We start from the raw sequence: 54,060 nt of genomic DNA, 5'->3' as shown, positions 1-54,060 counted from the left end.
AATGGAGACAGATTCGGCGTTCATAAAGTTACTCCTGCCTCAAGCGCGCCTAACGCACCTTGGGTAGCCCGAGAAAGGTCTCGGCTTCGCCGATCCAGCGGCGGATGGCGGCATAGCGACCGAGATCGAAGCCGCCTTCATGCGCGACGCGCGTATAGGCAAGCAGCGAGACGTCGGCAAGCGAAACGTCATCACCGGCGAAGAAGCGGTTTGCCGCCAGATGCTGCTCCATGCGATCGAGCGCCGCGTAGCCGCGCTTGACCTTTTCAGGATCGAGCTCGGAGGCGTCCTTGCCGAGATAGACGAGCTGGAAGCGGCACACCGCGATATAGGGCTCGTGGCTGTATTGTTCCCAGAACAGCCATTCGTCCATCTTGGCGGCAGTGAAGGCGTCGCCCGGAATGAGCGCACTGTCGCGCGCGAGATAGCGGATGATGGCATTGGACTGCGCCAGCGTGCGACCGTCGTCGAAAGCGACGGTGGGCACCTGGCCGGCACCGTTCATCTGGAGGAATTGCGGCGTACGGGTCTCGCCCTTGCGGGTGTCGATCTCGATCCACTCGTAGAGCACCGCGAGCTTGTCGCAGACCCACTTCACCTTCAGACAATTGCCGGAATTGCTATCGCCGTAGATCCGCATCGGTGCCCCCGCGCATTCGGCGACAGAGCATCAGGACGGAAGGAATCTGTCAACAGGAAGCGGGCGACTCAGAACTGGTAGCCAATGCCGACGCGGAAGTTATTCAGGCCGACAGTGATGTCCTTCACGTCCGAGAAGCCGACATGCTCCCATTCGCCGCGAACCAGGATGTTGTTGCAGATCGCGTACTCGACACCGATACCGGCCGTCCATCCGTACATGAAGCTGTTGGTGCGCAGCTCAGTCTTGTTAAACGTACCCGTGTCAATCGTGTCCTGTCGATGGATCGTCGCCGTAACACCGCCCAGGACAATCGACTCGTCATAGTCGTCATGCTTGATGTAGGACACCGTCGCGAATCGCGAAACTTCAGCGCGCCCAATCGCCAGACCGGCGAAGGCATAGGGCATGAAGTCGCCGCCGTCCCAACCGACCCGACCGCGGAAGGTGGCGTAATCCTTCAGCTTTAGCGCAGCACCACCACCGAGTGAAGTGACGTAGGTATAGGTATGGCCCGTTGGCGCCGTCTCACCGTCGAGAATGCGTGTCATGGAATCACTTGCCGAGCTCGATATATTCTTCATGTAGCTGTAATTGGCCTCGACGCCGAACACTGCATCGTAGAGCTGCCAATTGCGGCCGACATAGGCGCCAAACCCGGTCGACTGCACGTGGTTACTCGGCAGCAGCGACCAGCCGCCGACTGGCGCCTCAAGGATGCTGTTGCGAAGCATGAAGTCGGTCATCGTCTTCGGAGCATGACTGAAATCAACATCGGTCGTGGCAAACCCGAACTGGCCGCCAACATAAAAACCGTCCCAGTTGTGGGACGTCTTTGACAGCCCGTCGGTGAAGCTGCCTCGGAGGATGGGAAGATCGGAGAGATCGGCCGCGTGCGCCGCAGAGACCGTCCCCAACATCGCCACCGCCAACAAAAGCCTACGCATCGAACGCTCCATCGAACTCGAACTTTCGCTCGTGATCATGGCCCGTTAACCTTAACCAATGGTTGCGCCGGAGGCTTTCGTCGCCGCCCGCCATGAAAAATACGCAAAGCAAAACGGCGCGGGATGATCCCGCGCCGTTAAGAGAGATTAAGCGATGAGGCTGACGATCAGCCCTTGGTGACGAGCGGCGGCATGTAGGCCGGCGGGCTGTCGAGATTCCAGCGCACACCGAGCTTCAGGTCGTGCGAGGTAATGTCCTTGAACTTGAAAACGTTGCCGGTGGTTGCCCCGGTGTAGGTCGACAAGACACCGGTTTGCCCCTCACCCATATCGACATAGCTGTAGGCCAGTTCGAGAACGAGGTTGGGATTGACCTTGTACGCGAGACCCGCATGGGCAGCCCACGCCAGGTTCCACTTCGAACCGGCTGGTGCGCTCGAGAAGCTCGCCGTCGAGAACGCAAGATCGTTGATGCCGGTATCGGTAAAGTTCGAGATGGAGACGCGTGCGCCGCCAACGCCGGCACCGATGAACGGCGTGATGCACCACCAGGTGCCCAGGTCGACATACGCGTTCGCCAAGACCAGCCATTCGGACTTGGATGCGCTGTAATTATCGATCCCGCTGTAGGGCACGCCGCCCGCGGTTCCGGTGAAACGATCCGTTCCCTTGAAATTCGAATTGCCGCGATACTGCCCGGTCACGTCCGCGCGGAACCAATTGTTGAACCGGTAACCCGCGCCGAGGCCAAAGATGCCGGCGGTGTCGAACGACGACTGCTGATTGAACGAGGTGAGCTGCGAATAGGCGGACTCGCGACCGTAGTGGAGATCGCTCGTCTTCTGATTGCTGAAGCCGACGTCGCCGCGCAGGTACCAGCCACCGAAGTCGGCGGGCGGAGCCGGGGGCGCGTACATCGGAGGGGGCGCCGCGATCGGCATGTCGGCGGCGAACGCCATCGAGGAGATCAGGGTTGCCGCACCCGCGGCAAGGAGAGACTTAACGCTACGCATTGGCTTCGTCCTTTTGGCCGGTGAGGCAATACGGCGCCTCACGTTCTGGAAACTCACGGCCCGGACGATGCCAGCAAATGTTTAAGCGCCACTTAACCCTAATTTTTAAGGTTGATTTTTTCTCAACTCGGACGCGCGGGCGGCGCGAGCGTTGCAAAAATGCAGCGCCAAATGCGACGCCGTCGCCGCATTTCCTAACGATGTATGAAGCCGCGTTGCAGCAAGTCAGGATATGTTAACGCGCGTGCCGCGGCAGCTTGGGCAGGAACACCGCAAGCAGGCCGATCGCCGGCAGATAGGCGCAAACCTGGTAGACGAACGCGATCGAGGTGTGGTCCGCGAGCTTGCCGAGCACGGCGGCGCCCAGGCCGCCGATGCCGAAGGCGACACCGAAGAACACGCCGGAGATCATGCCGAAGCGGTGCGGGACCAGCTCCTGCGCGAACACGATGATCGACGACGTCGTCGAGGAGATGATCAGGCCGATGATCACGGACAGCACCGCGCTCGCATAGAGCCCGGCATAGGGCAGCGCCAGCGTGAACGGCAGCGCCCCCAGGATCGAGATCCAGATCACGATCTTGCGGCCGAAGCGATCGCCCAGGGGACCACCGAGAAAAGCGCCGACCGCGTTCGCTGCGAGGAAAATGAAGAGATACATCTGCGCGGCTTGCGTCGACACGCCGAAGCGGTCGATCAGATAGAAGATGTAGTAGCTCGACAGGCTCGAGACGTAGAGCTGCTTCGAGAACAGCAGCGCGACCAGCACGAGGAGCGCAACGACGACGCGACGCGAATTCGGCGCGTCGGGATGGGCTTGATCCACCGCCGTCTTCTTCGCCTTGATCTGCGGTTCGTACCAGCGGCCGATGCGCCAGAGGATGAGGATCGCAAGGAAGGCGATCGAGGAGAACCAGGCGATGCTGCCCTGCCCGAACGGCACGACGATGAGCGCGGCGAGCACCGGTCCCATCGAGGTGCCAAAACTGCCGCCGAGCTGGAACACCGATTGCGCAAAACCGTAGCGGCCGCCGGAGGCGAGCCGCGCGATGCGCGCCGACTCCGGGTGAAACACCGCCGAGCCGAGGCCGACCAGAGCGGCTGCGACGAGGATGACGAGATATTGGTGGGCGGCGCTGAGCAGCAACAGACCGAAGAAGGTCGAGGCCATGCCGATCGACAGCGAATAGGGCTGCGCCTTCTTGTCGGTGTAGTGGCCGACCACCGGCTGGAGCAGCGAGGCCGTGAACTGGAAGGCCAGCGTGATCATGCCGATCTGCGCGAAGTCGAGCGCATAGGTGTCCTTCAGGATCGGATACACCGAGGCGATCAGCGACTGCATGGTGTCGTTGAGGAAGTGCGAGAAGCTGATGCCGGCCAGCACGACATAGGCCGGCCCCGCGGCACCTTTGGCGCCGGGCTCGACGTCGCTGACGAGGACGGGCTCCGTCAGTGTTTCCTCTGAGACGACGACAGGCTTGTTCACTGGAGCATCCCGGCGGGCGCGGCAGATTGCCGCGACAAGCTAGTTACGATGCGCGCGGCGACCGATCCACCGCCAAACACCCATGGCTGGAATGCGCTTCGCCAGATTTCGCGGCCAAACTGCGGCCTGCATGGTTCGAGACGCCCGCCTGTGGCGGGCTCCTCACCATGAGGGTCTACGTCTTCGCCTGGAAGCAAAACCTCATCCTGAGGAGCCCGCGAAAGCGGGCATCTCGAAGGATGGCTGCGAGTTCAGGCCGCGGCGTTCCCGAGCGCCGAGACGATGGTATCGACGACGTCCTCGACCAGGATGCGATCCTCGCCCTCGCCCATGACGCGGATCACCGGCTCGGTGCCGGAGGAGCGGATCAGCAGGCGGCCGTGGCCGTTGAGCCGCTGCTCGCCGTCGGAGATCGCCGACTTGACGTCGGAATTGTCGAGCGGCTTGCCGCCTTTATAACGGACGTTCTTCAGGATCTGCGGCAGCGGATCGAAGCGGTGGCAGACTTCCGACACCGGCCGGCGCAGCTTCTGCACCACGGCAAGCACCTGCAATGCGGCCACGAAGCCGTCCCCGGTGGTGGCGTAGTCGGACAGGATGATGTGGCCGGACTGCTCGCCACCGAGATTGTAGCCGCCGTTCAGCATCTGCTCGAGCACGTAGCGATCGCCGACCGGCGTGCGCACGAGATCGAGCCCCTGCGCATTGAGGAATCGCTCGAGCCCGAGGTTCGACATCACGGTGGCGACGATGCCCGATCGCGACAGCCGACCGTCTTCCTTCCAGCTCTGCGCGATCACCGCGAGCAGCTGGTCGCCGTCGACGATGTGGCCGCGCTCGTCGACCAGGATGACGCGATCGGCGTCACCGTCGAGCGCGATACCGATGTCGGCGCGCATCTCGCGCACCTTCTTCGACAGCGCTTCGGGCGAGGTGGAGCCGCATTCCTTGTTGATGTTGAAGCCGTCGGGCTCGACCCCGATCGGAATCACGTCGGCACCCAGCTCCCACAGCGCTTCCGGCACCACCTTGTAGGCGGCGCCATTGGCGCAATCGACCACGACGCGCAAGCCGTCGAGCGACAGATCGCGCGGCAGCGTGCGCTTGGCGAATTCGATGTAGCGGTCATGCACGCCGTCGATGCGGCGGGCGCGGCCGAGACTGGCGCTCTGGGCGAGACGCTTGTCGATGGGCTCATCGAGCAGCTGCTCGATCTGCTTCTCGACGTCGTCGGAGAGCTTGAAGCCCTGCGGCCCGAACAGCTTGATGCCGTTGTCCTCGAACAGATTATGCGAGGCGGAGATCATCACGCCGAGATCGGCGCGCATCGACTTGGTCAGCATCGCGACCGCCGGCGTCGGCATCGGGCCGACCAGCAGCACGTCCATGCCGACCGAAGTGAAGCCCGCGACCATCGCGTATTCGATCATGTAGCCGGACAGGCGGGTGTCCTTGCCGATCACGACCCTGTGGCGGTGGTCACCGCGCTGAAACGCCAGGCCTGCGGCCTGGCCGACCTTGAGCGCGAGCTCCGGCGTGATCAGTCCGTTGGCGCGGCCCCGGATCCCGTCCGTCCCGAAATATTTGCGGCTCATATCGTCCCCCACGCAACAACCAGGGATCCCCAGCGCAACCTCCGGGTGCCCAAGCGGGACCCGCATCCCTGATTTGCTGAGGTCTTATAGAGCCATCACGGCTAACTTGGCTTCAAAAAATATGATGAATCATTACGGAACCGGGCGGCTCCCGGCCCCAATAACGTCTTGTTAACATTATATTTCCGTTGAAGATACTGGAACAGGGCGGAACCGGCACCTAGTCCGAGCGCTTCACATGGCCGTCCGCGCGGCCCGGCGCCGGCTGGGTGACACTGACGGGATCGGAGCCCGGAAAGGTCTCTTCCAGACCCTCCTCCAGCGCTTCCTCGAGATCATGCTTCTCCTTGATCTCCTCCGGCGTCGGTCCGGTGTGCGGCCTGGTCATGGCGCCCTCCTCTCCACAAAGGATTTGCAAACGATTTGGCTGTGCATCCAACCATGCTAGATGACCCCTCGATCTTCCGATGCAAGAGTCTTCCCATACAAGACTCTTCCGACAAGACGGGCCGGGAAACGTTCATGAAGCACATCACCTGTATCGACGATCTTCGCACACTGCATCAGCGCCGCGTGCCGAAGGCGTTCTTCGATTATTGCGACCGCGGCTCCTACGCCGAGGAAACGCTGCGCGCCAACCGCGAAGACATGCAGGCGATCAAGTTCCGCCAGCGCATTCTGGTCGACGTCTCCAAACGCGACACCGCGACCACGATCCTCGGCGAGCCCTCGACCATGCCGCTGATCCTCGCGCCGGTGGGCCTGCTCGGCATGCAGCATGGCGATGGCGAGATCCATGCCTGCCGTGCCGCGCAAGCGGCCGGTATCCCGTTCACGCAGTCGACGATGTCGATCTGCTCGATCGAGGACATCGCGGCCAATGTCGAGAAGCCGTTCTGGTTCCAGCTCTACGTGATGAAGGACCGCGGCTTCATCAAGGAGTTGATCCAGCGCGCGATCGCGGCGAAATGCTCCGCGCTGGTGCTGACCGTCGATCTCCAGGTCATCGGCCAGCGCCACCAGGACATCAAGAACGGCATGACGATCCCCCCCGAGTGGACGATGTCTAAATTTCTGGATTTCGCCACAAAGCCCGCGTGGGTCTCCGGCGTGCTGCGGGGCAAGCGCCGTACCTTCGGCAACATCGCCGGCCACGTGAAGAACACCGAGGACCTCAATCGCCTCGCCGAATGGACCGCCTCGCAGTTCGACACGTCGTTGAACTGGAAGGACGTCGAGTGGGTCCGCAGCATCTGGCCGGGCAAGCTGATCATCAAGGGCATTCTGGACGTCGAGGACGCCGAGGAAGCCGCCAAGACCGGCGCGCAGGCTCTCGTCGTCTCGAACCATGGCGGCCGTCAGCTCGACGGCGCGCCGTCATCGATCGAGGTGCTGCCCGAGATCGCCGAGGCGGTCGGTGACAGGATGGAGATCATGTTCGACGGCGGCATCCGCTCCGGCCAGGACGTGATGCGCGCGCTCGCGCTCGGCGCGAAGTCCTGCATGATCGGCCGCGCCTACGCCTATGGCCTTGGCGCCGGCGGCCAGGCCGGCGTCGCCAAGGCGATCGACATCATCCAGAAGGAGCTGCTCACCACCATGGGCCTGTGCGGCGTCAACCGGATTGACGAAATCGACGAACATATCATCGCGATGTGAACCGCAGCGGCAGTGCCGTAGGGCGGGCAAAGCGAAGCGTGCCCACCAATTCGCAAATCGTAGGGTGGGCACGGCGCTTCGCGCCTTTGCCCACCCTAAGATTTCAGCGTTCGCCCTCACATCGGCGGCGTCACCCCGTCGCGGCCGACATTCACCCGGTTGGCCTCAAGCGAACCATCGTCCTTCTTCACCGCGCCGAAAATGATCAGCTTGGCGCCGGGCTTGAGCTCGGATTTGTCGCTGGCGACGAAGGTGACGATCGGCGTGTCCGGCGGCACCACGACTTTCTTCTCGCCGTCCTTGTACTTGACCGTGATGTTCTGGCCGTCGGTGCCCTTCACCGTCTGCGCCACGGTGGCGTTGGTCATGGTCGAGTTGGCGCGCGCGTCCCAGGGACGAAAACCTTCGGCCGCGCCGCGCTGGTTTTCGGGGAAGATGTGCACCGCGATCGCCTTCTGGGTGCCGTCGGGCTCGGGCAGGCCGGTGACGCCGATATAGGAGCCGTCCTTGATCTCCGACAACGACGTCTTCACCACCGCGAAGACGGCGACGTTGTCGGTCATGCGCACCTTCACGTCGGTTCCTTCGCGGGTCTTGATGCCGAGCGTGTTGCCGTCGACGCTCTCGATGGTGCCGCGGATGCGGACCGTCGGCGTCTGCTGCGCCAGGGCGGATGACGTGACGATGCAGGCGGCGAACGCGGCCACGCCGAGGCGTGATATCCAGGTTCTCTTCGACATGTTGTTATTCTCCATTTACATCGGCGGCGTCAGGCCGTCGCGGCCGACGCTGACGCGGTTGGTTTCGAATGAGCCGTCCGGCAGCTGCTTCATGAAGGCGATCACCTTGGCGCCGGCCTTCAGATCGGATCTGTCGCCGGGGACAAAGGTCACCACCGGCGTATTGTCGGCGACGAACACCTTCTTCTCGCCGTCCTTGTACTTGACCAGCAGCGTATGGCCGTCATTGCCGACCACGCTCTCCGACACGGTCGCATTGGTCATGCTGGAATTGGGCTTGAGGTCATAGGGTCGCGAGCCCTCGCCGGTGCCGCGCATGCTCTCCGGAAACACGTGCACCTCGACCGCGTTCGCGCCTCCGTCCGGTCCCGGCACGGTGGTGGCGCCGACGAAGGAGCCGGGCTTGATGTCGGCAAGTGAAATCCTGGTAATGCCCGACACGTTCACGTCGGAGGCGATGTGCAGCTTGACATCCTCGCCGCTGCGCGCCTTGACCTGAATCGTGTCGCCATTGACGCTTTCGATCGTGCCTCGCACGCGCGTCGGCACCGGCGCCCTTTGCGCAAGGGCCGAGAGGGTCGAGACGGCCACCATCGCGACGGCGATGAGCGGACGTGTGAAAGTTGCACGTTGAACAGACATGATGGTCTCCGATTGCGCCCTATTGTCCCTACGGACATAGAACTCCGGAGATTACGCGCTATTCTCTCAAGTCTTTGTGAGATCGGCCTCGACCAGCGCACGCAGCTCGGCCGTGACCTGCGGCCGCTGGCCGAACCACAGCTCGAAGCCGCGGACCGCCTGATGCAGCAGCATGCCGAGCCCGTCGGCGGTCTTCAACCCGCGCGCCTGTGCGGCCGCCAGCAGCGGCGTCACCAGCGGGACATAGACGAGATCGGCGATCACGGCGCCATCCGGCAGGCGCGCCACTTTAAGGTCGAGTGAAGGCTGACCGTGCATGCCGAGCGAGGTCGTGTTCACGAGAAGTTTTGCACGCGGCAGAATGTGGTCGATGCCATCCCACGCAACAGGATGCACCTTCGGCCCGAACTGCCTTGCAAGCATCTCGGCCCGGCCGACGGTGCGATTGGCGAGATGGACGCGCTTGATGCCGCGTTCAAGCAACCCGAACACGATGGCGCGCGAGGAGCCGCCGGCGCCGAGCACCAGCGCCTCGCTGGCTGCGTCCCAGCCGGGCGCGCTGGCATCGAGATTGCCGATAAAGCCCTCGACGTCGGTGTTGGTCGAGCGCAGCTCGCCGTCCGCAAACCACAGCGTGTTGGCCGCACCGACCGCTCGCGCGCGGGCATCGGGCGTCGACAGCTCGAGCACGCCTTCCTTGTGCGGGATGGTGACGTTGGCGCCGACGAAGCCGCGCAGCGACAGCCGCAGGACGAAGTCACGCAAATTATCGGGTGGAACCGCCTCGATGACATAGCCGCCCTCGATCCCGAGCGTGCGCAGCCAGTATCGATGGATCAGCGGCGAGCGCGAATGCGCGGCCGGCCATCCGATCAGACAGGCTGCGGGAGCCTTGGTCACGGTCGTCCTCCCCTGGGGTGGTTTCGGAGGCGATCCATTTCGCGTCCCGCAGGCGCTGTCAAGCGCGCGGGGCCGTCTCGGGAGAGGCTCGACGTCAGGTCGTGCCCGCCTCACCACCCGCGGGCAGCGCCGCGCCGCCCTTGATGTCGGCGACCGCACGCGCGATGGTCTCGCGATAGCGCGCGCGTGGCGGCGTGACGCCATGGGTGAGCAGCGCACGGCGGACCGCAGGCGACGCCCCTGTGATGAACAGCCGGATGCCCTGGCGGTGGGCCTTGGCGGCGACGCGGCCGAGCACGTTGGCCGCGGTCGAATCCAGGAACGGCACGTCGGCGAAATCGACCACAAAACCCTTGCGCTTGTCGGCGATGCCGTCGAGCACGCTGCCGATCGCCGAGGCCGCGCCGAAGAAGAACGCGCCGGTGATGCGATAGACCAGCACGTCGCGATCGACCGCGAGTGCGGGGTCGTAAGGCACGCGCCCGCCATTATCATCATCGGGACGATCGGCGGCCACCAGTGGCGATCGTTCCTCGATGCCCGTCATTTCCGCCATGCGATGGATGAACAGGACCGCGCCAAGCGCGAAGCCAACCAGAATGCCCTCGGTCAGATCGCGGAAGATGGTGAGCAGGAAGGTTGCGAGCAGCACGACGGCATCGCCCCATGACGAGCGAAGGAGCGTCGCGAATTCGTGCTTCTCCGCCATGGTCCAGGCCACCACGACGAGCACGGCGGCGAGCGCGGCCAGCGGGATGTAGCTCGCGAGCGGCGCTGCGATCAGCATGAACAGCAGCAGGAAAACCGAATGCAGCATGCCCGCGAGCGGCCCCCGCGCGCCGGCGCGGATGTTGGTCGCCGTGCGCGCGATCAGCCCCGTGACACAGATGCCGCCGAACACCGCCGCGCCGACATTGGCGGCACCTTGCGCCACCAGCTCGCAATTGGAGCGGTGACGGCGTCCGGTCATGCCGTCGGCCACCACCGCCGACAGCAGCGATTCGATGGCGGCGAGCAGTGCGAAGGAGATCGCATCGGGCAGCACGGCGGTCGCCTTCGCGAGCGAGAATGCAGGCAAGGCTGGCGAGGGCAGTTCCCGCGGAATGCCGCCGAAGCGCGATCCGACGGTCTCGACCGGCAGCGACAGCACGGCACATGCGACCGCCGCGAGCACGACCGCGATCAGGATACCGGGCCAGGACGGCAGCCAGCGTCGCAGGCCGGCGATGATGGCAATGCTGACGATCGCAGCCGCGACGGCCGACGGATTGACGGTGTGCAGGCCCCCGGCAAGCGCGACGAGTTTCGGGACGAATTCGCTGGGCTCCTTCGCGAGGAGCGTGATCCCGCCGAGATCGCGCAGCTGGCTGGCGAAGATGATGACGGCGATGCCGGCCGTGAAGCCAACCGTCACAGGATATGGAATGAACTTGATATAGGTGCCGATCCGCAGGAAGCCCGCAGCGATCAGGAACAGGCCCGCCATCAGCGTGGCCAGGACCACGCCGTCAACCCCGTGACGGTCGGCGGTCGCCGCAACCAGCACAATGAAGGCGCCGGCCGGACCGCCGATCTGGAATCGGCTGCCGCCGAGCAGTGACGCAATGAAGCCGCCGACAACAGCGGTGTAGAGTCCGCGGTCCGGCGTCACGCCCGAGGCGATCGCGATCGCCATCGACAACGGCAGCGCGACGATCGCGACCGTGAGGCCCGCGAACACATCGGCACGGAAATCCGATAAGCCATAGCCCTCGCGCCATACGGTGACGAGCTTTGGCAGATAGAGTTCGGTAAAGGTCGGCCGACGAGGCTGGTGCAGCTTGCCTGCGTGTTCGCCTGTGATGCTCATTTCAGCAAAATGCTCCGCTGCCCACAACGCTCCGATGCATCGTGCGGCCGCGTATCGGGGCGCGACGGTGCGTTAGTTAAGACTGCTCCCGAGCATGATCATTGCGGGATCATGCTCCCACCCGACGCGGCGGCCCCGGCTCCTTGAGCCGAACGCCACGTCCGCCGCCTTCGCTGCGCGCCTGTTCGCCGATCAGCTCGACGCCGGCGCGATCAAAGGCTTCGACCACTTTCATCAAGGTCTCGACCACGCCGCGGACATTGCCGGTGCTCGCCTCCATCCGCTGAATGGTCGGCAGCGAAACGCCTGCGAGCTCCGCCAAGGCCCTCTGGTCAATGCCGAGCAGCGCACGCGCTGCCCGCATCTGGAACGACGTGATCACCTTGGCCTCACCTATGAAAGATTATAAATGATGTCTGGAGCATGCACAATGATGTAAAATACATCATAAACGACCGAACGCAAGGGGAAGCTCGCCATGCGAGCCATCCGTCTCCACCGTCGTTGCGAGGAGCGAAGCGACGAAGCAATCCAGAATTCCTCCGCGGAAAGACTGGATTGCTTCCGCCTTCGCTAAAGCTTCGGCGGACAAGTCGCTGCGCTCACAATGACGGTTGGGAGGAGCAGCGTGAGTCCAACCTTCGCCACGCCCATTGTGAAGCCCGTCACCCCACCCCTCTCCCCGTAAGAACGGCGAGAGGGAGTGAGACAGTGATGCGTCCCTTACTTCGGCAGACCGATCACGCCGCGTGCTGATGCGCTGCGATGATCTGGTCGGCGGCGCGCCCCGTGACTTCGGCCATGTGGTCGAACTGGCGGGTGAAGCTGCCGGCGCCTGCCGTGGCCGAGCGCAACTCAACGATCAATTCGCCGATCTCGGCTTCCGGCATCATGGCGCGGACGCAGTCCCATCCGCTCCAGCCGTCGCGGGTGTCAAAGCCGAGGATCTGGCCGCGCCGTGCCGACAGAATCGCATTGATCTTGGCGGTGGCGTCGGTCGGGCAGACGATCTCGACCACATGGATCGGCTCCAGCAGCACCGACTGGCATTGCGGCAGGCCCTCGGTGAGCCCGACCCGCGCCGCCGTGCGGAAGGCGAGGTCGGAGGAATCGACGCTATGATAGGAGCCGTCGGTCAGCGTCACCTGCAAATCGGTGACCGGGAAACCGAGCGGGCCGCGGGCGAGCCCGTCGATGACCCCCTCTTCCACCGCGCCGATGTAGTTGCGCGGCACCGCGCCGCCGACCACCTTCTCGGCGAACTTGAAGCCCTCGCCGCGCGGCAGCGGCCTAATGTCGAGCACGACATCGCCGAACTGGCCATGCCCGCCGGACTGTTTCTTGTGGCGGCCGCGCTGGACGATCGGCTTGCGGATGGTTTCCTGATAGCCGATCGCGGGGGGATGCGAAGCGACCTTGACGCCGAAACGATCGCGCAGCCGCTCGCTCGCGACGCGCAAGTGCATCTCGCCCTGACCCCACAGCACAGTGTCGTGGGTCTGCGCGTTCATCACGAAGACGAGCGAGGGGTCCTCCTCGTGCAGCCGCATCAGTGCCTGGCCGAGCTTGACGTCGTCCTTGCGGTCGGTGGCCGCAACCGAGATCGCGAGCACCGGCGGAGTGGGTTCTACGGCGGTGAGCGCTGCCGGCTGGATCTTGCCGCTCGAGACCGTGTCGCCGGTCTTGATCGGGTCGAGCTTGGCGAGCGCCACCGTATCGCCGGCTTCCGCCGCGGTACGCTTGGTGTCGTAGGCCCCCGTGACGGCGAGGATGCCGGAGATGCGGCTGGCCCCTCCGGAGGAGGATTGCAGCGTGGCACCGTCGTCGAGATGGCCGGCGAGCATGCGCGTCAGCGACAGCTTGCCGCCGTGCTGCGAATGCAACGTCTTGAAGACGAAGCCGAGGGCGTCCCTCGTTTCGGGAACGCCGAGACGTTTTGCCGTTTCCGCGATACCGGGCGCCTCGTGGCGCAACGCTTTCATCAAACGCAGCACGCCGTTTTCGCGTGCGGCGGCGCCCAGCAGCACGGGGCAGATCAGCCCGTCGCGCAATTCGCGGGCGAGATCGTCAAACACGGCATCGCGCGGCGGCTGGATGTCCTCGAGCAGCTGCTCCATCAGCGCATCGTCGTGATCGGCGAGCTTCTCCAGCATCGAAAAGCGGGCCTCCTTCTCGCGATCGAGATCGCCGCCTTGGAGCGCGACCACTTCGGAGGCCTTGTGCTCGCGGTAAATGAACGCACGCTCCAGCGCGAGATCGACGAAGCCCTCGATCAACTCGTCCTTCCAGATCGGGATCTGGCGCAGCACCAGCGGTACGCGCGAGGCGGGCTGGAGCATCTCGAGCGTCTCGCGGATGCGCTTGTTGGCGCGGTCGATCTTGTTGAGGAACAGAAAACGCGGGATCTTCAGCTCCTCCAGCTCGCGCAGGATGATCTGAAGCTGCGGCAGCTTCTTCTCGTCGGCTTCGCAGACCACGATTGCGGCATCGACCGCGGGCAGCGCGGCGCGCATGTCGTGGGCAAATTCGACGGAACCGGGACAATCGAGGAAGGTGTAGCTGTCGCCCATGAAACTCGTGGTGACGGCAGTCAGCCCGACGGTCATCTTGTGATGACGGGCCTCTGGCGTGGCGTCGCCGACGGAGGTTCCGGCATCGACGCTGCCGGCGCGCGGGATTGCGCCCGTTCGCGCCAGGATGGCTTCGAGAAGTGTGGTTTTACCGCTTTGGAAAGGGCCCACCAGCGCGATGCACCGTGGACCTCGGGGACTTCTGACGTCTTGTCCCATTCGCCGCCTCCTTGGTGTGGAGCTCGGCCCATGATTGGGTCGGCAAACGCTGATGCTCTGCCCGTCCCCGAGATTTGGCAAGCATCAAAAATCGCTGCGGTGCGTCGTCGGTATTTCCTCCTCTCCCGGAGAGAGGTTGAGGAGGAGCGCTTCGGCTGGCGCCGAGTCTCAACGTCCCGGGCGGAGTTCCAGGCTCTCGAGACCGGCGGCGACGTTGAGGCCGACCTGGCCCTGCACGCTGAGCGGCTGGAGCGCGATCGAATTGTTGGAGCCGCCGACCAGCACGTTGCCGCCGAGGCCGACACCGACCGAGGCGCTGCCCTGCGCACCGGCGTAGTTGCCGGCGAGGTCGCCCGGGCCGAGCCGGTTCACCGGCGCGAACACGCCCCACGCCAAAGCCGTCTCCTGTGTGATGCCGATATCCAGACCGACCTTGCGGATCGTCGCAACGTAACGGTCGTCCGGCAAACCATCGACGCGCAGCACGCAACCGAGATGGGTCACCGATCCCACGATGAAGCCCACGCTGGCGCCGCCGCGGCATTCGAGCACGCCCACCTGCACCATCCGCGATTGCGCGCTGGCGCCCGCAACGGAGGCGACGAGGCTCGCAACGGCAAGCCCGGCGAGGAGGAGTGAACGGCTCATGAATATCTCCGGCGATGAATGTGATGCGAGCATGGAGGCGCGGCACACGCCGCGCGATGGTCTATGCCACAACAGTTCCGGTGGCGCCAGATCGTGCAGACTTGAAAGAAAAAGGGCCCGCATTGCGCGGGCCCTTTGATGTCACTTCATGTCTGTGAGTTCAGCGCAGATTGCCGCAGAAGCGCTGGATGCGCTTGCAGGCGTCTTCGAGGTCCGAGGTCTTGGTCGCGTAGGAGATGCGGAACGCGGGGCCGAGGCCGAAGGCCGAACCCTGCACCACGGCGACGCCTTCGGTCTCCAGCAGTTCAGTGACGAACGTCTCGTCATTGTCGATCACCTTGCCCGACGGCGCGGTCTTGCCGATGGTGCCGGCGCAGGACGGATAGACGTAGAAGGCGCCCTCGGGCCGCGGGCACTCGATGCCCTTGGCCTGGTTCAGCATGGAGACGACGAGATCGCGGCGCTCCTTGAAGACCTTGTTGTTGGCGGGGATGAAGTCCTGCGGACCGTTCAGCGCCTCAACCGCGGCCCATTGCGCGATCGACGACGGGTTCGAGGTCGACTGCGACTGGATCGTCGACATCGCCTTGATGAGCTGCGCCGGACCGCCGGCATAGCCGATGCGCCAGCCGGTCATGCAATAGGCCTTCGACACGCCGTTCACGGTGAGCGTGCGGTCGTAGAGTTTCGGCTCGACCTGCGCGACCGTGGTGAACTGGAAGTCGTCATAGACGAGGTGCTCGTACATGTCGTCGGTCATCACCCACACATGCGGATGCTTGACCAGCACGTCGGTGAGCGCCTTCAGCTCGGTCCTGGTGTAGGCAGCTCCCGTCGGGTTCGACGGCGAGCACAGGATCACCCATTTGGTCTTCGGCGTGATCGCGCGCTCGAGTGCCTCGGCCTGGAGCTTGAAGCCGGTCGCGGCGGTGCAGACCACCGGCACCGGCTCGCCGCCGGCGAGCGCCACCATCTCGGGATAGCTGACCCAGTACGGCGCGGGGATGATCACCTCGTCGCCCGGATTGATGGTTGCCATCAGCGCGTTGTAGAGCACCTGCTTGCCGCCGGTGCCGACGATGATCTGGTTCGCCTTGTAGACGACGCCGTTCTCGCGCTGAAACTTGGCGATAATGGCTTCCTTCAACTCGGGAATGCCGTCGACCGCGGTGTACTTGGTCTTACCGGCTTCGATGGCGTGGATCGCGGCCAGCTTGATGTTCGCGGGCGTGTCGAAGTCGGGCTCGCCGGCGCCGAGACCGATGACGTTGCGGCCCGCCGCTTTCAGCGCACGTGCTTTATCCGTGACCGCGATGGTCGCGGACGGCTTCACACGGTCGAGCGCAGCGGCAAGGAAGGACATCGTCATCTCCTGACAAGCGTCGTGAACCCTTTGGCTTCACGACTCCGATTGTGGGAATGAACCACCCTAAAACGAGTGCCGTTGCACCGCAAGAAACTTCGGTCCGATCCCGCAAAAGTTTACGTGTCTGGCGTTTCGAGCCGCGATTTCCCGCAATATTCCGTAACTTTGCCGCGCAAACCCCTCATATCCGACAACGCGTGTCCTCGGAGCAATTTTGCGGCCTTCGCGGGCTATGAAACGAGAACGTCGTCATGCCCGGGCCTGTCTCGCCTGCGCGGCCGAAGCCGCTTCGGCGAGGCGAAGGCCCGGGGCATCCACGTTCTTCGTGCCGTGTGCAGCGCGTAGATGGCCGGGACAAGCCGGGCCATGACGATGCGGAAGCTTCAGTGCCCAAGACGCGACCGCGGTGCTCGCACACGATCGCGTCGAGCAACGCACTTGCGCGTTGACGCAAGCGTGAACTGAGTTGGATGGTCGCACGGAAATGATCTTCCGCCGCATTGCAATGCGGTAGGGTTTTCGAGTTTTTCTATTGGCCGGGTCTTGCGGCGGATTCGCATCGGCATCATTGTTTAGCCGCGTTGCGGGGCAACAAGCGCCGCGCTCCCCGTCGTCCGGAATCATCCCCAGAATGTACAAGCTCTATTCGATGCAGCGCTCGGGCAACAGCTACAAGGTCCGCCTTGCGCTGGCGCTGCTGAACTTGCCTTACGAAGCGGTCGAGGTGGACATTCTGCGCGGCGAGAGCCGCACCCCGGACTTCCTGGCCAAGAACCCATCCGGCCAGGTGCCGCTGCTCGAGGTCGGCGACGATCGCTATCTCGCCGAGTCCAACGCCATTCTCTGGTACGTCGCCGTCGGCACGCCGCTCGCGCCGGAGAACCGCATCGATCGCGCCGACGCGCTGCAATGGATGTTCTTCGAGCAGCACGCGCTGGAGCCGAACATCGGCGCGGCCTATTTCTGGCTGTCGCTGGTGAGGGGCGGCCGCGACCTCCAGACTCATTCGCTGGAGGACTGGATGGAGCGCGGCTATGGCGCGCTCCAGGTGATGGAGAATCATCTCAGGACCAACGCCTATTTCGCCGCCCGCCAGCTCACGGTCGCCGACATCGCGCTGTACGGCTATACCCACCTCGCCGACCGCTGCGACTTCGACCTCTCGACCTTCCCGGCGATCCGGGACTGGCTGAAGCGCGTGGAAGCGGCCCCCGGCTACGTCGCAATGGACTGGCGGCCGGCCGACATCGAGGACCCCGCCAGCATCGCTGCTGGTGCCTGAGGGGCGATCACGCTCTGGCAAATAGCGGGCATAAAGGTCACCATTGCCGCAATCTCGCCATTTTCGCTCGATTGGCCGCCGCAATATTGCCGATTGCAACAGTGAAATTGTTCGATGTCGCGGGTGATTCGCTCGCGCGTTGAAGGATTTAGACCATGATTCGGGCGTCCGGCACGGCAGGCTTTCAGGGCCCACCCGCTACCGTTTCGTCTTCCCGGCTGACCAACGCGGTCGCGGCCTCGCTCGCCGTCGCCGCGCTCTCGCTGTGCCTGATCGTCACCCTGACGGTGCTGTCGACCAAGGCGACCATGGCGATGGGTCTGCCGGTCTGATTCCCGCTTCATCCTGGACCCGCCTTCAAGGCGCCGCATGGCCCGCGCCGACCGGCATCGCGACAGGACGTCGATGAAATCACCTGTGGTCATCGTTGCAATCACCCTGACCGCGGCCATCCTGGTCGCGGCATCGCTGTTGATCTTCGTCGGCACGCGCAAGGGCCAGGGGACGTCGAAGCTGAATGCGCCCGCGCTGCAACAACGTCTCAAGCACGCGCACTTGGTCTAAAATCATCCGAAAGCTTTGCGCGAGACCCAAAGCGCACCTTAAGCACACCGCGCGAAACCGCATCGCAATGGCGCAATCTTCGGTCAGTGTTGCCGCCTTACCTCGTTCACGAAGGAGCGAGACAGGCCCATGCGGTTGGGATGGCGTGCGATCTCCGGTCCGGCGCTGACGGCAGCGACTTTGCTGCTGACAATGTTTTTCGATCGCTTCGTCCCCGCTTCCTCCCCCGCGCCGCTGCTCGTCTGCATCGTGGCGCTCGCCGGCGCGCTCTCGGGTCCCGCTTCCGCCGTCGCCAGCGCAGCCATCGCCGTCATCGGCGCGGCACTGCTGCTCCTGAGCCGGCACGGCGTTGCAGGCCTTACCACGGCGGATATGATCCAGCTCGGCCTCCTGGCCGCGACGGCCGCGGGCACCGCAGGCATCACCGGCCTGATGCGCCAGCGGCTGCTCGGCACGTTTGCCGCCGAGCGTCGGAGTCACGCCATCGCCGCGCGGCTGTCGGCCGCGCTCGACCAGGTCGACATCGGCATCGTGCTGCTCGACGCCGAGACGCGCGCCGAATTCATCAACCGCGCGTTCCGCGATTATTTTGCGGTGCCGGACGACATCGCCGACGGCAAGCCGCCGTTCGTCGCGCTGATGTATCACGGCCGCGACACCGGCGCGTTCGAATTGCCCGAGGACGAACTCGGCACCTTCATCGCTCAGCGCATGGAGATGGTCCGGATCGGCGATGCCACGCCGATCAACATCGCCTTGCGCAATGGCGAGGTGTTGCGCTTCGTCTGTGCCGCGCTGCCCGACGGCGGCCGCATGCTGAGCTACACGCCGGTGACCGACCTCGTGCGCCACACCGATGCGCCGTCCCGCGCCGACTACTACCGCTCGCTGCGCGATCCCGCAGGGCGCAAGCTGATCCGGTATCTGCGCGTCGCGGAGTGATGCGCGATTGATCAGCACGTCCATCATCACGTATGAATGACGCCTCATCGATCGCGGGAATTTCATATGTCGCTCACCATTCGCCCCGTCACCAGGCAGGACTACGATCAATGGCTGCCGCTGTGGGACGGCTACAACGCCTTCTACGGCCGCTCCGGTCCGACCGCGCTCTCGCCCGAAATCACGCGCGTGACATGGCAGCGCTTTTTCGATGCCTATGAGCCGGTGCACGGATTGGTCGCCGAGAGTGACGGCCGCCTGCTCGGGATGACGAATTACCTGTTTCACCGCAGCACCACCGCGATCGAGCCGTCCTGCTATCTGCAGGACCTGTTCACGACCGAGGCCGCGCGCGGCAAGGGCGTCGGCTCGGCGCTGATCCACGGCGTCTACGAGCGCGCAAAGCTCGTGGGATCGCCGCGCGTGTACTGGCAGACGCACGAGACCAACGTGACGGCGCAGCGCCTGTACGACAAGGTCGCCGAGCGTTCCGGGTTCATCGTCTATCGCAAGATCTTCTGATCCTCGCGATCGCGCCGCCTGTGGATAACTCTGTCTGTCACCTGCGCGTAACATAGCGGGACTAGGCTGCAGCTGCGTCTGGTCAGCCCCCCGTCACCGATCAAGCGCCCCAAAGCGGTCCCCGTCAGTCGCCGCGTCTGACAGGGGCCGCATTTTTTTGTCGGCAGTCCTTGTCGGCAGCCTTGTCAGCATGGCAGCAACGCGGCGCACGGCTTGCTGCGGCGGGGCACCGCGGTCACAATGCGCCCCTGCCCATCTCCGACGGGGATCTCCCATGGAAATTCGCAATCTCGGCGCCTCCGGCCTGCGCGTGTCTGCGGTCGGGCTTGGCTGCAACAATTTCGGCCAGCGCACGGACCTGGAGACCTCGCGCAAGGTGATCCACGGCGCGCTCGATCTCGGCATCACGCTGTTCGACACCGCCGACATCTATGCCGGCATGGGCGGTTCGGAAACGGTGCTCGGCACCGTGCTCGGCGACCGCCGCAAGGAGATCGTGCTCGCCACCAAATTCTCCAAGCCGATGGCGGCCGACGGAACCAAGCAGGGCGCTTCGCGCCGCTACATCATGAACGCAGTCGAGGCGAGCCTGACGCGGCTCAAGACCGACTACATCGATCTCTATCAGCAGCACGATTACGACCCGCTGACTCCGATGGAGGAGACGCTGCGCGCGCTCGACGATCTCGTCCGTCAAGGCAAGGTGCGCTACATCGGCAATTCCAATTTTCCGGCCTGGCGCCTGGCGGAGGCCGAGTTCACCGCGCGCGCGATGAATGTCAGCCGCTTCGTCTCCTGCCAGGACGAATACAGCCTGCTGGTGCGCGACATCGAAAAAGACCTGCTGCCGGCCGCACAAGAGTACAAGCTCGGCCTGCTGCCGTTCTTCCCGCTCGCAAGCGGGCTGCTCACCGGCAAGTACCAGCGCGGTGCGGCCGCCCCGACCGATACGCGCTTCGGCAAGGTACCGGCACTACGCGACCGCTATGTCACGCCGCGCAACGAGGACATCGTCGAGAAGCTCACGGCATTTGCGAAAGCGCGCGGGCACAGCATGCTCGAGCTCGCCTTCTCCTGGCTCGCCGCGCGCCCGCAAGTGTCGAGCGTGATTGCCGGCGCCACCCGCGTCGCGCAGGTCGAGGAGAACGTGAAGGCGATTGCGTGGAAACTCGGTGCGGAGGAGATGGCGGAGATCGACAAGATCACGCTGGGCTGATCTTTGCGGCGGCGCGCGCTACTTGGCGCCGCGCCCCACCGTCTGCATCACCTCGAAGCCCTCGAACTGGGGATGGCCGAGATAGGTCGGCTTGGTGTCGCCGGCCCGCGCGTGCGCGGCACGAAAGGCATCCGATTTGGTCCAGGCCTCGAACGCCGCATGGTTCGCCCACACCGTGTGCGAGGCGTACAGCGTGTGATCCTCGAGCTCGGGGCCACGCAGCAGATGAAACTCGACGAAGCCCGGCACCTTGTCCAAATGAGTATCGCGCGAAAGCCAGACCTGTTCGAAAGCAGCCTCGGAGCCCTTGGCGACGCGGAAGCGGTTCATGGCGATGTACATGGGTGATGGTCTCCTGACGTTCGGCCGATCATGTCGTCATTCCGGGACGCGCCGCAAGGTGCGGGCCCCGGAATCGTAGGTTAAGCAACCAACCCCTTCATCGGACGTGCGCTTGCGCTATCTGGAAACACCGTCTCGGCCAGCACGCGATCCGACAGGCCGAACTGGCCCTGCAGCACGCCCTTGATCACGGGCGCAGATCGGTGGTGGGCTTGAGGTCGCGGGCCTCGAAAAGGTTGGCGGGCTTGAGGCCGGGCCAGTCGGCGATGACGCGGCCGCCCTTCACCGCGCCGCCGGCGAGCAGCGCGATCGTTCCCGTGCCGTGATCGGTGCCGTCTGTGCCGTTGATGCGCGCGGTGCGGCCGAATTCGGTGGCGACCACGACGACGGTGTCGCGCCAGCGTTCCCCTAAGCCGCTTTCGAACTCGGCGAGCGCACCGTCGAGCCCGCCGAGCAGGAATGCGAGGCGACCGACAGGGCCGCCTTCATTGGCGTGCGTGTCCAGCCATCGAACGCGAGCGCCGCGATGCGCGGGCCGTCGTCGGACGCCATCAGTTTTGCGGCGCCGCGCGCGACCTGCCGCATCTGCGCGACCGCGTTGCCCGGCTTCGGCTTCATGTCGTCGCCGCTCGCGGCCTTTTCCAGCGCAAGGCCCTGCGACAGCACAGCCGCCAGCGCGGGATCGCGGTGACGATAGAGCTCGACCAGACGCATTGCGGTGTCGTCATCGGCTTGCGGCAGCGCCACCGGCGCCCAGCCGACGGTCGGCGCATTGCCGCGCAGCACCAGCGGCGTGGTCGGGCCGACGGCAAGAGCACTCGACACCCGCTCGCCGCGCGGCAGCGCTTCCAGCGCGCGGTTGAGCCAACCGGATTGCACGCGCCCCGGGCCGGCATAGCCGCTTTCGAGCACGTCCTGGCCGTCGAAATGCGAGCGGTCGCGATAGGGCGTCGCGACCGCGTGGATCACCGCGGCGTGCCTGTCGCGATACATGCGTGCGAACTCAGGCATCGCCGGATGCAGCGCAAAGAAAGTATCGAGCATGATCGCGGGATGCGCACCGTCCGCCGTGAGCGCGATCGCCCCGTGCAGGCCGGCATAATCGGGATCGCCGACGGGCGCGACGGTCGAAAGCCCATCAAGCGCGCCGCGCAGGATCACCACGATCAGGCGAGGATCGCGGCCATCCGCGGCGCGCGCGAATTTCGGCAAGTAAGCCCAGGCCGCGAACGAGGCGCCGCCAAGCAGGAGGCCGCGCCGCGAGGTGAGGAGCCGGTTCTCGACGCAGTCGATCATCATCATCTCCTCTGCATTTCGGGCGACATCAACAGCAGCGCCAGCGCCTGCTGCCGCGACTCCGCGCGCTCGATGGTCCGCCGCGTTTCGATCGAGGCCGCATCCGCGGCGGCAAATTCCAACAAATCGAGCGGGTCGATGTTGGGCCCAAGCCGCGCGCCCATTTGCGCGGCAATGTCGAGCCGGAGCTTGATGCCTTCCGGCGCAGCCCAGGCGGCATTGGTGTCGGCGAAACCATTCGGGCCGGCCGGCGACCACAGCGGCTGGCCCAGCAGATTGAGGTTGTTGAGATAGGCGCCGGGATCCTCCGGCACGCGCGCGAGCAGCCGGCCGCTCGCGACCAGGAAATCATAAGGGCTGCGCATCTTCGTCAGTGGCGCCTTCCACGCCTCGTCGGAATCGACCAGTGCGGTTGCCAGCGCTTTGAGATCCCCGTCGGTCTTGATGAAGACATCGCGCAGTCGCGCCACCAGCGCCGGCGGCGGATCGTCGGCGACGAAGTGGCGGACGAATTTGGTGGCGATGAAGCTCGCGGTCGAGGGATGGCGTGCGATGTCCGCGAGGGCGGCTTCGCCTTGCGCAAGGCCGGTCGGCTCGTAGTTCTTGCCGAGCAGCATTTGCGGCCCGGGCTGGTGCGCATTGACGTTGAACACGAACGAACCGGGCGCTCCCAGCTGTCCCTGCCGGCCAGCAAAGGTCCAGCCGGTGATGATGCGCGCGAGCGAGGTGACGTCGTCCTGCGTATAGCCGCCGCCGACGCCGAGCGTATGCAGCTCCATGATCTCGCGCGCGAGATTTTCGTTCAGCCCGCGCTTGCGGTTCTGGCCCGCGCGCGAGTCCGGTCCGAGCGATTGCTGGTTGTCGAGGAAGAACAGCATCGCCGGATGCTGCTCCACCGCTTTCAGCATGTCGGCGAAACGTCCGAGCACATGCGGCCTGATCGCCTCGCGCTCGAACGCACCGGCCCAGATCCGCGCCAGCTCGCCCTTGCTGGCGGAGATGCAGAAATGGTTGGACCAGAACACGACCAGCCGTTCGGTGAAGCCGCACTCGACCAGCGTCGCGCGCTGCAACCGCGCCAGTGCCTCGGCGCGAAAGGTTTTTTGGATGACGTTGAGCGGCTGCGGGGCGGGTTTTGCGGCAGGCGGCGCGGCCGCGTTGGGCTGCATAGTGTCCGGCTTGGCCATATTGTCCGCCGGCTTGTTGTCAGCCGGCTTATTGTTACCGGGCTTGGCCTCGGCCATCTGGCCGGCGATCTCGGTTGCCACGGCGTTCAGCGAGAGATTGCGGCGCGGTCCGGGCCTCTGATCGGCCGGCGCTTGCAACGGCGCTTCAGTCGGCGCGCCGGCCTTCGCGGCGGCCTCGCGCGCCTGCTTGACCTGATCCTGATAGGCGAACACGGCCTGCCCGAGCTGCTGCGCGGATTGCAGGCCCGGCGCCTCCAGCAGCACACCGTTGGGACGAGTGAGTTCCGCCTTCACAAAGCCGCGAGGATCGGAGGCCGCGTTGATGAGATCGCCGGATGCGCCGCCGCGGGCGCCGAAGCCGAAACGGTTGAGCGCGACGAGCGCGGCTTGCGAATCGCGGGCCATCGATATGTCCTTCGCGCGCTGCCAACCGCTTTCCCGATACGTGCGCGAGGCCTAATATACCGCAGCGGGAGATGAACCCGGCATGAAAACGACAGCCCGGCTTTTGCGCAAATCATGACAAATCGGCAAGACATTCCGGCGCAGCAACCCCGCCGCCTCGCCTGCTCTCGTTGCGGCGCCGAGTTCGGCTGCGACCTCTCCGGCACCTGCTGGTGCGCGGAAGAAACGGCGCGGCTGCCGATGCCGGTCAAGGGCGAGGATTGCTTGTGCCGGGCGTGCTTGCGTGCGGCGGCGGAGGCAACATAACCCTCCGCGTCCGCGGTATGGGTCCTAGCTTTCGCCAGGACGACGTTGAGGAGAGACGGCTCGCGACAACTACACTGGATGCCCCGGGGACTTCCGTGCCATGCCGTCGAACGCATCCAGCAGCTTTTCGCGCCAGGCGTAAACCGGGTCGTCCGCTTCCAGCAGCTTGAACGGGCTCGTCGCGCGCGCCCACTGAAAACCGCCGAACACGATGTAGTCGGCATAGTTCGGTGCGGCGCCGCCGATGAAGGGCTGCTTCTTGAGGGTCTGCCGCATCACCTCGAGCGATTTGCGGAAGGCGACCACGCCGGCATCGCGGCTGGCCATGATCTCTTCCAGCCTCTTGCCGCCGAAACGGGCCTCGCGCGACTGGCGGAAATAGGCGGCGTCGACCTCATCCAGATTGTTGGGAATGTCGGCGATGATCAATGGAAAGATGCCGCCGACGATGGCGATGTCGCCCCAGACATTGAGCATGCGTGCCATGGCGCGCCCGCCCTCGCCGCCAAACAGCGACGGACGATCCGGAAACTTGTCTTCGAGATAGATCGCGATCGTCCAGGAATCGACCACCGGCTGGTCGTGATGCACCAGCACCGGAACCTTCTCCGAGCCATGTGGCGCGATCGCGCTCTTCTCGGTGAAGCGCCAGGGCAACGTTTCCGCCGAAAGGCCCTTGTGCGCCAGCGCCATTCGCGTGCGCCAGCAGAACGGGCTGAACGGTCGCGAGGCGTCTGTGCCGACGAGTTCGAAGAGTTTGAGCGACATGAAAGGGTCTCCCGGTATTCCGTCATTGCACGCGAAGCGAAGCAATCCAGGACTGCCGCCGCGGAAGCATTCTGGATTGCTTCGCTTGCGCTCGCAACGACGGATGTGGAGAGCTAGCGCCCGTTCGTGCGCAGCAGCCTCTCGCCGTCCTCCGTCACCGCGATCACCAGCCCCATTCCGGGCAGCGTCTCGCGCGCGACATAGCCGCGGTCGGCGGCGTCTTCCCAGATGGTGAGGCGCGGGCACGACGTCTTCCAGGTCGCGATCACCTCGGCATAGGCGCGGGGCTCGCGCGCAACCCACTCGACGAAGTCCAGCACCAGCGGGTCGGCAGTCTCGCTCATTGCAAACCTCCCTTGTCGAAGGCTGCCAGCACCGGCGTGCGGACCAGCAGCCAGCTGCCATAGGCGATATAGTAGCAGGCGATGGTGGTGATCAGCTTCATCGACCAGGCCACGAATTGCTGGTCGGTCATGGCTTCGAGGATGCGCCGCGCCAGCGTGGTGCCGAGCATGGATGCTGCGATCGCGACGGCCGCGAGCACGGGATCGAGCGTCGCCGCCTGGTCGATCACGCCGCCGAAATAGATCAGCTTGCTGAAATGGCTGACGAGCTGGCACATCGCCTTGGTCGCCACCTTCTCGCGCCGGCCGAAATCGCCGCCGAGGAAGAAGGTGTCGAGCAGCGGCCCCGACACGCCGGTCATCAGCATGAGGTCCATGCAGATCGTGCCATAGACGGTGCCCTGCCAGAGACGGTCGGGATCCGGCTTGATGTTGGCGGGCAGCAGCCGCGCCATGAACGGCGTGATCCCGAGCAGCAGCAGCGCGACCGGCTTGTCCGGTACGTAGCGCGTGAGCGACCACGCCGCGAGCGCGACGGCCGCGCCGACCATATAGTTCGCGACCGGGCGCCAGCGGATATGCGTCCGCCAGAGAAAGGCGCGCCAGCCGTTGGAGGCCATCTGCGTGATCGCATGCAGCACCATCGCGGTCGGCAGCGGCATTAACGCCAGCAGCACGCCGATCAGGATCAGCCCGCCCGCCATGCCGAACAGCCCCGACAGGAACGCGGTGCCGACCATCAGCAATCCAAGGGCAGCGATCATGATGGGCGTCACGTAAAAATCTCCCGACCTTCTCCCCGCTCGCGGCGCGAAGCGAAGGAAACGTGCCCCGCTTGCCCCGTCTACGCAAACTGAGTTATCTTGGCCTGGCATCAGCTTTCCTGAGGGTCGGTCATTTGCGGCGCTTGCTGTTTCTCAACGGCATCAAGGCATTCGAGGCCGCGGCGCGGGCCGGCAGCTTTGCCGCGGCCGGCCTCGAGCTGAGCGTATCGGCAGCCGCCGTGAGCCGCATGGTGCACATCCTGGAAGAACGGCTCGGCGTCGCGCTGTTCGAGCGCAAGGCCAACAAGCTGCTGCTGACGCAGGCGGGCCGCGCCTATCAGAGCGGGCTGACGCCGATCTTCGATGCGCTCGCAAGCCTCACCGCGCAGGTGACGGCGCCCTCGAGCGTCCGCGTGCTCACCATCGGCATCGGCCACACCTTTGCGATGCGCTGGCTGATCCCGCGCCTGTCGGAGTTTCGCAGCGAAGAGCCCGACATCGAGGTGCGCTTCACCACCGGCGGCGCGTCGGTGCCGTTCGGCGAGGACTGGAGCTGCGGCATCCAGCTCGGCACCGGCGACTGGCCGAGGCTGGTGGCCGAACCGCTGTTCGCCGGCGACCTCACGCCGGTCTGCGTGCCCCGCCTCGCCTCCTCGCTGAAGCGCCCGGCCGATCTCAAGGCACCGAGCCTGATCCGCGTCGCGCATTCGCCCGAGGACTGGCCGATCTGGCTCAAGGCCGCAAACCTCGCGCGCGTCAACGCGCGGGGACCGGAGTTCCAGTTCTACGGCCAGGCGCTTCAGGCTGCCGCCGACGGGCTCGGAATCGCCATGGGCATCCGACCCTATATCGACGACGACCTCGCCGCCGGCCGGCTGGTGGCGCCATTCGAGCTCTCGGTGCCCAAGGGCATGCGCTGGTACCTGCTCTATCGCAGCTTCCAGACCGAGCAGCGCGACTTTGCCGCGTTCCGCCGGTGGATCATGCGCGCGGCGTCGGAACCCGCCGCCCGTCCCGTCCGGCGGCCCGGCCGCACCAGCGCGCGGAACTGACGCTGCTATCGGACTTTGGCAAAAAAGCCCGCCGCTTGTGAACGGCTTCACATCCTGAAATCCGCAAACGTGGTCCCCTGACCCTCCAACAAGGCGCTCGAATAAAACATTTTGGGGACTGCAATGACGACCCTTTACGACGGCTTTGACATCGAATCCTTCGAAGCTGGCCAGGGGCTGTGGCACGCCCGGATCCGGCGTGCCGATTTCAGCCCGGTTGCCATCGACGGCGTGCTGTTTCCGGCCATGGAAGTCGGCTTCGCCTGGCCTGATCCCGATGCCGCGATTGCCCATGCCAAGCACCACATCGATCGCTTCCGCCGGCGGGCCGACGACAGCGACGACGAATAAGCGAGCGGGACTGCAGGCGAACCAAGGAACGGCGCAGGGTCAAAGGGGGAAATCGGTCATGTCAGTCATCGAATTCGAAGACACGCCGCGGCCGAGGATTTACACCCGCAATGTGTTGTCCAGCTGCCCGGAATGCGAGGGCGATCTCACGGTGCTCCGCGTGATCGGCGGCCGTGCCGGATGCGAGTATTGGACCATGCGCTGCACCGATTGCGGCGGCATCCATCTCGACATCCTCGAGCCGCGTCAGGCAGCCGGGGACGATGAGGGACCGCTGCCGGCGGCCTGATCGCAAGATCCCAAGGCCTGCTGCCAACCTGCTGTCAGCAGTCTGAGCATTGCCGGGCATTCGCTCTTTATTGCGAGGCGGACTCGCCCCATATTCGGAGCATGGCGAAGAAACCTGCATCCTCCGAAAAATCCGGCAAATCCCCCAAGGCCAAGGCTCCGAACGCGAAGGCGCCGAATTCCAAGGCGTCTCGCCCCGACGTGCAGCCGATCGGGCCGGCGTTGGCCGAGTTGCTCAATCCCGCGATCAATCGCGGCGATGCCGGGCTCGGATCGGGCACCGGACTGCAGCCGCCGCCGGACAATTCGCGCGACCGCCGCTCCGGAGGCGAGGCCGCCGCGCATCGCGCGCGGGCCTCGACGCCGAAAGAGTTTCCGCAGGACAATACGAGGCCAATGCCGCTGCGGCCCAATCCGCAGCCGCCCGGCGCCCGCGACGCGGGCTTCGACGAGGCGCCGCAGGCCCATTACGGAACCGCGGCCACGATACCGACGCTCGATCCGGAACTGGCGCGTCAGCTCGGCCTCCCGACGGAAGAGGACGATGCCGAAGCCCTGGCTCGTCCGCCGCGCAGCAAGATGGAGGCGCTCGGCGTCAAGGCCACCGCCGACGCGCTGGAATCGCTGATCCGCGAGGGCCGGCCGGAGTTCCGCAAGGACGACGGCTCCACCAGGGTGTGGACCCCGCATCGGCCGCCGCGCCCGGAAAAGTCCGAAGGCGGCGTGCGCTTCGAGATCAAGTCGCATTATGAGCCGCGCGGCGACCAGCCAACCGCGATCGCCGAGCTGGTCGAGGGCATCAACCGCAACGACCGCTCGCAGGTGCTGCTCGGCGTGACCGGCTCCGGCAAGACCTACACCATGGCCAAGGTGATCGAGGCGACGCAGCGGCCCGCCATCATCCTGGCACCGAACAAGACGCTCGCCGCCCAGCTCTATGGCGAGTTCAAGAGCTTCTTCCCCGACAACGCGGTCGAGTATTTCGTCAGCTATTACGACTATTACCAGCCGGAAGCGTATGTCCCTCGCACCGACACCTACATAGAAAAGGACTCCTCGATCAACGAGCAGATCGACCGCATGCGCCACTCGGCGACGCGCGCGCTGCTCGAACGCGACGACGTCATCATCGTTGCCTCGGTGTCCTGCATCTACGGTATCGGCTCGGTCGAAACCTACACCGCGATGACCTTTGCCCTGAAGAAGGGCGAGCGCATCGACCAGCGCCAGCTGATCGCCGACCTCGTCGCGCTGCAGTACAAGCGCACCCAGGCCGATTTTACCCGCGGCACATTTCGCGTGCGCGGCGATGTCATCGACATCTTCCCGGCGCACTATGAAGACCGTGCCTGGCGCGTGAACCTGTTCGGCGACACCGTCGAGACCATCGAGGAGTTCGACCCGCTCACCGGCCACAAGCAGGACGAGCTCGAATTCATCAAGATCTACGCCAACTCGCACTATGTGACGCCGCGCCCGACGCTGGTGCAGGCAATCAAGTCGATCAAAGCCGAATTGAAGATGCGGCTCGACCAGCTCCACGATCAGGGCCGCCTGCTCGAAGCCCAGCGGCTGGAGCAGCGCACCACCTTCGACCTCGAGATGATGGAGGCGACCGGAAGCTGCGCCGGTATCGAGAACTATTCGCGCTATCTCACCGGGCGCCTGCCCGGCGAGCCGCCGCCGACGCTGTTCGAATATGTGCCCGACAACGCGCTGGTGTTCGCCGACGAGAGCCACGTCACCGTTCCCCAGATCGGCGGCATGTTCCGCGGCGACTTCCGCCGCAAGGCGACGCTCGCCGAATATGGCTTCCGGCTGCCCTCTTGCATGGACAACCGCCCGCTGCGCTTCGAGGAATGGGACATGATGCGGCCGCAGACCATCGCGGTCTCCGCGACGCCCAGCGCCTGGGAGATCAACGAGAGCGGTGGCGTGTTCGTCGAGCAGGTGATTCGCCCGACCGGTCTGATTGATCCGCCGGTCCACATCCGCCCGGCCCGCACCCAAGTCGACGATCTCGTCGGCGAGGTCCGGGCCACGGCGCAGGCCGGCTATCGCTCGCTGATTACGGTGCTGACAAAGCGCATGGCGGAGGATCTCACCGAATATCTGCATGAGCAGGGCATTCGCGTTCGCTACATGCACAGCGATATCGACACCATCGAACGCATCGAGATCATTCGCGATCTGCGGCTCGGCGCGTTCGACGCGCTGGTCGGCATCAATTTGCTGCGCGAAGGCCTCGACATTCCCGAATGCGCGCTGGTCGCGATCCTCGACGCCGACAAGGAAGGCTTCCTGCGCAGCGAAACCTCGCTGATCCAGACCATCGGCCGCGCCGCGCGCAACGTCGACGGCAAGGTGATCCTCTATGCCGACCAGATGACGGGATCGATGGAGCGCGCCATCGCCGAAACCGACCGCCGCCGCGAGAAGCAGGTCGAGTACAACACGGCGCATGGCATCACGCCGGAGAGCATCAAGAAGTCGATCGGCGACATCATGAACAGCGTCTACGAGCGCGATCACGTGCTGGTCGAGATCGGCGGCCACGACATGACCGACGACGTCATCTCGATCGGCCACAATTTTGAAGCCGTGCTCGGCGATCTCGAGACGAGGATGCGCGAGGCCGCCGCCGATCTGAACTTCGAGGAAGCCGCGCGCCTGCGCGACGAGGTCAAGCGCCTGCGCGCCACCGAGCTCGCGGTGGTCGACGATCCCACCGTCAAGCAGCGCACGGTGCAGGGCAAGGCCGGAGCCTATGCGGGCGCGAAGAAATACGGCGACGCCGCCAATTTGCCGGTCAGCGCGCTGAAGAACAAGAGCGCAGCCACAGCGCTCAAGGCCAGCGGCAGCAAGGGCTCGCGAATCCACAAGCCGCATCTCGACGAGATGCACGGCCCGGAATCGTTGCCATATCGGGGCGACCGCGCGCTGCCGTCGAAGCCGTTCGGTGGCGAGAGCCGCATCATCCAGCCGACGGATTCAAGGCAGTCAGGGCCGGAGTTCGGGCCATCGCCGAGGTCGAGCGGTGGGGCGCCGGGGCATAGGGGTGGGTGGAAGAAGAGGTAAGGGGGCGCGGAGCGCCGGCGCCGCCCATGGTTGTTCATGGCGGCGTCGGAGAATCATGAGAACGCGAACTCACCCCAGGCTCGCCGTCACCACCGCCATCACCGACAGCAGCAGCACGGTTGTCATCAGTTGCAGCGAGGCGACCGGCTGGGTGCGCCATGCCGTGATCTTGTCGGCGAGCGACAGATGGGCCTCGAAGACTTCGGTTCGTAGACGGTTCTTGAACAAATGCGGGAAGCTCGGCCCGAAGCTCACTGCAAGCAGCGCATGGGCGAGCGAGACGATGACGACGAAGATGGCGACGCCGGGATCGCCGACCAGGTCGTGATGCCGACCAGCTTGAGCAGGAAGGCGGCGGCGGCGAAGGTCGGGAAGCTCTGCAGCGTCGCGGTCAGTGCGAGGCCTTCGAGCGCGTTGTGCATGCTGGACTTTCTGACTCTGGCCACGGCGGCCATGGCACGTCTCCCTGAGGACATGCAGATGAATCTAGCCGTCATCAGGGGGACCTGATGTGAGATGCGTCACGCCCATTTCCTCTGCGGGAACAAGGCGCGCGCGCCCCGAATGACCAGGGGTTACAGCTTGCCCTGCCCGTTCACCTGGCTCTGCTGTTGCCGCTGTCTCTCCTGCTCTTGCTGTTCCTTGGCATGGTGGCGGCCGTAGAGGCAGCCGGCGGCGGCGCCGAGGACGCCGTGATGGCCGGCATAGTGGCCGGCGACGCCGCCGACGACGGCGCCCTTGATGCAGCCCTTGGCGTTGGCGGCGGACGTCGCGCCACAGATGAGAAGTACGGCGATGGCGGCGAGGGATTTCATGGATCGATGTCTCCGGATGCGGTGTCGCACTCTCAACAGGCACGGGCCCGTCCCGGTTCCCGCGCGCACGCGATGCTTCGCTAGACCATGCAGCCGAACGCCTGCACGAATTCGTGAAGGCTCGCGCTCGCTCAATCATAAATTGTAGCCATGAACCTGGCATTGCGCTGGCGTGTCATACGTCAGCAATATTCCCTGTAGTTTGCGGATTGCCGGTGTCCGAGGCAGCGCGTTAGCCTTGCGCGAACTCCACACGGCCAATGAGGGCGGGCGGAATGACGGTCGAGAAGCTCAATCGCCAGCGCGTGCTGCATCTGCTCGACGCCATCTCGCGCAGCGATCTCGCGGCCGCGCTGTCGTGCTGCACCGAGGACGTCGACTTCCTCACCCACGCGCCGATCGACGTGCTGCCGCACATGGGCCCGTGCCACGGCAAGCAGGAGCTCGGCGAATTCTGGCGCACCGTGCAGGAGCGATACGCCGAGATCCGCTACGAGGTGCCGCAGATCGTCGCCGAGGGGGACACGGTCGCGGCCTATCTGCGCGTGTTCTTCAGGAAGCGCAGCAACGACCGCATCATTCAGGTCGACATGGCCGTGTTCTACACTTTTCGCCACGGCCAGGTGGCGCAGATCCGGGAGATCATCGATTCCTACGATCTGGTGCAGCAGGTGCTGGAACGTGAGATCGGCCCCCTGATCGTGGGCGAGCGGGTGGACGGGGGTTAGCTCTCTCCCAAACCGGCCCGGACCGGGAAAAATGCGGGGTTTTATTGTAAATCTCACACGCCGGGATCAATTGTGCATTGCGAAAACGTGAATTGCGTTTTGGCCGAATTGACGTATTTTGTTCGCATACAAATGAGTTGAGCGACCCCGCGGCACCTTTCCTGTGCGCTTGGGGTTGTTTTTCGCTTTCGCAAGCCAGCTTCAGGACTGCCCAAGATGACAGAGCACAGCCTCTGGCGTTTCTCGCGTGCGTTGCACCGCGCGATCAACGACCGGCATTTCGAGGACATCGAGGCCCTGATCGACGAGGACGTCGAGTGGGCGCTCTATGGGCCGATCGACATGTTTCCGTTCCTCGGCGCGCGCCAGGGCAAGGACGCCGTGCTCGACGTCATCCGCCAATTCGCCGACAATTTCCAGGTCCGCCGCTTCGACCGCGAGAGCATCATGCTCGGTGTCGATTCCGCCGCCTCGATGCTGCGCTATTCGCTGACCGCACTGGATTCCAGCAAGCCGATCAGCTTGCGGGTGGCGCAGTTTGCCCAGTTCAGGGCGGGCAAGCTCACCAGCATGCGCGTGCTGATCGACACGTTTGATCTGGTCGAGCAGGCACTTGGCCGCGCCATTCATCTGCCGAAGATGACCAGCGTCGGCTGAACGGAACACCAACGGGCCCCGCACTTCGGGACCGATGGCTGAGCACCCCACGACGCGTCCTGGCCTCCAGCCCCGCCGGATGCAATCGTGGAGAAGCTCGTCATCGGGCGCGCGCCTTTCGCGCGGCCCGTTGGTTCGCGTCTGATGGAACCGCCACAATTTCGCAATGATGGTTCCGCATCCTCGGCGGGAACTGGGCTGACGGGCAGGACGATGGAATTCGCGACAGGGTTTGGCTGGACCAGGCTGCCGATGCTGGCGGCCGCTTTGATCTTGGGATCGGTGCTGACGGTTGCGGCGCAGATCATTCCGCCCTTCTCCCCCGGCCCGGCCGCAGCGCCCGACGACGACGCCGAAGCGGCGGAGGCCCCCGACGTCAACGACCCCGACGTGCTGAGCGGCATCGACGTTGACAAGCTCGACTGGGGCCAGCTCGCGATCGACGCCGGCACGCTCAACGACATCATCGCCGCCAAGAAGCGCGCGCAGGCCGCCGCCAAGGACGGGCTGAACTGGGCGACGAACGCCAACGCCAACGGCTCCTCGGCGGTGACGGTGAAGCAGTCGGTATCCTCATTCTGGGACGCCCGCATCGGCGCCGACATGACGGTGACGAGCGAGCCGCGGACGATGTCCGAGCTGCTGGCACAGAAGGCCAGCAATGGCGGCAGCGTGCCTCAATCGTCCGGCAGCGCCTGGGCGGCCGCGACCGCGCCGGGCGCCGGCGCGATCTGGGACAAGACCGCGGTGGAGGCTCGCGTCGATCCCGGCGCGGAGCAGAGCAAGCTCGGGGCCTCGCTGATCAAGTCGGTGCCGCTGTCGGGCGACACGTCGCTGACGCTGCAGAACGGCTACAGCGTCAACCAGCAGGGCACCACGGCGCTCCCCGGCGTCGGCGGTCACGTCACGCGCAATTACGAGACCGAGCAGTCGGCCAAGGTCACTCTCACCGATACCGGCACCAGCATCACCGCGGGCCAGTCGCTGTCGACCACGGACGACAAATGGCTGCGCAAGGTCGGCGCGGAACAGAAGCTGTTCGACAACGTCACCGTCTCCGGTTCCGTCGGCGAAACCTCGCAAGGGGCGATCAACAAGAGCCTGACGGCGGGTTTCAAGAAGAGCTGGTAGCTGTTTTCGCCTCTCCCCCCTGCGGGGCGAGGGAGTCGAGCACCGACCGGCCGCGCATTCACTTCGGCGCGGCGGCCGCGTTCAGACTCCGGTAACCATACGCCACGGCAAAGCCCCCGAATGGACCGCCCTTGCCGCACCTCGGCCAAGTTGCGGCCAAAATCCGGCGCCCTAGTCCCAGACCGACGTCGTCGTGCGGGGGACACTCGCGCTGCGCTCAACGCGAACAGGGGAATAACGATGAACGCCATGCGTCCGGAAAAGACCGAAGCCACCGAGACCGAGACCATCGACACCAACCTTGCCGCAGTGACGGAAGTCGAAGCCGGCATCCGTGACTTCGTCCGCAACGACATCGCCTATCTGCGCCGTCCGGCAGCGACCGCCGCGGACGCGCCGCCGCTCGATCCGAGCGCGGAGGCCACCGTCACCAACGTCAACTCGCTGATCCAGCGCGTCGCCGGCACCTCCCTCGCCGAGATCGAGAATTTGATCTCCGAGCTCGAGAGCCTGCGCGACCTGCTCCACGCCGAAGGCCAGCGCGTCCAGCGCGAGATCTCCGGCTACGCCCAGCTCAGCCAGGCCGCGATGAAGTCGACCCGCATGATCGCCGACAACGTCTCGCAGTGGAAGCGCGCCGCCGACGGCCTGCGCAACAGTTGATCGCTGCATCCCGCATCACCAGCCGCCGCGTTCCGAAAGGGGCGCGGCGGTTTTGATTCGTGGGGTGTGTGACGGTGCGCACGCGCCCCACGAAAAGTGTCATCACGCGAAAGCGGGTGATCCAGTATTCCAGAGGCAGCGAGGCTAGAACTGTGACGCGCGGCGTACCGGATGCCCCGCTTAGGCGGGGCATAACAGCGGAGGGGTTTGAACTTCCCGCATCCATCCGGCGACTAACGCCAAGCGCTCTTGCCATCGCGGCCGGGCCTGGGGACTTTTCATGGAAAGCATTCGGCCCGACACCACCGACCCGATACCGCTGCGGCCCGCGCCGAACCAGTTCGGCACGATCATGCTGCGTTTTGTCGGTTTGCTGGCGGTTGCGATCGCGACATTGGCGTTCGTCTATAGCCGCTGAGGGCGGAGGCCGCGGAGTTAACGAAATCTTACCGGGCGGCTTCCACGGTCGAAGCTTCCAGGGTGTAGGCGCCGTCGGCATAGCCCTTCACCACCATGCCGGCCACCAGCATCACGGCCAGCGTCGCGGTAGCAAAGATGAATCCGACCAGCTTGAGTGCGCCGCGGTCTGCCATGGTCCTCGTCCCCTGTACTCTGCCCAGTTCGTTCAAATAGACAGCGACAGGTTCATAATTGGTTAGCAACTCGATGGTTCCGCGCATTGCTTCGCGGGAAAACCATGTTGCGCAGGCTTATGGCAGCCACCCGGAATCGCGTCCATAGCGCGGGGGCAACACTCGCGCGCTGTTTTCGCCGTTCATCCTGGAACGAATCTAACCGCCGTTCACACGCATCGGCACGAAGGCGGTTGCGGTGATGGCGTAGACGTCCTCGCCGCGCTGGTTGGTGCCGGTGGTGCGCGCGGTCAGGATGCCCCAACCGGGTCGCGAGGCGGAGCTGCGCTTGTCGATGACGACGTTGACGTAGGTGACGATGTCGCCGGCGAGCACCGGCCTGATCCAGCGCAGGTCGCGAAAGCCCGGCGACGGGCCCCACACCGCGACCTCCTCGCCGCGCGAAGCGGCTTCCCGCGCCAGGCGCTGGCCGTCGGCGACAAGCAGGCTCATGCAGGCCGACCCGACGTGCCAGCCCGAGGCCGCGAGCCCGCCAAACAAGGAGTTCTTGCCCTCCTCCTCGTCGAGGTGAAAACGCTGCGGATCGAACTTTGCGGCGAATGTCTTGATCGACTCGGCCGTGAACGTATAGGCGCCGATCTCACGGCGATGCCCAATCTCGATCTCCTCGAAAAACGGCATCAGACCGCCCCTTCGCGCCGCTTGATCAGGATCGGCGACGTCATCTCGCACAGCGCATCACCCCCGGCGTTGCGCACGGTGCATTTGAATTTGACGATGCCGAGCTCCGGGCGGCTCTTCGAGGTGCGGGCCTCCACGACGTCGACTTCGAGCATGAGATCGTCGCCGGGTCTGAGCGGCGACAGCCACCGCACTTCGTCGACGCCGGGAGATCCCAGCGAAGCGGCGCGGGTGATGAAACCGTCGGCCATCATCCGCATCATCAGCGAACAGAGATGCCAGCCCGAGCCGGACAGGCCGCGCAGCATGCTTTTGCTGGCGGCGTCCTCGTCGAGGTGCATCGGCTGCGGATCGAACTCGGCGGCAAAGGCCACGATCTCGTCGCGCGTGACATGGCGCGGGCCGAATGTTCCGAACCGGCCGGGCGGGAAATCTTCGAAGGTCAGGGTCATCTTGGGAAAGGTTTGAGGGAACGACAGATTGTGGCCGCACTTTGCGGCAATCTCAACCCGCCGGCCCGCATGGCTCGTGCTACATTCGGCGCGCCGGCGTCGGTCTTGAGTCGGATCGAGCAGGGGCCACGATCCATTTGCAAGGCCCGACAACACCTGAATTGCCCTGGGGAGAGCAATGTTTTCATTCAGCGACCTGTTTCAATGGGACCGCTTTATCACGCCGACGATCATCAAGACCTTCTACTGGCTGGTGATCGCGCTGATCTGCCTGTTCGGCCTCTCCGGCATCTTCTCCGGCCTCGCAATGATGGCGATCAGCCCGTTCGGCGGCTTCCTGATGCTGCTGTCGTCGATCGCGAGCGTCGTCGTCGGAATCGTGTTCTCGCGCATTCTCGCCGAGCTGATCCTGATCATCTTCCGCATCAACGAGCATCTTGGCGCGATCAGGGATCAAGGCGGCGGGGTGCGGTAGGGCGCTTCCGGGGCACGAACTCCAGCGTCTTACGTGTTGAACCTGAAATGCATCACGTCGCCGTCGGCGACGACGTATTCCTTGCCTTCGAGGCGGAGCTTGCCGGCATCGCGGGCGCCGGCTTCGCCGTTCAGCGCGACGTAGTCCTCATACGCGATGGTCTCGGCGCGGATAAAACCCTTCTCGAAGTCGGTGTGGATCACGCCGGCCGCGCCCGGCGCCTTGGTGCCGCGATAGATGGTCCAGGCGCGCGCTTCCTTCGGGCCCACCGTGAAATAGGTGATGAGGTCGAGCAGCGTGTAGCCGGCGCGGATCAGGCGATCGAGGCCGGCCTCTTCGAGACCCAGCGTCTCCAGGAAGTCGGCGCGTTCGTCGCGCGAAATGGTGGCGATCTCGGATTCGATTTTTGCCGAGATGACGACCGCAATGGCGCCTTCCTTGGCAGCCTGGTCCTGCACCGCCTTCGAGAACGAATTGCCTGATGCGGCCGAGCCTTCCTCGACGTTGCAGACGTAGAGCACGGGCTTGGACGACAGCAGGCCGAGCATCCCGAAGGCGCGCTCCTCCTCCGCCTTGCGCTCGACGAGGCGCGCGGGCTTGCCTTCGCGCAGCAGCACCAGCGTGCGATTGACGAGGTCGAGCTGCTCCTTGGCGTCCTTGTCGTTGCCCTTGGCCTTCTTGGACAAATTGTCGACGCGCTTCTCGAGGCTGTCGAGATCGGCGAGCATCAGCTCGGTCTCGATGGTCTCGATATCGGCGAGCGGGGCGATCTTGCCTTCGACATGGGTAATGTCGGAGTCCTCGAAGCAGCGCACGACATGCGCGATGGCGTCGACCTCACGGATGTTGGCGAGGAACTGGTTGCCGAGGCCTTCACCCTTGGACGCGCCGCGCACGAGGCCGGCGATGTCAACGAAGGTCAGCCGGGTCGGGATGATCTGGCCCGACTTGGCGATCGCTGCGAGCTTATCGAGCCGCGGATCCGGCACCGCGACCTCGCCGACATTCGGCTCGATCGTGCAGAACGGATAGTTCGCCGCCTGCGCCGCGGCCGTCTCGGTCAGCGCGTTGAACAAGGTCGACTTGCCGACATTGGGCAACCCGACGATCCCGCATTTAAATCCCACGAGCGTTATTCCTTGCCGTTGTCGTCCTTGGTCAAAAATCCCTTCGCCTGCATGGCGAGGTGCACCCTGTTGGCGAAGGTCGCGTCCGTGCCTTTGGCAACCAATGCCACGTGCTCGGCCACCGCGTCGCAGAGCGTCGCCACCCAGTCGTTGTCCGCTTTGGCGAAGTCCGACAGCACATGGCCGTGCACCAATTCCTTGACGCCGGGATGACCGATGCCGAGCCGCACCCGGCGGTACTCGTTGCCGATATGGGCGGAGATCGAGCGCAGGCCGTTGTGGCCGGCGATGCCGCCGCCGATCTTCACCCGCACCTTGCCCGGCGGCAGTTCGAGTTCGTCATGGAATACGGTGACGTCGCCCGGCGCGATCTTGAAGAAGCTTGCCGCTTCCTGAACGCTGCGGCCGGAATCATTCATGTAGGTCATCGGCTTGAGCAGGATCACGCGCTCGGTGCCGAGCGTGCCTTCCGAGGTCTCGCCCTGAAACCTGCGGCGCCAGGGTGCGAAACCATGACGCCGCGCGATCTCGTCGACGGCCATGAAGCCGACATTGTGCCGGTTACGTGCGAATTTCGGGCCGGGATTGCCGAGCCCAACAAACAGTCGCATGACGCGGCGCGCCCCTCGCTCGGCGCGCGATCAGGGACCGCGCGCCAGCTTTGAGAGATTACTTCTTCTTGTCGCCGCCGGCGGGAGCCTTGGCAGCCGGGGCCTTGGCAGCCGCTGCCGGAGCAGCACCCGCAGCAGGAGCGGCAGTACCAGCCGCCGGAGCAGCAGCACCTGCAGCCGGAGCAGCAGCCGCGGCCTTCAGCTCTTCGGCGTAGCCGGACGGCGGCACGATGGTGACGAGGGTCGCGTCCTCGGCGGTCAGCGCCTTTACGCCTGCCGGCAGCTTGATGTCAGAGAGATGCAGCGAGTGGCCGATTTCGAGCGAACCGACGTCAGCCTCGATGAACTGCGGGATGTTCTCCACGCCGCACTCGAGCTCGATCGCGTGCGCAACGATGTTCACGGCGCCGCCGCGCTTCACGCCGGGCGAACCTTCAGCCTTCACCACGTGCAAGGGAACGCTGATGCGGATGGTGGCGCCTTCGCCGAGCCGCATGAAGTCGACGTGGATCGGGAAATCCTTGACCGGATCGAGGTGGTAGTCGCGCGGAATCACGCGGTGCTTGTTGCCTTCGAGGTCGATGTCGACCAGCGTGGTCAGGAACCGGCCGGCGAGGATGCGCGAGCGCAGTTCGCGATCGTCAACCGAGATGGTCAGCGGGGGCTGGTTGTTGCCGTAGATCACTCCGGGCACTCTCCCGGCGCGACGCTCAGCCCGGGCGGCCCCCTTGCCGCTCTTCGGACGTGCGGTCGCCTTCAATTCCTTGACGGTCGCCATAACGTTAAGTCCTTGTTTTTGCAAAAGTTAATGGGCCGCAACGCGGCCCATGGCATACGCCGCAGCAAGCCTCCAGGGGTGCGGGGGCTGCGGACGTGGCGGGCTTTTACCCGGAAGACGCGGAAATAACAAGGAGAATGGGCGGCCGGAAGGAACCGGATCGCCCGGACGGAGCCGGCGGAGTTACCCGCCGAGCTTGGCCTCCAGCGCCGCGATGCGCGCCTTCAGGGCCTCGTTCTCCTCGCGCGCCAAGCGCGCCATATCCTTGACCGCCTCGAACTCCTCGCGCTTGACCAGGTCCATATCGCGCAGGAATTTTTCGGCCTGGGTGCGCATCACCGTGTCGAACTCGCGCTTGACGCCCTGCGCGGCGCCGGCGGCATCGTTCATCAGGCGGCCGATCTCGTCGAAAAACCGGTTGTTGGTCTGGGTCATGTCGGTCTCCTGGCGGCTTTCGATGAACTCTGCGCGAACGCGCGGGAAGACAATGGCAATCCGTTTGGGCCGGTTCAAGGGCCGATCGGCGGTATCCTTGTCATGCCCCGGTTTCCTTGCAATCGTATTCAACGTCCCTGCATAAGAAGAATCACAAAAGGCGCTCGAGATGATCGACCAGCAGATCGCGATCCCCACCAAGGACGGTCACACCGCAACCTTCATCAGCCATCCCGAACGCGGCGGGCCGTTTCCGGTCATCCTGTTCTACATGGACGCGCCGGCGATCCGCGAAGAGCTGCGCGACATGGCGCGCCGGCTCGCGACGTCGGGCTATTACGTGATGCTGCCGAACCTCTATTACCGCTCCGGCGTGATGGAGCTCGGCGCGCTGCCGGCCGATCCGAACGCGCCGGAGCGCAAGCGCATGTTCGCGCTGATGGGATCGCTCACGATCCCCATGATCATGGACGACACCCGGGCGTTGCTCACCTATGCCGAGGGCCAGGCGGCCGCGAACACCAAGCTGATCGGTACAGTCGGCTACTGCATGAGCGGCCGCTACGCCGTCAACGCCGCCACGCATTTCCCCGATCGCGTCAAGGCCGCCGCTTCGGTCTACGGCACGCAGCTCGCAACCGACCAGGACGACAGCCCGCATCTGGCGGCAGCCAAGACCAAGGCCGAACTCTACTTCGCCTGCGCCGAGACCGACATCTACGCGCCCGCCGAGATCATCGAGAAGGTGAAGCAGGGCATGAGCGGCGCCAAAGCCGAAGTCGAGATCTATCCCGGCACCCATCACGGCTTCGCCTTCCCCAAGCGTCCGGTCTATCACCGCGACGCCGCCGAGCGGCATTGGGAGCGTCTGCTGGCGCTCTATCGCCGCAATCTCGTCCAGACATAGAAGGCGCGATGCAACTTCTTCTCATCGACTTTCCCGCCTTCAAGCCGATCGCGATCGAGATCGGCCCGTTCGCGATCCGCTGGTATGCCCTGGCCTATATCTGCGGCATCGTGTTCGGCTGGCTCTATGCGCGCTCGCTCCTGAAAAGGGAGCGGCTGTGGGGCGGCCCGGCGCCGATGTCGCTGGTGCAGATCGACGACTTCATTCTGTGGGTCACGCTCGGCATCATCCTCGGCGGCCGCACCGGTTATGTGCTGTTCTACAACCTGCCCTTCTTCATCGACCATCCCGCCGCGATTTTCAGGCTGTGGGAAGGCGGCATGTCCTTCCACGGCGGCTTCCTCGGCTGCGTCGTCGCGGTGATGTGGTTCGCCTATCGCAACCGCATCTCGATCCTGTCGCTCGGCGACATCACCACCGCCGTCGCCCCGGTCGGGCTGCTGCTCGGCCGCATCGCCAATTTCATCAATGGCGAATTGTGGGGCCGCGCCGCCGACCCGGAGCTGCCCTGGGCGATGATCTTCCCCAACGATCCCGCCCAGCTGCCGCGCCATCCGAGCCAGCTCTACGAGGCCGGCATGGAGGGCATTTTGCTGTTCACAGTGCTCGCGGTCATGATCCGCTTCGGTGCCCTGAAGCGGCCGGGCATGATCCTCGGCGCCTTCATCCTGATCTATGGTTTGAGCCGGATCGCCGGCGAGCATTTCCGCGAACCGGACGTCCAGCTCGGCTTCCTCTGGGGCGGATTAACCATGGGCATGCTGTTGTCGATCCCGATGCTTATTGTGGGCGGCATACTTATTGTATTGGCGGTGAGGCGCGGTGCGCCCGAGCCCGTAGGGGCTATTCGTTAATTCCTTTTGAGAAGATAGGCCGTGACCGACCAGCCGTTACTCGACGAGATCAAGGCGCTGATCAAATCCTCGGGCCCCATGCCGGTCTGGCGGTACATGGAACTGTGCCTGATGCATCCGCGCTATGGCTACTACGTCTCGCGCGATCCGTTGGGACGAGAAGGCGACTTCACCACTGCGCCGGAGGTCAGCCAGATGTTCGGCGAGCTCTTGGGCCTGTGGACCGCCTCGGTGTGGAAGCAGATGGGCTCGCCGCAATTCCTGCGGCTGATCGAGCTCGGCCCCGGCCGCGGCACCATGATGGCCGACGCCCTGCGCGCGCTCCGCGTGCTGCCGCCGCTCTACCAGGCGCTCCACATCCACATGGTCGAGGTCAATCCCGTCCTGCGCGAGCGGCAGAGTGCGACGCTGTCGGGCGTGCGCAACATCGCCTGGCACGACAGCATCGACGACGTGCCCGAGGGACCGAGCATCATCCTCGCCAACGAATATTTCGACGTGCTGCCGATCCACCAGATGGTCCGACACGAGAACGGCTGGCACGAGCGCGTGATCGAGGTCGACGCCAACGGAAAACTTCAATTCGGCGCGGCGGCCGAGCCGACGCCGCGCTTCGAGGTGTTGCTGCCGCCTCTGGTGCGCGCCGCGCCCGTCGGGGCCGTGTTCGAATGGCGGCCCGATGCCGAGATCATGAAGCTCGCCAGCCGCGTGCGCGACCAGGACGGCGCGGCGCTGATCATCGATTACGGTCATCTGCGCAGCGATGCCGGCGACACCTTCCAGGCGATCGCGCGCCACACCTTCACCGATCCCCTGAAGGCGCCGGGCCAGGCCGACGTCACAGCCCATGTCGACTTCCAGGCGCTCGCGCGCGGGGCGGAGGACGTCGGCGCCCGCGTGCACGGGCCGGTGACGCAGGGCGATTTCCTCAAACGCGTCGGCATCGAGACCCGTGCAGCCGCCTTGATGCAGAAGGCGGCGCCTGACGTCGCCACCGACATTTCGATCGCGCTCAAGCGCCTGACCGAAACCGGGCGCAGCGGCATGGGTTCGATGTTCAAGGTGCTCGGCATCTCCGAGCCGCGGCTGACGGGCCTTGCGGGACTCAGCGATCTCGAACGCGCCGGAGACGATTCATGACGCTTGCCTCCTCGCTGCTGTCCGCGGTGCCCGGCCTGCGCCACGCCTTCTTCACCCGCGAGGGCGGCGTCTCGGGCGGCATCTATTCCGCGCTGAACGGCGGGCTCGGCTCCAATGACGACCAGGCCCTTGTTGCGGAGAACCGCCGCCGCATGGCCGAGCATGTCGGCGTCGCACCCGAACGCTTTCTCAGCCTGCACCAGATCCATTCGCCCGACGTGCTCGTGGCCGAAGCTCGGTGGCCGAGCGGGCCGCGGCCGAAGGGCGATGCGCTGGTGACGAAGGTGCCCGGCATCGCGCTCGGCGTCTCCACCGCCGATTGCGGACCGGTGCTGTTCGTCGATCCCAATGCGGGCGTGATCGGCGGCGCGCATGCCGGCTGGAAGGGTGCGCTCACCGGCGTGCTGGAGCAGACCATTTCGGCGATGGAAAAACTCGGCGCCTCGCGGAGCCGCATCATCGCCGCGATCGGCCCGCTGATCCGCCAGGACAGTTATGAAGTCGGCAACGAGTTCGTGGCGCGCTTCATCGAGGCGGATGGAGACAACGCCATGTTCTTCATCCCGTCGGTGCGCGAGGGACACGCGATGTTCGACCTCGCCGGCTTCATCCGCAAGCGTCTGGAAGCCGCGGGCATCCTGATGATCGACGATCTCGGTCTGGACACCTACGCCGACGAACGCTTCTTCAGCTACCGCCGCTCGGTACATCGCAAAGAGCCGGATTACGGCCGCCACGTTCACGCGATCGCGCTCGAAGCGTGAACACAAAGGCAACCCCGTGTCATTCCGGGGCGATGCCTGCGCGCGATGATAGTGGCCTGTGGCGCCCCCGCCCTAGACGTTAATGCGTTTTAACGATATCGCTGCCCTCCATAATGAGGGACGCGTCATTCATCTTGCGCCGCGCGGGTTCGCGCGTGCTCGCGGTCATGCTGCTGACGGCGGCGGCCGCGCTTGGCGGCTGTGCCGGTGGCGGTGGCGCCGCGAACTCCTATGCGATGGCGCCGAGCGCCGGCTCGGGGGCGACAGTCGCGTTCGAATCGATCGACGGGCCGCCGCCGCAAGTGTTCGACCGCATGGTCGGCGTGCTCGACAGCGAATCCAAGCTGCGCAGCCTGTCCGTGGTCTCCCGCGAGGGGACGGCTGCCTACCGCGTGCGCAGCTACCTCTCCGCCCAGATCGTTCGTGGCAAGACCGTGATCGCCTGGGTCTGGGACGTCTACGACGCCAACCAGCAGCGGGCGCTGCGCCTTTCCGGCGAGGAACCGACCGCGGCCAAGGGCGGCCGGGATCCTTGGGGCGCTGCCGACGACCTCGTGCTGCGGAAGATCGCCCAGGCCGGATTCAGCGGACTTTCCAACATGATCAACGGTACACCGGATGCGCCGAACTCGGCGCCCGGCTTGCGCGGGCCGGCCGTGGCGAGCGTGATCCCGGAGGCTCCATTGGCCGACATGCCGGCCTCGGCGCTGGGCTATGCCGAGCGCTAACCCCCGCGAAACCACGGCCCCGTTTTCCGGCCAAACCGTTGGCCGGACTCGGGATTTCGCAGGGAAAACGTAGTGCCCCGGGTTGCCATTGCAGCCCCCGGCCTGATATTTCCTCGCCCGTCGTAACCGTGCTTCCAGTGGGTATTGTTTGATGTTGAACATCGTGTCCAGCAAAGCGCGGGAGGAAGCGTCCATGTCGGCCAAGAACGGCTCCATCAAGCTCGTCGCCGGCAACTCCAATCCGGCTCTCGCTCAGGCCATCGCGCAAGGTCTCGACCTGCCGCTGACCAAGGCGGTGGTACGGCGCTTCGCCGACATGGAGATCTTCGTCGAGATCCAGGAGAACGTGCGGGGCTCGGATGCCTTCGTCATCCAGTCGACCTCGTTTCCGGCGAACGACCATCTGATGGAATTGCTGATCATCACCGACGCACTGCGCCGCTCCTCGGCGCGCCGCATCACCGCGGTGTTGCCCTATTTCGGCTACGCCCGGCAGGACCGCAAGTCGGGTTCGCGCACGCCGATCTCGGCAAAACTCGTCGCCAATCTGATCACCCAGGCCGGCGTCGACCGCGTCATGACGCTCGACCTGCATGCCGGCCAGATCCAGGGCTTCTTCGACATCCCGACCGACAATCTCTACGCAGCGCCGCTGATGGTGCGCGACATCAAGGACAAGTTCGACCTCTCCAGGACAATGGTGATCTCGCCCGACGTCGGCGGCGTGGCGCGCGCACGCGGCCTCGCCAAGCGCATCAACACCCCGCTCGCGATCGTCGACAAGCGCCGCGAGAGGGCGGGTGAATCCGAGGTCATGAACGTGATCGGCGACGTCGCCGGCTACACCTGCATCCTGATCGACGACATCGTGGATTCCGGCGGCACGCTGGTGAACGCCGCCGACGCGCTGATCGCCAAGGGCGCCAAGGACGTCTACGCCTACATCACCCACGGCGTGCTCTCCGGCGGCGCGGCGGCCCGTATCACGAACTCCAGGCTGAAGGAGCTGGTGATCACCGATTCGATCCTGCCGACGGAGGCGGTGAGCAAGGCACCGAACATCCGCACGCTGCCGATCGCCAGCCTGATCTCGGACGCGATCGCGCGCACCGCGGCGGAAGAGTCGGTGTCGAGCCTGTTCGACTGAGTTTTCCGCCTCTGGCCGCTTGCGGAGAAATCGCAGGGTGGGCAAAGGCGCAACGCGCCGTGCCCACCTTTTTTGTGGACATGAAGACGGTGAGCATGCTTCCGCCTTCGCTCGTCGAGCTCCGGCGGACAAGTCGCTTTGCCCCCTACGGCCTCACGCGCCGCCGCCCCCCGGGTTGTTGCCAACGAGCGCCCATGACATCATCCGAATCCCGAGTCATCTCTGCCCTCTGGATGCCCGATGCCACGCCGGAAATTTGCCTGGGAGAAGCTGTCGGATGATGAGTTGCTCAAGCAACGCCTCTCCAGCCTGAGGGTTACGGTCGAAGGCACCTGGCTCGAGGACTGCGTCAGAACGCTCTACGAGGAACTCGAGGAGCGCGGCATCCGGCTGCGGCCGCACACCTGGATGTCGAGCGAATGGTTCAGTCCGGGCGGCGTTCCCGGCATCGCCATTCCGTTCTATCTCGCTCATCCCCGCCTGATGAAGCTCGAGAAGAAGATGATGTTCGACGTCGAGGGCGGAACCTGGCGCGAATGCATGGCCATCCTTCGTCACGAAGCGGGCCATGCGATCCAGCACGGCTACCAGTTGCAGCGCCGCCGGCGCTGGCAGCAACTGTTCGGCCCGTCGTCGAAACATTATCCGCGCTATTACCGGCCCAATCCGGCCAGCCGGCGTTACGTCCAGCATCTGCGGCTGTGGTACGCGCAGAGCCATCCGGACGAGGATTTCGCCGAGACCTTTGCGGTGTGGCTGCGGCCGCGCTCGAACTGGCGAACGCGATATGCGGGCTGGCCGGCACTGAAGAAGCTTGAATATGTCGACGAGCTGATGGGCGAGATCGCGGGAAAGCGGCCGCCGATCACGACGCGGGAGCGTGTCGATACGCTGGGTCGGCTCAGCCAGACGCTCGAAGAGCACTACAAGAAGAAGCAGGCGTTCTACGCCTTCACGCCCCCCAAGACCTACGACCGCGATCTCTCCCGGCTGTTTTCAGCCGATCCAAGGCACCACCGCTCAAAGCCGGCTTCAGCCCTGATCAGGCGCCACCGCTCCCAGATCAGGCAATTGGTCTCGCGATGGACCGGCGAGAATCAGCTTACGCTCGATGCCGTGCTTGACGAGATGATCTCTCGTTGTCGCGAGCTCGATCTGCGTGCCGTCGGCCCTGAACAGAAGCTTGTTCTCGACTTCATCGTCCTCGTGACCGCCAAGACGATGCACACGATGTTTGGCCCGTCTCGACGAAAATGGATCGCGCTATGAGACGTCTACGCATTCTGGTGCTCATGCATCCGGACTTCGTGCCGCCGGACTCCAGCGACGGGCACACCGCGCAGGAAATCAACGCGTGGAAAACGGAATACGACGTGGTGAGTACCTTGCGCGCGGCGGGCCATGAGGTTCGCCCACTCGGCGCGCAGGAGGAAATCAAGCCGGTGCGCGAAGCTATCGAGGAATTCAAGCCGCACGTGGTGTTCACGCTGCTGGAGGAATTCCACAACAACGTCGCCTTCGACCAGCACATCGCGAGCTATCTCGAGCTGATGAAGGTCCCTTATACCGGGTGCAATCCGCGCGGCCTGACCCTCGCCCGCGGCAAGGATTTGTCCAAGACGCTGGTGCATCACCGCCGGATCGCCGCGCCGGCCTTTGCGGTCTTCCCGATGCGCCGCAAGGTGAAACGCCCGACACGCCTTGCGCTGCCGCTGATCGTCAAGAGCCTGAACATGGATGGCTCGTTCGGCATCTCGCAAGCATCGATCGTCGACACCGACGAGAAGCTGGCGGAGCGGGTTGCCTTCATCCACGAGCGGGTCGAATCCGCCGCCATTGCCGAGCAGTTCATTGAGGGGCGAGAGCTTTACGTCGGCGTGCTCGGCAACAACCGCTTGCGCGTTCTGCCGGTCTGGGAGCTGAAATTCGGCAGCATGGGCGGCCGCTCGTCACGGCATATCGCCACGGAGAAGGCCAAGCACGACACCGACTATCAGGAGAAGGTCGGCATCGTCGACGGACCTGCGAAGGATCTGGCGCCGGAAGTGACCGCCAGGATCCAGCGGGCCGCGAAACGCATCTACCGGGTGCTCGGCCTCGACGGCTACGCGCGCATCGATTTTCGTCTCACTGCCGACGGCACGCCATATTTCATCGAAGCCAATCCCAATCCCGAGATCGCCAAGAGCCAGGAGTTCGCCACGGCCGCTCTACATGACGGACTGAAATATCCGGCTCTCCTGCAGCGCATCCTGACGCTTGGGATCAGCCGCGCCAAAGCGGGGGTGTCACTGGGGTGATGACGGCGGCGATCGCCCTCATCCTTCGAGACGCGTTTCGCGCCCCTCGGGATGAGGGATCGTCGTTGCGCTGCGTTACACGATTCCCGCGGCGACCTGGCCGCGCAGGCGTTCGAGCCCGAGCAATGTCTCCGCGCAGGCGGCTGCCACTTCGACGCCCTTGATGGCAAAATGCTTGCGGAAGAAATCGTAGTGCACCTCGGTCTCGTGGAATTGCTGCGGCGTCAGCACCGCGGAGAACACGGGCACCTCGGTGCGCAGCTGCACGTCCATCAACGCCTTGATCACGGTATCGGCGACGAACTCATGGCGGTAGATGCCGCCGTCGACGACGAGGCCGGCCGCGACGATCGCGGTGTAGCGTCGTGTCTTGGCCAGGATCTGCGCATGCAGCGGGATCTCGAACGAGCCCGGCACCTCGAACACGTCGACATGATTGAGGTGGCGCGCTTCTGCCTCCTTCGCGAAGGCGATGCGGGCCTCCTCGACCACGTCGCGGTGCCAGCAGGCCTGCACGAAGGCCACCCGCTGCGGTTTCGCGAAGCGCGGATGGTCGGGCACCGGATCTTGCGGAACCGGCGGTGGCGTTTGAGTTGGTTGGGACGTTTCGGCTTGGGGATCTTGCAACATCTGATTCATGGCTTTCCTCAGTTAAGGACCAGAATCAGGGCACACGGAACGACAAACAGCCGCATCCTGCGATGCGTCTGCCACCGACCGTTCTCTTTCATCCGGACTTTAACCGTCGGCTTCGGAGTTGCACCGAATCTGCTGACCCTTCCCCTCAGCAAGGCTTTGAGGAAGGCGCTCGCGGGCTTAGGCCTTACGGCCCTTACCGCCGGTGGGGACTTTCACCCCGCCCTGAGAACATCGGCCGCCCGGGATGAACGGCCTGACCGGAATATGACGCCGGTTCGGGGCCGCGGCAAGCGGGTTCCGCATGGGAAAACCGCATGGTCCCATGCCGCCATGGCGGTCCAGGGGGCACGCGACGGAATTAGCGATTGGCAGGCCTTTGGCGAATCCGATTCCGGTTTGTTCTTCTCCATCCGGTTCGGCCTCACCGGCGTTAATAATTGTGGCGGAGATGAGCTGTGGACGAACGAGTCCTGACTTGTGGACGGACTCGGCAGCCAGTTGCGCAGATTCCGCAAATCACATCAGTTGATCCGCGACAAGCCCGCGCTGATCCGAACGGATCGCCTTAGCAAGATTTAAGGGAGCGCGCGCCGGACCAACCGCGTGCGTATCAAAGACAACAAAAAGGCAAGAGGTCGAGACGGCATGTCCCTGCTCGAAGGCACCATCGATTCCAAAAACCATCCGCTCGCGGTGGTCGAGGATATCGCTGCCAGCAACAACTGGCCGTTCGAACGCTCCGGCGAAGACGAACTCACGATTGTCTCCAAGGGACAATGGACCGACTACCAGATCTCCTTCACCTGGATGGGCGAGATCGAGGCGCTGCATCTGGCCTGCGCGTTCGACATGAAGATCCCGGTTGCGCGGCGGCCGGAGGTCCAGCGGCTCGTGGCCGCGGTCAACGAGCAGTTGTGGGTCGGGCACTTCGACCTGTGGACCACCACCGGCATGATCATGCACCGGCAGGCCCTGGTGCTGCCGGGCGGGCTCATCGCCTCCACCGGCCAGTGCGAAGCCATGCTCGCAGGCGCCATCCACGCCTGCGAACGCTATTTCCCGGCTTTCCAGTTCGTGGTGTGGGCGGGCAAGTCCACGACGGAAGCCATGGACGCGGCCATGTTCGACACGGTGGGCGAGGCGTAAGCGCACTCTCCCGAGGCGGCGAGCGAGCCCGGCTTTCTCCATCGTCGTCCTGGCGAAAGCCAGGACCCATACCGCGAGGTCTTTGTGTAGCTCGCGATGCTTGTTGCTCTGCCATCCTTCCACTAGAACCAGCCGTGGTAATGGGTCCTGGCCTTCGCCAGGACGACGGCGGTGGCGACAGCGATGGCGAACAGCACTCTCGAGAACATCACCGGCACCATCCTGCTCGCCGGTGCCGGCAAGATGGGCGGCGCGATGCTGACCGGATGGCTTTCGGGCGGGCTCGATCCGCGCCGCGTCGCGGTGATCGATCCGCACATCTCGGCCGAGATCACCGCACTTGCCGCCAAGGGGATTGCGCTCAATCCTGATGTGACGACGGCAGGCCAGGTCGAGACGCTCGTCGTCGCGGTGAAGCCGCAAATGTTCCGCGAGGCCGGCGCCAAGCTGAAGCCATTCGTCTCCGACAAGACCGCGGTGGTGTCGATCATGGCGGGAACCACGATCGCCTCGCTCGAGGAGGTCTGCGGCGGCGCGGTGGTGCGCGCGATGCCGAACACGCCGGCCGCGATCGGTCGCGGCATCACGGTGGCTGTCGCCGCGAACAATGTCAGCGCACAGCAACGCGCGGTGGCCGATGCGCTGCTACGCGCCACCGGCTCGGTCGAATGGGTCGACGATGAGAGCCTGATGGACGCGGTCACTGCGGTGTCCGGCTCGGGTCCGGCCTATGTGTTTTTGCTGGCCGAGGAACTCGCGCGCGCCGGTGTCGAGGCGGGATTGCCCGAGGCGCTCGCGACAAAACTCGCGCGCGAATCCGTCGCCGGCTCGGGTGAACTTCTCCACCAGTCGGAGCTTGCCTCCGGCACGCTGCGCCAGAACGTCACCTCGCCCGGCGGCACCACGGCCGCGGCACTCGGCGTGCTGATGGGCGAGCCCGGCCTGCGCGATCTGATGATCCGCGCCATCGCGGCGGCGACGAAGCGGTCGAAGGAATTGGCGAAGTAAGAAAGTGTGCCGTAGGGTGGGCAAAGCGAAGCGTGCCCCACTCATTCGAATGCAATCGCGGAAAGATGGTGGGCACGGCGCTGCGCGCCTTTGCCCACCCTACGATTTCGAGCCTGCGGCTAGCCGCTTGTTGAACATCTCGACATTGACGAGCCCGCGCGCGTGGCGCCCTTCGCCGAGTTTTCGCGGGCCTTCGAAGGCCTCGACCTCGAAGCGGATGACGCGGCGCTCGACCGCGAAAACCTTCGCAGTGGTCCGCACCGTCGCACCGACGAGGGCTGCTGCAAGATGGCGGATATCGACCTCGGTGCCGACGGTGACCCAGCCCGGCTGAAGCGCCGCACGAATCGCATCGCCCGACGTCATCTCCATTTCCAGGATCATCATCGGCGTCGCATAGACCATCGGCATGCCGGGCACGAAATGCCCGACCGTGCGCTCCACCGGCACCACCAGCGTGCGCTCGGCGCTCATGCCGACCTTGATGAAGTCGCGTGCGTCCATGGGGCCTCCCCCCGTCGTCCTGGACAAGCGCAGCGAAGCGGAGCGCCGATCCAGGACCCATTACCCCGACTCAACATTGTCATGCGCGGTCTAAACCACGACCTGCTGCGACAACTGCCGCTTGGGGTAATGGGTCCTTGGCTTTCGCCAGGACGACCTTTGTGGTTGCCGAACCAACGCCGGCTACTTCTTCGCAGCCGCCGCGCGCTCCACGAACGTCTTGCCGCCCTTCATCTTGTGGCGGAGCGGGGCTTCATTGATCTGGATGACGACGGCGTCGGCATCGACGCCGAGATTCTTCACCAGTGCCTGGGTGATGTCGCGCATCATGCCGGCCTTTTGTTCGTCGGTGCGGCCTTCGGCCATGCTGACAGTGATCTCAGGCATTTTTCTCTCCCTTGGGGCCGGACACCGGCCATTGACGGGCGCCATCAAACAGGAGGTAGATGTCCGGGACAAGCCCGGGCATGGCGACGTCAGCGAATGGCTAGCCCCAGCTCACGTCATGGCGCGCCAACACCTCGCGCACTTTGGCGACGAGGTCGGCCTCGCTGCACGAGAACTGCGCCGGGCGGCTCTCGCGCCATTCCTGGTTGGAAGCGATCGCGGCCGCCGCCTTCGCGCCCTCGATCAGATCCTTGATCTGCACCTCGCCACGCGCTTTTTCATCCGAGCCCTGGATGATGACGCAGGGCGCATTGCGGCGATCGGCATATTTGAGCTGGTTGCCCATGTTCTTTGGATTGCCGAGATAGAGCTCGGCGCGAATGCCGGCGGTTCGCAACGATGCGACCATCTTCTGATAGTCGGCGACGCGGTCGCGGTCGAACACGGTGACGACGATGGGGCCGAACCCGGGCTTCGTGTCGAGCTTGCCAAGCAGAGTCAGCGCGACCTGAAGCCGCGACACGCCGATCGAGAATCCGGTCGCCGGCACCGGCTCGCCGCGAAAGCGCGAGACGAGACCATCATAGCGGCCACCACCGCCGACCGAGCCGAAGCGGACCGGGCGGCCCTTGTCATCCTTGGTCTCGAGCAGCAATTCGACCTCGTAGACGGGGCCCGTGTAATATTCGAGACCGCGCACCACGGAGGGATCGATCTTGATGCGGTCCGCGCCGTACCCCGACGCCGTCACCAGTTTCGCGATCTCTTCCAGCTCGCTCACGCCGGCCTGACCGACTTCGCTCTTGGCGAGATAGGTTTCCGCCGCGGCGATGGCCTCTTTCCAATCGTCGCGCGGTTTGGTGATGGCGAGAACGACGTCAGCTTCCGACGCGCTTAGATTGGCGCCCTTCGTGAAGTCGCCCTTGCCTTCTTCGCCGCCATCCCATCTACCGGGACCGAGCAGTTTGCGAACTTCCTCGGCGGGAAATTTGTCGAGCTTGTCGATCGCGCGCAGCACGGTCAATCTGCGTGCTGCGTTCTCGTCGCCGCCGAGCCCGATAGCTTCCAGAACGCCGTCGAGCACTTTGCGGTTGTTCACCTTCACGACGTACTGGCCGCGCTGAACACCAAGCGCTTCCATCGTGTCCGCGGCCATCATGCAGATCTCAGCGTCCGCCGCGGGCGTGGCCGAGCCGACCGTGTCCGCATCGAACTGCATGAACTGGCGGAATCGGCCGGGGCCAGGCTTCTCGTTGCGGAAGACGTAGCCCACGCGATAGCTGCGATAGGGCAACACAAGACCGTCGGTCCCGTAGCGCTCGCCGACATAGCGCGCGAGCGGCGCGGTCAGATCGTAGCGTAAGCTGATCCACTGCTCGTCGTCGTCCTGGAACGAGAACACGCCCTCGTTCGGACGATCCTGGTCGGGCAGGAACTTGCCGAGCGCATCGGTGTATTCCATCGCCGGCGTTTCCACGGGCTCGAAGCCGTAGAGCTCGTAGACGGCGCGGATCTTCTCCACCATCTCGCGCGTCGCCCGGATCGCGGCGGGATCGCGATCCTCGAGCCCGCGCGGCAGCCGCGCCTTCAGCTTCTGGGATTTTTTGGGTTTTTCGGCCATGCGCGGCATTTACCAGCCGACGCGTGATGCGGCAACTGCCGGGTAATCGCTTACGGCTGCTCCATCCGGGCCCGGAGCGCGTCGGCATCCGCTTTCGGCAGCGACTTCAGCGTTGGCTTGATGGTTTCGCCGCCGACGATCTTGCCGTTGCGCATGAACATCCAGTCCGAGATGTCGGCTTCAGTGAATTCGACCTTATCGCCTGCCCGCTTGCCGGCCAGATCGCGTGGCTCGTTGGCGAAGAGGCCGGAATAGGCCCCATTGGGTAGCTTCTTCACCTCGGCCATCCAGATGTGCTCACCGCCTTTGCGGGTCGAAAAGTGCACCTTCAGGGCATGCCCTGTCTCCGACGGCTTCGGCGCCTCGTAGGAGGCCCAAAAGGTCGGCAGCGTGCCGCGGGCGCGCGCGATCGCGGTGTTCATCTCCGGATCGGTGGTGCGCACGTCGACGACGGGCGAACGGCCCTCAGCGGAGACGTCCGGCTTGGGGCCGATGGTCAGAATGCCGAATACGGTGATGCCGGTGACCGCGGCAAGAACGACCCATTTCAGGGACTGGGGAAGAGTGGATGTCATGATCGCGATGTCCGGATGACTCGATGTCTGGGTATGCGAGGTCTTGGACTTTGTCGCACGATCATGGTGTCGCGTTCATGGCGAGAAAAGCCAACCAGCGATGCCCTTTTCCCCTCTCCCCTTGTGGGAGAGGGTGGCTCGCCCCGCCGCGGCGCGGCCGGTGTGGGGTTTTTTAACCCGGGGCCACTTTACCAAGTAAACCCGGGTATAACA

At 64.8% G+C, this 54,060-nt stretch carries 63 protein-coding genes, 1 pseudogene and 1 riboswitch (1 of these 65 cut by a window edge); of the genes and pseudogenes, 28 read left to right on the top strand and 36 right to left on the bottom strand.

Translation table 11 applies throughout. The features are described 5' to 3' along the window. The 7 genes from AC0L23_RS13740 to AC0L23_RS13710 form a co-directional block, all read right to left on the bottom strand. Positions 1 to 24, bottom strand: the start of a protein-coding gene (locus AC0L23_RS13740; protein WP_018453559.1) for a GNAT family N-acetyltransferase. 441 nt of this gene lie to the left of the window's left edge; 24 of the gene's 465 nt are visible here — the first part of the coding sequence; it begins with the start codon at positions 22 to 24; its stop codon lies off the left edge, out of view. 25 nt (positions 25 to 49) lie between these two features. Further along, positions 50 to 640: a glutathione S-transferase family protein gene (locus AC0L23_RS13735; RefSeq protein WP_018453558.1), complete on the bottom strand. Its 591-nt coding sequence runs from the start codon at positions 638 to 640 to the stop codon at positions 50 to 52. 68 nt (positions 641 to 708) lie between these two features. After that, positions 709 to 1,626: an outer membrane protein gene (locus AC0L23_RS13730; protein WP_085348794.1), complete on the bottom strand. Its 918-nt coding sequence runs from the start codon at positions 1,624 to 1,626 to the stop codon at positions 709 to 711. Positions 1,627 to 1,754: 128 nt separating this feature from the next. After that, on the bottom strand, positions 1,755 to 2,600 hold the full coding sequence (locus tag AC0L23_RS13725) for an outer membrane protein (RefSeq protein ID WP_240543166.1): 846 nt from the start codon (positions 2,598 to 2,600) through the stop codon (positions 1,755 to 1,757). 235 nt (positions 2,601 to 2,835) lie between these two features. Next, positions 2,836 to 4,086: an MFS transporter gene (locus tag AC0L23_RS13720; RefSeq protein ID WP_085383819.1), complete on the bottom strand. Its 1,251-nt coding sequence runs from the start codon at positions 4,084 to 4,086 to the stop codon at positions 2,836 to 2,838. Between the two features lie 251 nt (positions 4,087 to 4,337). Further along, complete coding sequence (gene glmM, locus AC0L23_RS13715) at positions 4,338 to 5,681, bottom strand: phosphoglucosamine mutase (RefSeq protein ID WP_085348797.1); 1,344 nt, start codon at positions 5,679 to 5,681, stop codon at positions 4,338 to 4,340. 220 nt (positions 5,682 to 5,901) lie between these two features. Then, positions 5,902 to 6,069: a hypothetical protein gene (locus AC0L23_RS13710; protein ID WP_162847257.1), complete on the bottom strand. Its 168-nt coding sequence runs from the start codon at positions 6,067 to 6,069 to the stop codon at positions 5,902 to 5,904. A gap of 134 nt (positions 6,070 to 6,203) precedes the next feature. Here AC0L23_RS13710 and AC0L23_RS13705 point away from each other — a divergent pair, with 134 nt between their 5' ends. Continuing rightward, positions 6,204 to 7,340: an alpha-hydroxy acid oxidase gene (locus AC0L23_RS13705; RefSeq protein WP_018453552.1), complete on the top strand. Its 1,137-nt coding sequence runs from the start codon at positions 6,204 to 6,206 to the stop codon at positions 7,338 to 7,340. Positions 7,341 to 7,456: 116 nt separating this feature from the next. Here AC0L23_RS13705 and AC0L23_RS13700 read toward each other — a convergent pair whose 3' ends face one another. The 8 genes from AC0L23_RS13700 to AC0L23_RS13665 all read right to left on the bottom strand — a co-directional run bounded on the left by AC0L23_RS13700 (position 7,457) and on the right by AC0L23_RS13665 (position 16,271). Further along, on the bottom strand, positions 7,457 to 8,080 hold the full coding sequence (locus tag AC0L23_RS13700; RefSeq protein WP_026232553.1) for a single stranded DNA-binding domain-containing protein: 624 nt from the start codon (positions 8,078 to 8,080) through the stop codon (positions 7,457 to 7,459). A gap of 15 nt (positions 8,081 to 8,095) precedes the next feature. After that, the gene (locus tag AC0L23_RS13695) at positions 8,096 to 8,722 is read right to left on the bottom strand and encodes a hypothetical protein (RefSeq protein WP_085360564.1); all 627 of its coding nucleotides are present in this window, start codon (positions 8,720 to 8,722) and stop codon (positions 8,096 to 8,098) included. 66 nt (positions 8,723 to 8,788) lie between these two features. Further along, positions 8,789 to 9,622: a shikimate dehydrogenase gene (locus tag AC0L23_RS13690; protein WP_085383817.1), complete on the bottom strand. Its 834-nt coding sequence runs from the start codon at positions 9,620 to 9,622 to the stop codon at positions 8,789 to 8,791. A gap of 94 nt (positions 9,623 to 9,716) precedes the next feature. Beyond that, a complete protein-coding gene (locus AC0L23_RS13685; RefSeq protein WP_085360568.1) occupies positions 9,717 to 11,471 on the bottom strand; it encodes a SulP family inorganic anion transporter in 1,755 nt (584 codons plus the stop codon). Positions 11,472 to 11,580: 109 nt separating this feature from the next. Further along, the gene (locus tag AC0L23_RS13680; protein WP_007614761.1) at positions 11,581 to 11,853 is read right to left on the bottom strand and encodes a helix-turn-helix domain-containing protein; all 273 of its coding nucleotides are present in this window, start codon (positions 11,851 to 11,853) and stop codon (positions 11,581 to 11,583) included. 358 nt (positions 11,854 to 12,211) lie between these two features. Then, on the bottom strand, positions 12,212 to 14,260 hold the full coding sequence (locus tag AC0L23_RS13675) for an elongation factor G (protein ID WP_085360570.1): 2,049 nt from the start codon (positions 14,258 to 14,260) through the stop codon (positions 12,212 to 12,214). A 168-nt stretch (positions 14,261 to 14,428) separates the two neighbouring features. Then, positions 14,429 to 14,908 carry a DUF992 domain-containing protein gene (locus AC0L23_RS13670; RefSeq protein ID WP_085360572.1) on the bottom strand — a complete coding sequence of 160 codons (480 nt, stop codon included), beginning with the start codon at positions 14,906 to 14,908 and terminating at the stop codon, positions 14,429 to 14,431. A gap of 160 nt (positions 14,909 to 15,068) precedes the next feature. After that, positions 15,069 to 16,271 carry a pyridoxal phosphate-dependent aminotransferase gene (locus AC0L23_RS13665; protein WP_007596745.1) on the bottom strand — a complete coding sequence of 401 codons (1,203 nt, stop codon included), beginning with the start codon at positions 16,269 to 16,271 and terminating at the stop codon, positions 15,069 to 15,071. A gap of 634 nt (positions 16,272 to 16,905) precedes the next feature. On the opposite strand from AC0L23_RS13665, the gene AC0L23_RS13660 reads away from it, so the two are divergent. The 6 genes from AC0L23_RS13660 (at position 16,906) to AC0L23_RS13635 (ending at position 20,800) form a co-directional block, all read left to right on the top strand. Further along, complete coding sequence (locus AC0L23_RS13660; protein WP_018453545.1) at positions 16,906 to 17,556, top strand: glutathione S-transferase family protein; 651 nt, start codon at positions 16,906 to 16,908, stop codon at positions 17,554 to 17,556. A gap of 155 nt (positions 17,557 to 17,711) precedes the next feature. Then, positions 17,712 to 17,888, top strand: coding sequence for a hypothetical protein (locus AC0L23_RS13655; protein ID WP_007614766.1), 177 nt, complete (start codon positions 17,712 to 17,714; stop codon positions 17,886 to 17,888). A gap of 37 nt (positions 17,889 to 17,925) precedes the next feature. After that, positions 17,926 to 18,120, top strand: coding sequence for a hypothetical protein (locus AC0L23_RS13650; RefSeq protein ID WP_018453544.1), 195 nt, complete (start codon positions 17,926 to 17,928; stop codon positions 18,118 to 18,120). A 129-nt stretch (positions 18,121 to 18,249) separates the two neighbouring features. Continuing rightward, complete coding sequence (locus AC0L23_RS13645) at positions 18,250 to 19,062, top strand: PAS-domain containing protein (RefSeq protein ID WP_085360574.1); 813 nt, start codon at positions 18,250 to 18,252, stop codon at positions 19,060 to 19,062. Between the two features lie 66 nt (positions 19,063 to 19,128). Then, the gene (locus tag AC0L23_RS13640; protein WP_085348803.1) at positions 19,129 to 19,584 is read left to right on the top strand and encodes a GNAT family N-acetyltransferase; all 456 of its coding nucleotides are present in this window, start codon (positions 19,129 to 19,131) and stop codon (positions 19,582 to 19,584) included. A gap of 274 nt (positions 19,585 to 19,858) precedes the next feature. Continuing rightward, entirely contained in the window at positions 19,859 to 20,800 is a 942-nt protein-coding gene (locus AC0L23_RS13635) for an aldo/keto reductase (protein WP_018453541.1), read from the top strand. An 18-nt stretch (positions 20,801 to 20,818) separates the two neighbouring features. Here the strand turns inward: AC0L23_RS13635 and hmuQ are convergent, their stop codons facing one another. The 3 genes and pseudogenes from hmuQ to AC0L23_RS13620 form a co-directional block, all read right to left on the bottom strand. Beyond that, the gene (gene hmuQ / locus AC0L23_RS13630) at positions 20,819 to 21,142 is read right to left on the bottom strand and encodes a heme-degrading protein HmuQ (protein WP_007596764.1); all 324 of its coding nucleotides are present in this window, start codon (positions 21,140 to 21,142) and stop codon (positions 20,819 to 20,821) included. A 187-nt stretch (positions 21,143 to 21,329) separates the two neighbouring features. Then, positions 21,330 to 22,438, bottom strand: a pseudogene (locus tag AC0L23_RS13625) (DUF1501 domain-containing protein). A gap of 2 nt (positions 22,439 to 22,440) precedes the next feature. Further along, entirely contained in the window at positions 22,441 to 24,030 is a 1,590-nt protein-coding gene (locus tag AC0L23_RS13620) for a DUF1800 domain-containing protein (protein WP_473357010.1), read from the bottom strand. A gap of 114 nt (positions 24,031 to 24,144) precedes the next feature. Between AC0L23_RS13620 and AC0L23_RS13615 the strand changes: the two genes are divergently transcribed. Further along, the gene (locus AC0L23_RS13615) at positions 24,145 to 24,336 is read left to right on the top strand and encodes a cysteine-rich CWC family protein (protein WP_083926324.1); all 192 of its coding nucleotides are present in this window, start codon (positions 24,145 to 24,147) and stop codon (positions 24,334 to 24,336) included. A gap of 69 nt (positions 24,337 to 24,405) precedes the next feature. Here the strand turns inward: AC0L23_RS13615 and AC0L23_RS13610 are convergent, their stop codons facing one another. The 3 genes from AC0L23_RS13610 to AC0L23_RS13600 all read right to left on the bottom strand — a co-directional run bounded on the left by AC0L23_RS13610 (position 24,406) and on the right by AC0L23_RS13600 (position 26,224). After that, complete coding sequence (locus AC0L23_RS13610) at positions 24,406 to 25,104, bottom strand: glutathione S-transferase family protein (protein WP_085360578.1); 699 nt, start codon at positions 25,102 to 25,104, stop codon at positions 24,406 to 24,408. Positions 25,105 to 25,217: 113 nt separating this feature from the next. Next, the gene (locus tag AC0L23_RS13605; RefSeq protein ID WP_018453537.1) at positions 25,218 to 25,448 is read right to left on the bottom strand and encodes a hypothetical protein; all 231 of its coding nucleotides are present in this window, start codon (positions 25,446 to 25,448) and stop codon (positions 25,218 to 25,220) included. After that, positions 25,445 to 26,224: a sulfite exporter TauE/SafE family protein gene (locus tag AC0L23_RS13600; RefSeq protein ID WP_085360580.1), complete on the bottom strand. Its 780-nt coding sequence runs from the start codon at positions 26,222 to 26,224 to the stop codon at positions 25,445 to 25,447. The genes AC0L23_RS13605 and AC0L23_RS13600 overlap by 4 nt, the downstream gene beginning before the upstream one ends. Before the next feature lie 122 nt (positions 26,225 to 26,346). Between AC0L23_RS13600 and AC0L23_RS13595 the strand changes: the two genes are divergently transcribed. From AC0L23_RS13595 to uvrB, 4 genes are all read left to right on the top strand, one after another. Then, entirely contained in the window at positions 26,347 to 27,264 is a 918-nt protein-coding gene (locus AC0L23_RS13595; RefSeq protein WP_473357009.1) for a LysR substrate-binding domain-containing protein, read from the top strand. Positions 27,265 to 27,387: 123 nt separating this feature from the next. Further along, complete coding sequence (locus tag AC0L23_RS13590) at positions 27,388 to 27,615, top strand: hypothetical protein (RefSeq protein ID WP_007596778.1); 228 nt, start codon at positions 27,388 to 27,390, stop codon at positions 27,613 to 27,615. Positions 27,616 to 27,673: 58 nt separating this feature from the next. Further along, on the top strand, positions 27,674 to 27,904 hold the full coding sequence (locus tag AC0L23_RS13585) for a hypothetical protein (protein WP_018453534.1): 231 nt from the start codon (positions 27,674 to 27,676) through the stop codon (positions 27,902 to 27,904). Positions 27,905 to 28,005: 101 nt separating this feature from the next. Further along, positions 28,006 to 30,981, top strand: coding sequence for an excinuclease ABC subunit UvrB (gene uvrB / locus AC0L23_RS13580; RefSeq protein ID WP_317245542.1), 2,976 nt, complete (start codon positions 28,006 to 28,008; stop codon positions 30,979 to 30,981). A gap of 69 nt (positions 30,982 to 31,050) precedes the next feature. Here the strand turns inward: uvrB and AC0L23_RS13575 are convergent, their stop codons facing one another. The 3 genes from AC0L23_RS13575 to AC0L23_RS13565 form a co-directional block, all read right to left on the bottom strand. After that, positions 31,051 to 31,236, bottom strand: coding sequence for a hypothetical protein (locus AC0L23_RS13575; RefSeq protein WP_240543162.1), 186 nt, complete (start codon positions 31,234 to 31,236; stop codon positions 31,051 to 31,053). Further along, positions 31,233 to 31,436 carry a hypothetical protein gene (locus AC0L23_RS13570; protein ID WP_231190249.1) on the bottom strand — a complete coding sequence of 68 codons (204 nt, stop codon included), beginning with the start codon at positions 31,434 to 31,436 and terminating at the stop codon, positions 31,233 to 31,235. The genes AC0L23_RS13575 and AC0L23_RS13570 overlap by 4 nt, the downstream gene beginning before the upstream one ends. Before the next feature lie 120 nt (positions 31,437 to 31,556). Further along, positions 31,557 to 31,796 carry a hypothetical protein gene (locus tag AC0L23_RS13565; protein WP_018453532.1) on the bottom strand — a complete coding sequence of 80 codons (240 nt, stop codon included), beginning with the start codon at positions 31,794 to 31,796 and terminating at the stop codon, positions 31,557 to 31,559. Positions 31,797 to 32,071: 275 nt separating this feature from the next. On the opposite strand from AC0L23_RS13565, the gene AC0L23_RS13560 reads away from it, so the two are divergent. From AC0L23_RS13560 to AC0L23_RS13540, 5 genes are all read left to right on the top strand, one after another. After that, positions 32,072 to 32,524 (top strand): nuclear transport factor 2 family protein, encoded by a 453-nt coding sequence (locus AC0L23_RS13560; RefSeq protein WP_085350057.1) that lies wholly within the window; start codon positions 32,072 to 32,074, stop codon positions 32,522 to 32,524. 216 nt (positions 32,525 to 32,740) lie between these two features. Continuing rightward, entirely contained in the window at positions 32,741 to 33,181 is a 441-nt protein-coding gene (locus tag AC0L23_RS13555; protein ID WP_018453530.1) for a nuclear transport factor 2 family protein, read from the top strand. 213 nt (positions 33,182 to 33,394) lie between these two features. Further along, positions 33,395 to 34,312, top strand: a complete 918-nt coding sequence (locus AC0L23_RS13550) for a hypothetical protein (RefSeq protein ID WP_198957603.1) — start codon at positions 33,395 to 33,397, stop codon at positions 34,310 to 34,312. A 240-nt stretch (positions 34,313 to 34,552) separates the two neighbouring features. Continuing rightward, on the top strand, positions 34,553 to 34,975 hold the full coding sequence (locus AC0L23_RS13545) for a hypothetical protein (RefSeq protein ID WP_018453528.1): 423 nt from the start codon (positions 34,553 to 34,555) through the stop codon (positions 34,973 to 34,975). Positions 34,976 to 35,255: 280 nt separating this feature from the next. Then, positions 35,256 to 35,393, top strand: coding sequence for a hypothetical protein (locus AC0L23_RS13540; protein WP_018453527.1), 138 nt, complete (start codon positions 35,256 to 35,258; stop codon positions 35,391 to 35,393). Between the two features lie 28 nt (positions 35,394 to 35,421). On the opposite strand, the gene AC0L23_RS13535 is transcribed toward AC0L23_RS13540, so the two are convergent. The 3 genes from AC0L23_RS13535 to AC0L23_RS13525 form a co-directional block, all read right to left on the bottom strand. Further along, positions 35,422 to 35,568, bottom strand: a complete 147-nt coding sequence (locus tag AC0L23_RS13535) for a hypothetical protein (protein ID WP_007596790.1) — start codon at positions 35,566 to 35,568, stop codon at positions 35,422 to 35,424. 198 nt (positions 35,569 to 35,766) lie between these two features. Further along, entirely contained in the window at positions 35,767 to 36,249 is a 483-nt protein-coding gene (locus AC0L23_RS13530; RefSeq protein ID WP_018453526.1) for a MaoC family dehydratase, read from the bottom strand. Beyond that, positions 36,249 to 36,701: a MaoC family dehydratase gene (locus AC0L23_RS13525; protein WP_018453525.1), complete on the bottom strand. Its 453-nt coding sequence runs from the start codon at positions 36,699 to 36,701 to the stop codon at positions 36,249 to 36,251. Before AC0L23_RS13525 ends, AC0L23_RS13530 begins: the two co-directional genes overlap by 1 nt. Before the next feature lie 178 nt (positions 36,702 to 36,879). Here AC0L23_RS13525 and AC0L23_RS13520 point away from each other — a divergent pair, with 178 nt between their 5' ends. Continuing rightward, positions 36,880 to 37,176, top strand: a complete 297-nt coding sequence (locus AC0L23_RS13520) for a DUF4282 domain-containing protein (RefSeq protein WP_018453524.1) — start codon at positions 36,880 to 36,882, stop codon at positions 37,174 to 37,176. Positions 37,177 to 37,205: 29 nt separating this feature from the next. Here AC0L23_RS13520 and ychF read toward each other — a convergent pair whose 3' ends face one another. The 4 genes from ychF to AC0L23_RS13500 all read right to left on the bottom strand — a co-directional run bounded on the left by ychF (position 37,206) and on the right by AC0L23_RS13500 (position 40,127). Continuing rightward, a complete protein-coding gene (gene ychF / locus AC0L23_RS13515; RefSeq protein WP_026232547.1) occupies positions 37,206 to 38,303 on the bottom strand; it encodes a redox-regulated ATPase YchF in 1,098 nt (365 codons plus the stop codon). A gap of 5 nt (positions 38,304 to 38,308) precedes the next feature. After that, complete coding sequence (pth, locus tag AC0L23_RS13510) at positions 38,309 to 38,914, bottom strand: aminoacyl-tRNA hydrolase (protein WP_085358104.1); 606 nt, start codon at positions 38,912 to 38,914, stop codon at positions 38,309 to 38,311. Positions 38,915 to 38,972: 58 nt separating this feature from the next. Further along, positions 38,973 to 39,692, bottom strand: coding sequence for a 50S ribosomal protein L25/general stress protein Ctc (locus tag AC0L23_RS13505; protein WP_085358102.1), 720 nt, complete (start codon positions 39,690 to 39,692; stop codon positions 38,973 to 38,975). Between the two features lie 183 nt (positions 39,693 to 39,875). After that, positions 39,876 to 40,127 carry an accessory factor UbiK family protein gene (locus tag AC0L23_RS13500; protein WP_007596812.1) on the bottom strand — a complete coding sequence of 84 codons (252 nt, stop codon included), beginning with the start codon at positions 40,125 to 40,127 and terminating at the stop codon, positions 39,876 to 39,878. Positions 40,128 to 40,296: 169 nt separating this feature from the next. Between AC0L23_RS13500 and AC0L23_RS13495 the strand changes: the two genes are divergently transcribed. The 8 genes from AC0L23_RS13495 (at position 40,297) to AC0L23_RS13460 (ending at position 47,967) form a co-directional block, all read left to right on the top strand. After that, entirely contained in the window at positions 40,297 to 41,034 is a 738-nt protein-coding gene (locus AC0L23_RS13495; RefSeq protein ID WP_085350060.1) for a dienelactone hydrolase family protein, read from the top strand. A gap of 8 nt (positions 41,035 to 41,042) precedes the next feature. Beyond that, complete coding sequence (gene lgt / locus AC0L23_RS13490) at positions 41,043 to 41,888, top strand: prolipoprotein diacylglyceryl transferase (RefSeq protein ID WP_085358100.1); 846 nt, start codon at positions 41,043 to 41,045, stop codon at positions 41,886 to 41,888. A 21-nt stretch (positions 41,889 to 41,909) separates the two neighbouring features. Continuing rightward, a complete protein-coding gene (locus AC0L23_RS13485) occupies positions 41,910 to 43,028 on the top strand; it encodes a class I SAM-dependent methyltransferase (protein WP_018453517.1) in 1,119 nt (372 codons plus the stop codon). Next, positions 43,025 to 43,792, top strand: a complete 768-nt coding sequence (pgeF, locus tag AC0L23_RS13480) for a peptidoglycan editing factor PgeF (protein ID WP_018453516.1) — start codon at positions 43,025 to 43,027, stop codon at positions 43,790 to 43,792. The genes AC0L23_RS13485 and pgeF overlap by 4 nt, the downstream gene beginning before the upstream one ends. A gap of 113 nt (positions 43,793 to 43,905) precedes the next feature. Next, on the top strand, positions 43,906 to 44,520 hold the full coding sequence (locus tag AC0L23_RS13475) for a hypothetical protein (RefSeq protein WP_085358098.1): 615 nt from the start codon (positions 43,906 to 43,908) through the stop codon (positions 44,518 to 44,520). 193 nt (positions 44,521 to 44,713) lie between these two features. Then, positions 44,714 to 45,667 carry a ribose-phosphate pyrophosphokinase gene (locus tag AC0L23_RS13470; protein ID WP_007596822.1) on the top strand — a complete coding sequence of 318 codons (954 nt, stop codon included), beginning with the start codon at positions 44,714 to 44,716 and terminating at the stop codon, positions 45,665 to 45,667. Between the two features lie 240 nt (positions 45,668 to 45,907). Then, positions 45,908 to 46,936 (top strand): putative zinc-binding metallopeptidase, encoded by a 1,029-nt coding sequence (locus AC0L23_RS13465; RefSeq protein WP_085350066.1) that lies wholly within the window; start codon positions 45,908 to 45,910, stop codon positions 46,934 to 46,936. Continuing rightward, a complete protein-coding gene (locus AC0L23_RS13460; RefSeq protein WP_085383806.1) occupies positions 46,933 to 47,967 on the top strand; it encodes a D-alanine--D-alanine ligase family protein in 1,035 nt (344 codons plus the stop codon). The genes AC0L23_RS13465 and AC0L23_RS13460 overlap by 4 nt, the downstream gene beginning before the upstream one ends. Before the next feature lie 75 nt (positions 47,968 to 48,042). On the opposite strand, the gene AC0L23_RS13455 is transcribed toward AC0L23_RS13460, so the two are convergent. Then, entirely contained in the window at positions 48,043 to 48,606 is a 564-nt protein-coding gene (locus tag AC0L23_RS13455) for a 6,7-dimethyl-8-ribityllumazine synthase (RefSeq protein ID WP_026232546.1), read from the bottom strand. Positions 48,607 to 48,682: 76 nt separating this feature from the next. Next, positions 48,683 to 48,840: riboswitch (FMN riboswitch) on the bottom strand. Positions 48,841 to 49,251: 411 nt separating this feature from the next. Here AC0L23_RS13455 and AC0L23_RS13450 point away from each other — a divergent pair. Together AC0L23_RS13450 and proC are read left to right on the top strand one after the other, a co-directional pair. Beyond that, complete coding sequence (locus AC0L23_RS13450) at positions 49,252 to 49,752, top strand: type III secretion system chaperone family protein (RefSeq protein ID WP_018453509.1); 501 nt, start codon at positions 49,252 to 49,254, stop codon at positions 49,750 to 49,752. Positions 49,753 to 49,935: 183 nt separating this feature from the next. Beyond that, positions 49,936 to 50,760: a pyrroline-5-carboxylate reductase gene (gene proC, locus AC0L23_RS13445; RefSeq protein ID WP_085358096.1), complete on the top strand. Its 825-nt coding sequence runs from the start codon at positions 49,936 to 49,938 to the stop codon at positions 50,758 to 50,760. A gap of 99 nt (positions 50,761 to 50,859) precedes the next feature. Here proC and AC0L23_RS13440 read toward each other — a convergent pair whose 3' ends face one another. The 4 genes from AC0L23_RS13440 to AC0L23_RS13425 all read right to left on the bottom strand — a co-directional run bounded on the left by AC0L23_RS13440 (position 50,860) and on the right by AC0L23_RS13425 (position 53,847). Next, positions 50,860 to 51,264 (bottom strand): thioesterase family protein, encoded by a 405-nt coding sequence (locus tag AC0L23_RS13440; protein ID WP_018453507.1) that lies wholly within the window; start codon positions 51,262 to 51,264, stop codon positions 50,860 to 50,862. Between the two features lie 183 nt (positions 51,265 to 51,447). Further along, entirely contained in the window at positions 51,448 to 51,696 is a 249-nt protein-coding gene (locus AC0L23_RS13435; RefSeq protein ID WP_083926322.1) for a tautomerase family protein, read from the bottom strand. 55 nt (positions 51,697 to 51,751) lie between these two features. After that, entirely contained in the window at positions 51,752 to 53,272 is a 1,521-nt protein-coding gene (gene hisS / locus AC0L23_RS13430) for a histidine--tRNA ligase (protein WP_473357008.1), read from the bottom strand. Positions 53,273 to 53,322: 50 nt separating this feature from the next. Further along, a complete protein-coding gene (locus AC0L23_RS13425) occupies positions 53,323 to 53,847 on the bottom strand; it encodes a YegJ family protein (RefSeq protein WP_018453504.1) in 525 nt (174 codons plus the stop codon). Positions 53,848 to 54,060: the final 213 nt, after the last annotated feature.

Source organism: Bradyrhizobium sp. MI1.4, assembly GCF_055811315.1.
Note: the sequence above shows the minus strand (reverse complement) of the source record. Positions and strands in the feature narration are given on the sequence as shown.

Coding starts and splice junctions, on each gene's coding strand:
- AC0L23_RS13735 (WP_018453558.1), bottom strand. CDS start 640: ATGCGGATCTACGGCGATAGCAATTCCGGCAATTGTCTGAAGGTGAAG.
- AC0L23_RS13730 (WP_085348794.1), bottom strand. CDS start 1,626: ATGATCACGAGCGAAAGTTCGAGTTCGATGGAGCGTTCGATGCGTAGG.
- AC0L23_RS13725 (WP_240543166.1), bottom strand. CDS start 2,600: ATGCGTAGCGTTAAGTCTCTCCTTGCCGCGGGTGCGGCAACCCTGATC.
- glmM (WP_085348797.1), bottom strand. CDS start 5,681: ATGAGCCGCAAATATTTCGGGACGGACGGGATCCGGGGCCGCGCCAAC.
- AC0L23_RS13710 (WP_162847257.1), bottom strand. CDS start 6,069: ATGACCAGGCCGCACACCGGACCGACGCCGGAGGAGATCAAGGAGAAG.
- AC0L23_RS13705 (WP_018453552.1), top strand. CDS start 6,204: ATGAAGCACATCACCTGTATCGACGATCTTCGCACACTGCATCAGCGC.
- AC0L23_RS13700 (WP_026232553.1), bottom strand. CDS start 8,080: ATGTCGAAGAGAACCTGGATATCACGCCTCGGCGTGGCCGCGTTCGCC.
- AC0L23_RS13695 (WP_085360564.1), bottom strand. CDS start 8,722: ATGTCTGTTCAACGTGCAACTTTCACACGTCCGCTCATCGCCGTCGCG.
- AC0L23_RS13685 (WP_085360568.1), bottom strand. CDS start 11,471: ATGAGCATCACAGGCGAACACGCAGGCAAGCTGCACCAGCCTCGTCGG.
- AC0L23_RS13675 (WP_085360570.1), bottom strand. CDS start 14,260: ATGGGACAAGACGTCAGAAGTCCCCGAGGTCCACGGTGCATCGCGCTG.
- AC0L23_RS13670 (WP_085360572.1), bottom strand. CDS start 14,908: ATGAGCCGTTCACTCCTCCTCGCCGGGCTTGCCGTTGCGAGCCTCGTC.
- AC0L23_RS13665 (WP_007596745.1), bottom strand. CDS start 16,271: ATGTCCTTCCTTGCCGCTGCGCTCGACCGTGTGAAGCCGTCCGCGACC.
- AC0L23_RS13660 (WP_018453545.1), top strand. CDS start 16,906: ATGTACAAGCTCTATTCGATGCAGCGCTCGGGCAACAGCTACAAGGTC.
- AC0L23_RS13655 (WP_007614766.1), top strand. CDS start 17,712: ATGATTCGGGCGTCCGGCACGGCAGGCTTTCAGGGCCCACCCGCTACC.
- AC0L23_RS13650 (WP_018453544.1), top strand. CDS start 17,926: ATGGCCCGCGCCGACCGGCATCGCGACAGGACGTCGATGAAATCACCT.
- AC0L23_RS13645 (WP_085360574.1), top strand. CDS start 18,250: ATGCGGTTGGGATGGCGTGCGATCTCCGGTCCGGCGCTGACGGCAGCG.
- AC0L23_RS13640 (WP_085348803.1), top strand. CDS start 19,129: ATGTCGCTCACCATTCGCCCCGTCACCAGGCAGGACTACGATCAATGG.
- AC0L23_RS13635 (WP_018453541.1), top strand. CDS start 19,859: ATGGAAATTCGCAATCTCGGCGCCTCCGGCCTGCGCGTGTCTGCGGTC.
- hmuQ (WP_007596764.1), bottom strand. CDS start 21,142: ATGTACATCGCCATGAACCGCTTCCGCGTCGCCAAGGGCTCCGAGGCT.
- AC0L23_RS13620 (WP_473357010.1), bottom strand. CDS start 24,030: ATGGCCCGCGATTCGCAAGCCGCGCTCGTCGCGCTCAACCGTTTCGGC.
- AC0L23_RS13615 (WP_083926324.1), top strand. CDS start 24,145: ATGACAAATCGGCAAGACATTCCGGCGCAGCAACCCCGCCGCCTCGCC.
- AC0L23_RS13610 (WP_085360578.1), bottom strand. CDS start 25,104: ATGTCGCTCAAACTCTTCGAACTCGTCGGCACAGACGCCTCGCGACCG.
- AC0L23_RS13605 (WP_018453537.1), bottom strand. CDS start 25,448: ATGAGCGAGACTGCCGACCCGCTGGTGCTGGACTTCGTCGAGTGGGTT.
- AC0L23_RS13590 (WP_007596778.1), top strand. CDS start 27,388: ATGACGACCCTTTACGACGGCTTTGACATCGAATCCTTCGAAGCTGGC.
- AC0L23_RS13585 (WP_018453534.1), top strand. CDS start 27,674: ATGTCAGTCATCGAATTCGAAGACACGCCGCGGCCGAGGATTTACACC.
- uvrB (WP_317245542.1), top strand. CDS start 28,006: ATGGCGAAGAAACCTGCATCCTCCGAAAAATCCGGCAAATCCCCCAAG.
- AC0L23_RS13570 (WP_231190249.1), bottom strand. CDS start 31,436: ATGGCCGCCGTGGCCAGAGTCAGAAAGTCCAGCATGCACAACGCGCTC.
- AC0L23_RS13565 (WP_018453532.1), bottom strand. CDS start 31,796: ATGAAATCCCTCGCCGCCATCGCCGTACTTCTCATCTGTGGCGCGACG.
- AC0L23_RS13560 (WP_085350057.1), top strand. CDS start 32,072: ATGACGGTCGAGAAGCTCAATCGCCAGCGCGTGCTGCATCTGCTCGAC.
- AC0L23_RS13555 (WP_018453530.1), top strand. CDS start 32,741: ATGACAGAGCACAGCCTCTGGCGTTTCTCGCGTGCGTTGCACCGCGCG.
- AC0L23_RS13550 (WP_198957603.1), top strand. CDS start 33,395: ATGGAATTCGCGACAGGGTTTGGCTGGACCAGGCTGCCGATGCTGGCG.
- AC0L23_RS13545 (WP_018453528.1), top strand. CDS start 34,553: ATGAACGCCATGCGTCCGGAAAAGACCGAAGCCACCGAGACCGAGACC.
- AC0L23_RS13540 (WP_018453527.1), top strand. CDS start 35,256: ATGGAAAGCATTCGGCCCGACACCACCGACCCGATACCGCTGCGGCCC.
- AC0L23_RS13535 (WP_007596790.1), bottom strand. CDS start 35,568: ATGGCAGACCGCGGCGCACTCAAGCTGGTCGGATTCATCTTTGCTACC.
- AC0L23_RS13530 (WP_018453526.1), bottom strand. CDS start 36,249: ATGCCGTTTTTCGAGGAGATCGAGATTGGGCATCGCCGTGAGATCGGC.
- AC0L23_RS13525 (WP_018453525.1), bottom strand. CDS start 36,701: ATGACCCTGACCTTCGAAGATTTCCCGCCCGGCCGGTTCGGAACATTC.
- AC0L23_RS13520 (WP_018453524.1), top strand. CDS start 36,880: ATGTTTTCATTCAGCGACCTGTTTCAATGGGACCGCTTTATCACGCCG.
- pth (WP_085358104.1), bottom strand. CDS start 38,914: ATGCGACTGTTTGTTGGGCTCGGCAATCCCGGCCCGAAATTCGCACGT.
- AC0L23_RS13505 (WP_085358102.1), bottom strand. CDS start 39,692: ATGGCGACCGTCAAGGAATTGAAGGCGACCGCACGTCCGAAGAGCGGC.
- AC0L23_RS13500 (WP_007596812.1), bottom strand. CDS start 40,127: ATGACCCAGACCAACAACCGGTTTTTCGACGAGATCGGCCGCCTGATG.
- AC0L23_RS13495 (WP_085350060.1), top strand. CDS start 40,297: ATGATCGACCAGCAGATCGCGATCCCCACCAAGGACGGTCACACCGCA.
- lgt (WP_085358100.1), top strand. CDS start 41,043: ATGCAACTTCTTCTCATCGACTTTCCCGCCTTCAAGCCGATCGCGATC.
- pgeF (WP_018453516.1), top strand. CDS start 43,025: ATGACGCTTGCCTCCTCGCTGCTGTCCGCGGTGCCCGGCCTGCGCCAC.
- AC0L23_RS13475 (WP_085358098.1), top strand. CDS start 43,906: ATGAGGGACGCGTCATTCATCTTGCGCCGCGCGGGTTCGCGCGTGCTC.
- AC0L23_RS13470 (WP_007596822.1), top strand. CDS start 44,714: ATGTCGGCCAAGAACGGCTCCATCAAGCTCGTCGCCGGCAACTCCAAT.
- AC0L23_RS13465 (WP_085350066.1), top strand. CDS start 45,908: ATGCCACGCCGGAAATTTGCCTGGGAGAAGCTGTCGGATGATGAGTTG.
- AC0L23_RS13460 (WP_085383806.1), top strand. CDS start 46,933: ATGAGACGTCTACGCATTCTGGTGCTCATGCATCCGGACTTCGTGCCG.
- AC0L23_RS13455 (WP_026232546.1), bottom strand. CDS start 48,606: ATGAATCAGATGTTGCAAGATCCCCAAGCCGAAACGTCCCAACCAACT.
- AC0L23_RS13450 (WP_018453509.1), top strand. CDS start 49,252: ATGTCCCTGCTCGAAGGCACCATCGATTCCAAAAACCATCCGCTCGCG.
- proC (WP_085358096.1), top strand. CDS start 49,936: ATGGCGAACAGCACTCTCGAGAACATCACCGGCACCATCCTGCTCGCC.
- AC0L23_RS13440 (WP_018453507.1), bottom strand. CDS start 51,264: ATGGACGCACGCGACTTCATCAAGGTCGGCATGAGCGCCGAGCGCACG.
- AC0L23_RS13435 (WP_083926322.1), bottom strand. CDS start 51,696: ATGGCGCCCGTCAATGGCCGGTGTCCGGCCCCAAGGGAGAGAAAAATG.
- hisS (WP_473357008.1), bottom strand. CDS start 53,272: ATGGCCGAAAAACCCAAAAAATCCCAGAAGCTGAAGGCGCGGCTGCCG.
- AC0L23_RS13425 (WP_018453504.1), bottom strand. CDS start 53,847: ATGACATCCACTCTTCCCCAGTCCCTGAAATGGGTCGTTCTTGCCGCG.